Origin of the sequence: Pseudomonas duriflava (genome assembly GCF_007830155.1) — a bacterium.
Lineage (GTDB): Bacteria > Pseudomonadota > Gammaproteobacteria > Pseudomonadales > Pseudomonadaceae > Chryseomonas > Chryseomonas duriflava.
In genome coordinates, this window is record NZ_VLKY01000013.1 from 1 (window position 1) to 57,671 (window position 57,671).

The 57,671-nt window shown below is 54.1% G+C and carries 40 protein-coding genes and 6 pseudogenes (1 of these 46 running past the window's edge); 28 read left to right on the forward strand and 18 right to left on the reverse strand.

Going from position 1 to position 57,671, the window contains the following annotated elements:
* Positions 1–574 (reverse strand): annotated as a pseudogene (locus IQ22_RS17545) (IS630 family transposase); the annotation flags it as partial.
* Between the two features lie 890 nt (positions 575–1,464).
* Between IQ22_RS17545 and IQ22_RS17550 the strand changes: the two are divergent.
* The 6 genes from IQ22_RS17550 (at position 1,465) to IQ22_RS17575 (ending at position 11,690) form a co-directional block, all read left to right on the forward strand.
* Positions 1,465–3,888, forward strand: coding sequence for a glucose/quinate/shikimate family membrane-bound PQQ-dependent dehydrogenase (locus tag IQ22_RS17550; protein WP_145144403.1), 2,424 nt, complete (start codon positions 1,465–1,467; stop codon positions 3,886–3,888).
* Between the two features lie 1,347 nt (positions 3,889–5,235).
* Positions 5,236–6,762, forward strand: coding sequence for a pyridoxal phosphate-dependent decarboxylase family protein (locus IQ22_RS17555; protein ID WP_425298880.1), 1,527 nt, complete (start codon positions 5,236–5,238; stop codon positions 6,760–6,762).
* 15 nt (positions 6,763–6,777) lie between these two features.
* Positions 6,778–8,103 (forward strand): lysine N(6)-hydroxylase/L-ornithine N(5)-oxygenase family protein, encoded by a 1,326-nt coding sequence (locus tag IQ22_RS17560; protein WP_145144407.1) that lies wholly within the window; start codon positions 6,778–6,780, stop codon positions 8,101–8,103.
* Positions 8,100–9,263 (forward strand): MFS transporter, encoded by a 1,164-nt coding sequence (locus tag IQ22_RS17565; protein WP_145144409.1) that lies wholly within the window; start codon positions 8,100–8,102, stop codon positions 9,261–9,263. The genes IQ22_RS17560 and IQ22_RS17565 overlap by 4 nt, the downstream gene beginning before the upstream one ends.
* A 1-nt stretch (position 9,264) precedes the next feature.
* Positions 9,265–9,873, forward strand: coding sequence for a GNAT family N-acetyltransferase (locus IQ22_RS17570; protein WP_145144411.1), 609 nt, complete (start codon positions 9,265–9,267; stop codon positions 9,871–9,873).
* Complete coding sequence (locus IQ22_RS17575; RefSeq protein WP_145144413.1) at positions 9,870–11,690, forward strand: IucA/IucC family protein; 1,821 nt, start codon at positions 9,870–9,872, stop codon at positions 11,688–11,690. Before IQ22_RS17570 ends, IQ22_RS17575 begins: the two co-directional genes overlap by 4 nt.
* A gap of 106 nt (positions 11,691–11,796) precedes the next feature.
* Here the strand turns inward: IQ22_RS17575 and IQ22_RS23860 are convergent, their stop codons facing one another.
* Positions 11,797–11,931, reverse strand: a complete 135-nt coding sequence (locus IQ22_RS23860) for a hypothetical protein (RefSeq protein WP_280177099.1) — start codon at positions 11,929–11,931, stop codon at positions 11,797–11,799.
* 289 nt (positions 11,932–12,220) lie between these two features.
* The gene (locus IQ22_RS17580) at positions 12,221–13,282 is read right to left on the reverse strand and encodes a LacI family DNA-binding transcriptional regulator (protein ID WP_244309265.1); all 1,062 of its coding nucleotides are present in this window, start codon (positions 13,280–13,282) and stop codon (positions 12,221–12,223) included.
* A 384-nt stretch (positions 13,283–13,666) separates the two neighbouring features.
* Here IQ22_RS17580 and IQ22_RS17585 point away from each other — a divergent pair, with 384 nt between their 5' ends.
* The 5 genes from IQ22_RS17585 to IQ22_RS23625 all read left to right on the forward strand — a co-directional run bounded on the left by IQ22_RS17585 (position 13,667) and on the right by IQ22_RS23625 (position 21,031).
* A complete protein-coding gene (locus IQ22_RS17585) occupies positions 13,667–14,590 on the forward strand; it encodes a TIM barrel protein (protein ID WP_145144415.1) in 924 nt (307 codons plus the stop codon).
* Between the two features lie 26 nt (positions 14,591–14,616).
* Positions 14,617–15,786, forward strand: coding sequence for a Gfo/Idh/MocA family protein (locus IQ22_RS17590; RefSeq protein WP_145144417.1), 1,170 nt, complete (start codon positions 14,617–14,619; stop codon positions 15,784–15,786).
* Positions 15,787–16,137: 351 nt separating this feature from the next.
* Positions 16,138–17,601: a benzaldehyde dehydrogenase gene (locus tag IQ22_RS17595; protein ID WP_145144419.1), complete on the forward strand. Its 1,464-nt coding sequence runs from the start codon at positions 16,138–16,140 to the stop codon at positions 17,599–17,601.
* Positions 17,602–17,614: 13 nt separating this feature from the next.
* Positions 17,615–18,745, forward strand: a complete 1,131-nt coding sequence (locus tag IQ22_RS17600; protein ID WP_244309269.1) for an NAD(P)-dependent alcohol dehydrogenase — start codon at positions 17,615–17,617, stop codon at positions 18,743–18,745.
* 1,422 nt (positions 18,746–20,167) lie between these two features.
* Positions 20,168–21,031 (forward strand): sigma-54-dependent Fis family transcriptional regulator, encoded by an 864-nt coding sequence (locus tag IQ22_RS23625; protein WP_244309271.1) that lies wholly within the window; start codon positions 20,168–20,170, stop codon positions 21,029–21,031.
* 55 nt (positions 21,032–21,086) lie between these two features.
* Here the strand turns inward: IQ22_RS23625 and IQ22_RS17610 are convergent, their stop codons facing one another.
* Positions 21,087–21,986, reverse strand: a complete 900-nt coding sequence (locus tag IQ22_RS17610) for a LysR family transcriptional regulator (RefSeq protein ID WP_158635451.1) — start codon at positions 21,984–21,986, stop codon at positions 21,087–21,089.
* Positions 21,987–22,103: 117 nt separating this feature from the next.
* On the opposite strand from IQ22_RS17610, the gene IQ22_RS17615 reads away from it, so the two are divergent.
* The 3 genes from IQ22_RS17615 (at position 22,104) to IQ22_RS17625 (ending at position 25,762) form a co-directional block, all read left to right on the forward strand.
* The gene (locus IQ22_RS17615; protein ID WP_145144425.1) at positions 22,104–23,186 is read left to right on the forward strand and encodes an aromatic ring-hydroxylating dioxygenase subunit alpha; all 1,083 of its coding nucleotides are present in this window, start codon (positions 22,104–22,106) and stop codon (positions 23,184–23,186) included.
* 59 nt (positions 23,187–23,245) lie between these two features.
* Entirely contained in the window at positions 23,246–24,514 is a 1,269-nt protein-coding gene (mhpT, locus tag IQ22_RS17620; protein WP_145144427.1) for a 3-(3-hydroxy-phenyl)propionate transporter MhpT, read from the forward strand.
* A gap of 528 nt (positions 24,515–25,042) precedes the next feature.
* Positions 25,043–25,762, forward strand: a complete 720-nt coding sequence (locus tag IQ22_RS17625; protein ID WP_145144429.1) for a hypothetical protein — start codon at positions 25,043–25,045, stop codon at positions 25,760–25,762.
* Positions 25,763–26,068: 306 nt separating this feature from the next.
* Here IQ22_RS17625 and IQ22_RS17630 read toward each other — a convergent pair.
* The 4 genes and pseudogenes from IQ22_RS17630 to IQ22_RS17645 form a co-directional block, all read right to left on the reverse strand.
* Positions 26,069–26,599, reverse strand: a pseudogene (locus IQ22_RS17630) (ammonium transporter); the annotation flags it as partial.
* Between the two features lie 103 nt (positions 26,600–26,702).
* On the reverse strand, positions 26,703–29,723 hold the full coding sequence (gene ydiJ / locus IQ22_RS17635) for a D-2-hydroxyglutarate dehydrogenase YdiJ (RefSeq protein WP_145144431.1): 3,021 nt from the start codon (positions 29,721–29,723) through the stop codon (positions 26,703–26,705).
* A gap of 49 nt (positions 29,724–29,772) precedes the next feature.
* Positions 29,773–30,453, reverse strand: a pseudogene (locus IQ22_RS17640) (aldehyde dehydrogenase family protein); the annotation flags it as partial.
* Between the two features lie 599 nt (positions 30,454–31,052).
* Positions 31,053–33,106 (reverse strand): annotated as a pseudogene (locus tag IQ22_RS17645) (ATP-binding protein).
* Between the two features lie 368 nt (positions 33,107–33,474).
* On the opposite strand from IQ22_RS17645, the gene IQ22_RS17650 reads away from it, so the two are divergent.
* The 4 genes from IQ22_RS17650 to IQ22_RS17665 all read left to right on the forward strand — a co-directional run bounded on the left by IQ22_RS17650 (position 33,475) and on the right by IQ22_RS17665 (position 37,647).
* Positions 33,475–34,821, forward strand: a complete 1,347-nt coding sequence (locus tag IQ22_RS17650) for an MFS transporter (protein ID WP_145144433.1) — start codon at positions 33,475–33,477, stop codon at positions 34,819–34,821.
* Positions 34,822–34,976: 155 nt separating this feature from the next.
* Complete coding sequence (locus tag IQ22_RS17655) at positions 34,977–35,795, forward strand: SRPBCC family protein (RefSeq protein ID WP_158635452.1); 819 nt, start codon at positions 34,977–34,979, stop codon at positions 35,793–35,795.
* Entirely contained in the window at positions 35,795–36,964 is a 1,170-nt protein-coding gene (locus tag IQ22_RS17660) for a zinc-dependent alcohol dehydrogenase (protein ID WP_145144437.1), read from the forward strand. The genes IQ22_RS17655 and IQ22_RS17660 overlap by 1 nt, the downstream gene beginning before the upstream one ends.
* Positions 36,965–36,975: 11 nt before the next feature.
* Complete coding sequence (locus IQ22_RS17665) at positions 36,976–37,647, forward strand: sulfite oxidase-like oxidoreductase (RefSeq protein WP_145144439.1); 672 nt, start codon at positions 36,976–36,978, stop codon at positions 37,645–37,647.
* A 32-nt stretch (positions 37,648–37,679) separates the two neighbouring features.
* Here the strand turns inward: IQ22_RS17665 and IQ22_RS17670 are convergent, their stop codons facing one another.
* Both IQ22_RS17670 and IQ22_RS17675 read right to left on the reverse strand, forming a co-directional pair.
* A complete protein-coding gene (locus IQ22_RS17670; RefSeq protein WP_145144442.1) occupies positions 37,680–38,039 on the reverse strand; it encodes a response regulator in 360 nt (119 codons plus the stop codon).
* Positions 38,036–39,880 carry a PAS domain-containing sensor histidine kinase gene (locus tag IQ22_RS17675; protein ID WP_145144444.1) on the reverse strand — a complete coding sequence of 615 codons (1,845 nt, stop codon included), beginning with the start codon at positions 39,878–39,880 and terminating at the stop codon, positions 38,036–38,038. The genes IQ22_RS17670 and IQ22_RS17675 overlap by 4 nt, the downstream gene beginning before the upstream one ends.
* Before the next feature lie 188 nt (positions 39,881–40,068).
* On the opposite strand from IQ22_RS17675, the gene IQ22_RS17680 reads away from it, so the two are divergent.
* From IQ22_RS17680 to IQ22_RS17690, 3 genes are all read left to right on the forward strand, one after another.
* Positions 40,069–40,764 (forward strand): DUF421 domain-containing protein, encoded by a 696-nt coding sequence (locus IQ22_RS17680; RefSeq protein WP_145144446.1) that lies wholly within the window; start codon positions 40,069–40,071, stop codon positions 40,762–40,764.
* Entirely contained in the window at positions 40,765–41,493 is a 729-nt protein-coding gene (locus tag IQ22_RS17685) for a DUF421 domain-containing protein (protein WP_145144448.1), read from the forward strand.
* 119 nt (positions 41,494–41,612) lie between these two features.
* A complete protein-coding gene (locus IQ22_RS17690) occupies positions 41,613–42,596 on the forward strand; it encodes an NAD(P)/FAD-dependent oxidoreductase (protein WP_145144450.1) in 984 nt (327 codons plus the stop codon).
* 64 nt (positions 42,597–42,660) lie between these two features.
* Here the strand turns inward: IQ22_RS17690 and IQ22_RS17695 are convergent, their stop codons facing one another.
* On the reverse strand, positions 42,661–43,167 hold the full coding sequence (locus tag IQ22_RS17695) for a ferritin-like domain-containing protein (RefSeq protein ID WP_145144452.1): 507 nt from the start codon (positions 43,165–43,167) through the stop codon (positions 42,661–42,663).
* A gap of 594 nt (positions 43,168–43,761) precedes the next feature.
* Between IQ22_RS17695 and IQ22_RS17700 the strand changes: the two genes are divergently transcribed.
* Both IQ22_RS17700 and IQ22_RS17705 read left to right on the forward strand, forming a co-directional pair.
* The gene (locus tag IQ22_RS17700; protein ID WP_145144454.1) at positions 43,762–44,928 is read left to right on the forward strand and encodes a ferritin family protein; all 1,167 of its coding nucleotides are present in this window, start codon (positions 43,762–43,764) and stop codon (positions 44,926–44,928) included.
* A 9-nt stretch (positions 44,929–44,937) separates the two neighbouring features.
* Positions 44,938–45,672, forward strand: coding sequence for a ferritin-like domain-containing protein (locus IQ22_RS17705; RefSeq protein ID WP_145144455.1), 735 nt, complete (start codon positions 44,938–44,940; stop codon positions 45,670–45,672).
* Between the two features lie 49 nt (positions 45,673–45,721).
* Here IQ22_RS17705 and nadE read toward each other — a convergent pair whose 3' ends face one another.
* From nadE to IQ22_RS17725, 4 genes are all read right to left on the reverse strand, one after another.
* Positions 45,722–46,570: an ammonia-dependent NAD(+) synthetase gene (gene nadE, locus IQ22_RS17710; RefSeq protein WP_145144457.1), complete on the reverse strand. Its 849-nt coding sequence runs from the start codon at positions 46,568–46,570 to the stop codon at positions 45,722–45,724.
* A gap of 4 nt (positions 46,571–46,574) precedes the next feature.
* Positions 46,575–47,075, reverse strand: coding sequence for a CinA family protein (locus IQ22_RS17715; RefSeq protein WP_145144459.1), 501 nt, complete (start codon positions 47,073–47,075; stop codon positions 46,575–46,577).
* Between the two features lie 89 nt (positions 47,076–47,164).
* Complete coding sequence (locus IQ22_RS17720) at positions 47,165–47,740, reverse strand: nucleotidyltransferase family protein (protein WP_145144461.1); 576 nt, start codon at positions 47,738–47,740, stop codon at positions 47,165–47,167.
* 1 nt (position 47,741) lies between these two features.
* Positions 47,742–48,731: an XdhC family protein gene (locus IQ22_RS17725; protein ID WP_145144463.1), complete on the reverse strand. Its 990-nt coding sequence runs from the start codon at positions 48,729–48,731 to the stop codon at positions 47,742–47,744.
* Between the two features lie 172 nt (positions 48,732–48,903).
* Here IQ22_RS17725 and ku point away from each other — a divergent pair, with 172 nt between their 5' ends.
* The 4 genes from ku to IQ22_RS17745 all read left to right on the forward strand — a co-directional run bounded on the left by ku (position 48,904) and on the right by IQ22_RS17745 (position 54,089).
* Positions 48,904–49,797, forward strand: coding sequence for a non-homologous end joining protein Ku (gene ku / locus IQ22_RS17730; protein ID WP_145144465.1), 894 nt, complete (start codon positions 48,904–48,906; stop codon positions 49,795–49,797).
* A 14-nt stretch (positions 49,798–49,811) separates the two neighbouring features.
* On the forward strand, positions 49,812–51,356 hold the full coding sequence (gene ligD, locus IQ22_RS17735) for a non-homologous end-joining DNA ligase (protein WP_145144467.1): 1,545 nt from the start codon (positions 49,812–49,814) through the stop codon (positions 51,354–51,356).
* Positions 51,357–51,434: 78 nt separating this feature from the next.
* On the forward strand, positions 51,435–52,193 hold the full coding sequence (locus IQ22_RS17740) for a PIG-L deacetylase family protein (RefSeq protein WP_208733665.1): 759 nt from the start codon (positions 51,435–51,437) through the stop codon (positions 52,191–52,193).
* Positions 52,194–52,460: 267 nt separating this feature from the next.
* Positions 52,461–54,089, forward strand: a complete 1,629-nt coding sequence (locus IQ22_RS17745) for a methyl-accepting chemotaxis protein (protein ID WP_145144469.1) — start codon at positions 52,461–52,463, stop codon at positions 54,087–54,089.
* Between the two features lie 56 nt (positions 54,090–54,145).
* Here the strand turns inward: IQ22_RS17745 and IQ22_RS17750 are convergent, their stop codons facing one another.
* Positions 54,146–54,772 carry a trimeric intracellular cation channel family protein gene (locus IQ22_RS17750; protein ID WP_145144471.1) on the reverse strand — a complete coding sequence of 209 codons (627 nt, stop codon included), beginning with the start codon at positions 54,770–54,772 and terminating at the stop codon, positions 54,146–54,148.
* 10 nt (positions 54,773–54,782) lie between these two features.
* A pseudogene (locus IQ22_RS17755) lies at positions 54,783–55,574 on the reverse strand (AraC family transcriptional regulator).
* Positions 55,575–55,655: 81 nt separating this feature from the next.
* Here IQ22_RS17755 and IQ22_RS17760 point away from each other — a divergent pair.
* Positions 55,656–56,675, forward strand: a pseudogene (locus IQ22_RS17760) (bile acid:sodium symporter family protein).
* A 48-nt stretch (positions 56,676–56,723) separates the two neighbouring features.
* Here IQ22_RS17760 and gorA read toward each other — a convergent pair.
* Positions 56,724–57,671: the 3' portion of a glutathione-disulfide reductase gene (gene gorA / locus IQ22_RS17765; protein WP_145144473.1), read on the reverse strand. 414 nt of this gene lie beyond the right edge of the window; only the last 948 of its 1,362 coding nucleotides appear in the window; its start codon lies beyond the right edge, outside the window — the gene reads right to left on this strand; the stop codon is at positions 56,724–56,726.

Below are 57,671 nucleotides of genomic sequence, written 5' to 3' on the forward strand. Positions count from 1 at the left end.
CCTGGCTGGGTTCGATCCAGGGCCTGGATCTGGCTTTTCTCATCAATACACAGCACCAGAGCCTTATCCGGTGGGTTCAGGTATAGCCCAACGATGTCATGAACTTTATCGACGAATGCCGGATCGGTTGAGAGTTTGAACGTCTGCTCAAGGTGAGGCTTAAGGCCAAAGGCTCGCCAGATACGTTGCACACTGGCCATGGAAATATCGGCAGCCTTGCTCATGCGGCGCGAACTCCAGTGGCTGGCATCCTCAGGCTTGGTTTGCCGGACCCGATCAACAACCTCCTGAACCTTCGCGTCACTGATACTGCGGGGTCGCCCAGATCTAGGCTCATCCTTAAGCCCCTCAAGTCCCCATTGTGAGAAGCGAAGACGCCACCGCGATACGGTCTGAGCAGTAATACCCAGGCGCCTGGCAATCGATGAGCCGGGTTCACCGCTAGCGCAAGAAAGGAGATTTCAGCGCGTAGTTTTAAATCCGCGGGGCCTTTACGCTGAGCTCTACGACGGCTGAGCTCGGCATGTTCTTGCCGGGTTAGTGTGATCTGTACAGCAGGACGGCCTGTTCTCATCGCATGCCTCCTCGAGTCAGTTTTGAGTACTCACTCTGCAGACCATACTTATGTTTGGTAGTTGTGATTCACCACACTAGCCTTAGATGAATGAAAATTGTCCTTTCCACCCTAGGAAGCAGGCCGAATTTGCAATTTCATACAGATCATATCCAGCCAATGCTGACAGTAACTTATAAGCAAGCCGTTGAGCTGATCTATCTGCTTGTTTAAAGCGCTGCAGTACTACATTAGCGCCTTACTCTTTCACTCGACAAAACAACGCCGTGAACCCGAATCCTAGCGTGTAGACATAAATGCCAGAGCGACCACGTCTCTAGCTAGCCGGTATTGCTCTGAACTCGGTAATGTCACGCTAATAACTATTGGTAAAGATAAGCCCAGGCTTGCACTACCTATAATCAAGAGATGGTGCCTGTTAAGCGTATTATCATGTCACCCGTAGGGAAGGCTCAATCTGGATGGCACATGTAATAGGCCTGTTTTGAGAAAAATTAAAAGAACAGACCTTTTTGCAATAGGAACCGTCCTCCTCAAAATCACTTATCTACCTCTCGGCAACATTGATGCCGAGTTTTGAAAGTGAGGTCTTTACCAGCACGGTCGTTATTAATAGAGCAATGCTCTTTTTTGCCCGGCGTAGGCATAGGCATAGGCATAGGACGATTTGTCGCAGAGATGATTTTTTTTGCTATTATCTTTGTACTAACTAGTTAGTCACCATCGGCGCGCATATGTGAGCCGATAAAATCGTTATAAACCAGACGTACACAGATCACCCTCTGGCATTGAAAATCTTTTAGTAGTCGTCGCCTTGCGATTGTCAACGGCCTGATTGCTGAGCCTTACGCTTTCTCACAATCGTTCATGCGTCATTAGGATTATGCAACATGATTAAGTCCCAACCTGCGGCATCTCCCAGTCGCTGGCCCATTTGGATCGCCGCTTTAGGCGTACTTGTATTCGGATTACTTTATGTAGCAGGAGGCGGTTACCTCGCCACACTAGGCGGCAGTTGGTATTTCCTACTCTCTGGTCTCGGCTTAGTTATCTCTGCCGTATTGCTCTTCAAAAAGCGGCTCTTGGGCGCCTGGTTATTTGCATTGATCATGGTAGCGACCGTGATCTGGGCGTTGGCTGATGCTGGGCTCAACTTTTGGCCATTGATTTCTCGCCTGTTTGCCTTAGGAGTGTTGAGCTTGGTCGTGGCGCTGGCTTACCCCAGCCTGCGCAAGATTAATGGCTTAGCAGGTGGTCGCGGTGGCTATGGATTGAGCGGCGTGTTAGCAATTGCTCTCGCTGCTAGCTGTTGGGGGATGTTCATCCCACATGCTTCTGTCTCGCCTGCGGGTGACGGCCCTGGCCTGACCAAGGTCGATCCCACGAAGGCTCAGAAAGATTGGAAAAACTATGGCAACGATGACGGTGGCAACCGCTTCGCCGCGTTGGACCAAATCAACCGTGACAACGTTTCCACTTTGGTACCGGCTTGGACCTATCAAACGGGTGATGTCGCCGTCAGTAATGGCAATGGTGCCGAAGACCAGTTAACTCCGTTGCAGGTCGGAGACAAGGTATTCATCTGCACTCCACATAACAACCTCATCGCTTTGGATGCCGACACGGGCAAACAACTCTGGAAAAATGAGATCAACGCGCAGTCCAAAGTTTGGCAGCGTTGCCGTGGTCTTGCCTATTTTGATGCTTCTACTGAAATCGTCCAGCCTACTGATGGCAGCACGCCCGTTAAGCCTGTTTCGGTTCCGACTGGTGCCAACTGCCAGCGTCGCCTGTTGACTAACACTATTGATGCACGTCTGATCGCTGTAGACGCCGATACGGGTGAGTTCTGTCAGGGATTCGGCACCAATGGCCAAGTTGATCTGAAAGCTGGCCTGGGCGATGTTCCTGACTCATATTATCAATTGTCTTCAGCTCCACTAGTGGCCGGGACTACTGTAGTAGTAGGTGGTCGAGTCGCCGACAACGTACAAACTGACATGCCAGGTGGTGTCATTCGCGGTTTCGATGTTGTTACCGGCGAGATGCGTTGGGCATTCGACCCAGGCAACCCTGAAGACAGGCAAGCACCCGCTGACGGCAAAACCTATGTCCGCAGCACGCCTAATAGCTGGGCACCGATGTCCTATGACCCAGCAATGAACACGGTATTCTTGCCAATGGGCAGCTCATCTACCGATCTTTATGGCGTTGAGCGTACAGCACTTGATCACAAGTACGGTGCATCTGTATTAGCGCTAAACGCAACCACGGGCGAAGAAAAATGGGTTTTCCAAGCTGTCCATAACGACCTGTGGGATTTCGATACGCCCATGCAGCCAAGCTTGATCGACTTTCCCAAGGCTGATGGCAGTAAGGTTCCTGCCGTTGTAATCGGCAACAAAGCTGGTCAGATCTTTGTGTTAGATCGCGCCACAGGAAAACCGCTAACTAAGGTTGAAGAGGTTTCGGTCAAGGCTTCTAACATCCCTAACGAGCCTTACTCACTGACGCAGCCACTGTCGGTTGGTATGCCTCAGATTGGTACTCAGCATCTGACCGAATCTGATATGTGGGGCGCCACTCCGTTTGACCAAATGCTCTGCCGTATTGCCTTTAAGAAAATGCGTTATGACGGCTTGTACACGGCGCCAGGTACCGACGTATCGCTGAGCTTTCCAGGTTCGCTGGGTGGATTGAACTGGGGTGGTATTTCAACTGACCCGGTACACGATTTCATCTTTGTCAATGATATGCGTTTAGGCCTGTGGATCCAGATGGTCCCGCAAGAGGCGCATGCCAAAGCATCTTCTGGAGGCGAAGCTATTAATACCGGCATGGGTGCGGTACCACTCAAGGGCACACCTTATGCTGTAAACAAGAACCGCTTCCTATCGCTGGCCGGCATCCCTTGTCAGGCCCCGCCTTACGGTACACTGACTGCCATCAACATGAAAACTCAGCAAGTTGCCTGGCAGGTACCTGTTGGCACAGTTGAAGATACCGGTCCCCTAGGGATCAAAATGCATCTGCCTCTACCGATCGGTATGCCGACGCTGGGTGGTACCTTATCGACTCAGGGCGGGCTTGTGTTTATCGCCGGTACCCAAGACTATTACTTGCGTGCTTACAATTCAGCCGACGGCAAAGAGCTCTGGAAAGCTCGTCTGCCTGTAGGCAGCCAGGGTGGCCCGATGACTTATGTTTCGCCTAAGACAGGCAAACAGTACGTCATCATTACTGCAGGCGGCGCACGCCAGTCGCCTGATCGCGGTGACTATGTAATTGCCTACGCGCTTCCTAGTAGTAAGTAATGCCGTAAAGCTTTAAACCGGCTGTCATCCTACGAGATGACAGCCGGTTTTTCGTTAATCACATGATTCCCGTATGTATAAATGAAACCTTTTGTATTTCATAGAATAAATTTTAGAGCAGGCCTAACTTATAGGCTCTTGCCAAAGAATCAAGCTCTTCAACAATCAGATTAGACAAAAGGATGCCCGCTTCAACAGGCTGCCTAGCCAATACAATTTAAATAATCCCTATATTATTAAATAGTTTTAATCTTTAAACTATCTAAAGAATAGCCTTTACTTTAAAAATAATGTTATCTGGAGAAACCAAATACTGTTTAATCTAATCCGCCTTTCAGTTTCTAGCCTAACTTTAGCCACCGCTTTTAACCTCTTCGCGACGACTGCTCATCCCGAAGACTTATATAAGACCCTAATGCAAATCTGACTCTGCGTAACCTTTAGTTCAGATTAAGCGCCTGGCACCATAAGCTCCGGTGTTGATACGCTTGGCCTGTCTAGGTTTGATAAGAATCGCATAATCATTCAATACTTGCTTTCGCTGCTGTAATCATTACATTAGCGCTTGGCTCTAGTAGCCCAGTAAAGTGGCCACTAACTAAGTAAAAATGAAGCACACCAGACACCGGATCCAGCAGATGACCAAAATTATGCCTTAGCCGATTGATTCGGGCTTTCAGCTCCTAAATCCTTTAACACCCAGATGCTGTAGCCCAAGACATAGCTTAGTAGCTCTTTAAGCTCTTTTTTCGATTCAAAAACAGCTCATTTTGCACGAATGCCGTAGAGTCAATTACCCAGGTATTCAAAATCGATCAGGCTCTCCATCGCTCGAAAGACTAAACGTCTATAGAAATCCGCTCCAAATCACTACGTTTCGTTAATCGGCTGCTTAATCAGGAGCCAGCCTTCATAGCCCTTCTGCCCCTGCCACGCCTAAGGGCAAAAGCGACTACCTTCTCAGCTCCGCCTCTTGTTTTCTAAGCGCCTAATACGCTTTTCAAGCGGAATGGCATTCTGCTACAGAACCAAACTGGAGCATCAATAAGTGACACACATCACACTATAAAGACACTACAACACGAATGATATTGATTTTCATTATTATCAAGCTTACTCTAAATTTCTTTCATGAGATTTAAGTATTAAATAAATACGTCATCATTTTCGCTATACCTATAAAGCTATTGCCATAAGCAAAAATGGCAGAGCGCTAATAATTACTATAGAACTACCGTGAGAGCCCGGCGAGGCACATATCCCGACATTAAGTTGGGTTATTGCAAAATTGATTAATCAATTGCCGAGGTTCCATTCGTGAATAATCCACTGCATTCATATGCTGCCATTACTGCATACCCTTCCACTCGCCTACAGGATGATCAGGCGACCTCGCATCTTTTCAACGAAAAGAATGCGCAGGCCTTTGAAAGTCTCATGGTTCAAGGGGCTGAATGTATAAAGGAAACCTTGCTTGGTATTCATAAACCTTATACCGGCATATTGCCGCATGAACTGAAGCGGCAATTCGACGAAGTGAATCTGGATGAGAAACTAGGTACGCTCAACGAAGCGCTTGATGAACTGAAAGCGCTTTATTTAAAAGATGCTGTTTACTTTCACCACCCTCATTATGTAGCTCATCTTAATTGCCCTATTGTTATTCCGGCCATTCTGGCGGAGTTAATTCTTTCCTCCATTAATTCCTCACTCGATACATGGGATCAAAGTGCTGGTGGTACTTTTATCGAGCAGAAGTTAATTGACTGGACAATTGCCCGCGCCGGCCTGGGCGCTGAAGCCGATGGCGTGTTTACCAGCGGCGGAACCCAGTCCAATCTCATGGCCATGCTGCTGGCTCGTGATCATGTATGCAGTCATAAGCCGGGACATGCCGGCAACAAGACCGAAGGCCTTCCGGCCGATTTCAAGCGCCTACGCATTCTTTCCTCCGAAGCCAGCCATTTCAGCGTGCAGAAATCCGCTGCCATCCTGGGGCTGGGCTATGATGCCGTGATCCCGGTACGCTGCGATGCGCGCAAAAAAATGGACATGGACGACCTGCGCCGTGTACTGGATGAATGCGATGCTGAAGGATTGATCCCGATGGCCGTGGTCGCAACGGCTGGCACGACGGACTTTGGCAGCATCGATCCGCTGGAAACGATTGCCGCGATCTGCCGTGATCGCAACATCTGGATGCACGTAGATGCTGCCTACGGCGGTGGCCTACTGATCTCACCTAAATACCGGGATCGCCTCGCCGGGATCGAACAAGCCGACTCGGTCACTATCGACTATCACAAATCGTTCTTCCAGCCCGTCAGCTGCAGTGCGTTTCTGGTGCGTGACCGGCGCGAACTGGCTCATGTCACCTGCCACGCCGACTACCTGAACCCCAAGAGCCAGACCCAGGAAGGTACGCCCAACCTTGTCAACAAGAGCATCCAGACCACCCGCCGCTTCGATGCACTCAAACTCTGGATGACCCTGCGTACCATGGGTGCGGATGCCTTGGGTGGATTGTTCGATCAGGTAATCGACCTGACTCGCGCCACCTATCCCCTACTTGAACGAGACCCACGCTTCGACGTAGCTCATACGCCGGAGCTGAGTACCTTGGTCTTCCGCTACATCCCTGAGCAGGCACTAACCGCCGAACAGATCGATGCTACTAATGCGGCCATTCGTAAAGCCCTTTCCCGGAGCGGACGCGCCATCGTGGCCGGCACCAAGGTCGGCGGACGGCAATACCTGAAGTTTACCCTGCTTAACCCCATGACAACCCTGGACGACCTGCAAGGCATTCTCGACGCTATCAAGCACGAAGGTGTTCGGTACGTTGCTCAACAATCCGCCCTAGCGATTTGCTGATCTGGAGAACTCACCATGACGGCTTCGACCTATGACTTCATCGCGATTGGTATTGGCCCCTTTAACCTGGGCCTGGCCTGTCTGACCGCGCCGATTGACGATCTTAATGGATTGTTCCTCGACAAGAACGAGTGCTTCGACTGGCACCCCGGCATGATGCTGGAGTCTGCTACGTTGCAAACGCCGTTCCTGGCGGACCTGGTAACACTTGCCGACCCTACCAGCCCGTTCAGCTTCCTGAATTACTTGAAATCCACCGGGCGTATCTACGCGTTTTACATTAAGGAAGACTTCTTCCTGATGCGTAGCGAATATAACCAGTACTGCCAGTGGGTTATCGAGCGTTTGCCAAATCTGGAATTCAACCGGTATGTCGAGCGCATTGACCACGATCCGGTAACAGGTCTCTATACGGTGAACTGCACCTGTACCAAGACTGGCAAGCAGCTGACTTATCAAACCCGGCGCCTGGTGCTGGGCACAGGCACCTCGCCTTATATTCCAGACTGCTGTCAGGACGCGAGCAGCCATCTTTCCCATACCTCGACCTACCTGAACGACAAGCAGGCGCTACAGGCGAAGAAAACAATCACGCTAATCGGCAGCGGCCAGAGCGCGGCGGAAATCTACTATGACCTCCTGCAGGAGATCGATACGCGTGACTACACACTTAACTGGATTACCCGGTCGCCCCGCTTCTTTCCGCTGGAGTACAGCAAGCTGACCTTGGAGATGACCTCGCCCGAGTACATCGACTACTTCCATCAGCTGCCTATGCACAAACGCGACGCGCTGATGCGCAGCCAAAAAGGATTGTACAAGGGCATCAACATCGACCTGATCAACGCGATCTACGACCTGCTCTATACCAAGAGTCTTACGGGGCCGGTCAGAACCAACCTGTATACCAATACTGAGCTTCAGGGCTGTCACTATGATGAGCGTACCGGCAGTTTCGAGCTGACCCTGTTCCAGGAGGAACAGGAGAGCCGTTATCGGCTACAAACTGAAGGGCTGGTATTATCTACGGGGTATTGTTATCGAATGCCCGGCTTCCTCAAACCCTTGCTACCACACCTGCGCTTCGACGAGAAAGGCCGTTTTGCCGTCAACCGGAACTACAGTATCGACGCGGCAGGCACGGACATTTTCGTCCAGAACGCTGAATTGCATACCCATGGCCTGGTAACACCAGACCTGGGCATGGCGTGCTATCGCAATGCTTACATCATTCGCGAGATGCTGGGCCGGGAGTATTACGCAGTCGAGCGCAAGATTGCCTTCCAGCAGTTCGCGGCGCCTCTCTCTACCCTGCTCCAGCCGGAGCCGGCCAAGACATGAACCTGCGTACTTCGCTGATCGCCATGACGGCTCTCGCCGTCATCAGCGACACCATGCTGATCCCGTTCTACCCGCAGTACTTTGCCAGTCGCTTCGGCGAAACACGGCCGGAACATGTAGGGGCATATCTTGCTGCCATTTGCTTCACGGTCATGCTTGCGCTGCCCTTCTGGGCACGCGTGGCACAACGGGTGCATCCGATCCGGCTGCTGATCTGGACGCAGCTTGCCGCCGGGCTCTTGTGCCTGTACTGCTACTGGGCATCGGCGCTACTGGAGTTCTGGCTCGTCTCGCTGGGAATGATCGTATTCAAGGGCAGCTATCTGCTCATGTATCCCTACGTGATGAGCCTGGAAGAGCCAAAGAACCATACCCAGACCATCGGCATGCTGTCGGTTGTGGTTCATTTCGGTGCCATCCTTGGAGCTGTGGTGGGCGGGCTGGTCCTACAAGTGCTGGAGCCACGCGATGTATTCGTGGTGATGGCCCTGGGCGACTTCCTGCAAATGGCGATCTGCGGGCGCCTGTTGCGGCAGGAGCCGCCACGGGCAAAACCGGTACACCCTTTGGAACATCGCACCGGCAGCGTCTGGCCGATTTATCGGCTATGCCTGCTGATGCTGCTGTTCTACTTCAGCGGCTACCTGGTGAAACCGTTCTTCACGCTGTATTGGGAACAGGTTGCCAAGGTGGACCATACGGCATTGACCGGTATGGTCTATGCCATTCCGGGCGGTATGGCCCTGCTCGGCCTGTGGTTGAACCGCCGCGCCGGTGGCCGGCAGCAGGCACTGCCCGGCGCGATGCTGCTCGGCGTGTGCGGCCTGATGCTTCAGGCTGGCGAGCACGCCGCACTGATTGTGATTGGTCAATGCCTGTACGGCTGGTCCATGTTCCAGGTCACCGTGCGGCTCGATGCGCTGCTCTTCGAACTGAGCACGCCTGAGGCCTATGCCGCCGACTACAGCAAGATCAATTTCTTCCAACAATTGGGCGTGGTGGGTTCGTCGTTTGCCGCGGGCTCGCTGGTCAGCGCCTTCGGCCTGGCCATTCCTTTCGTGATTGGTGCTGCAGGCTTCGTCCTTACAGCCCTGGCATACCCGCTCCTGGTACGTCCGGCGCTACCCGCCGCCACGCCTGTTATTGATAAGGGGGTCTGAAATGACTGCCATTCCTGCCTTACAACAACCTATCGATACCCGTCTGTGCTTTAGCACTTCGCAGCCGGGCATCGGCCACTTCAGTCTGCGCCCGCTCAGCCTGCCGGAGGATACCTCGCTCCTGCACGACTGGCTGACTCGCGACTATGCACGTTTCTGGGGTATGCAGAACGCCACGCCATCCGACATCGAAATCTTCTACCAGGACCTCATGGCGACGTCTCACGCTGATGCCTTTCTTGGACTGCACAACGGCTCGCCAGCGTTTTTGGTGGAATGCTACATGCCGCTGCATGACCCGGTCGGCCAGCATTATGACGTCCGGCCCGGCGACCGTGGCATGCACTTCCTCGTGGCACCCTGCAGTACGCCCATCCCCGGCTTCACCCTGGCCGTGATGCGCACCATTATGGAGTTCCTCTTTAGTGACCCCTTCGCCCGGCGAGTCGTGGTCGAGCCGGATGTGCGCAACGACAAGATCCATGTACTCAACAAACGCGTCGGCTTTGAATACGACCGCGTCATTCAATTGGGTGAAAAAACCGCCCACCTTGCCTTTTGTACGCGCGAGCAGTACGCCGCCAGCCTTACTTTGGAGAACCGTCCATGAACCAGATGATTACCGCCCTGCCCGCCGCCACGCCCGGTCAAGCCGCTTTGCACCTGACGCCGGAGCGTTGGAGCAAGGTCAACCGTCTGCTGGTACGCAAGGCGCTTGCCGAATTCGCTCATGAAAAACTGATCGAACCGGCGTTCGTTGAATCTCGCGACGGTTGGGACCATTACCGCTTGAGCAATGGCAACGACACACTGGAATACCGCTTCCGTGCTCAGAAGCTGGCCCTGGATCATTGGCTGATCGATACCGCCTCCATTGAGAAGAGTTTTGAGGGCGAGTCGGCTCCTCTGGATGCTCTGGAATTTATTATCGAGTTCAAGGATCAGCTAGGCATTCAGGAAAGCATGATGCCGGTCTACCTGGACGAAATCAGCAGCACGCTTTACGGCAGTGCCTACAAACATGCCAAGCCAGGACTCACCGCCGAGGAACTTACCCGGGCCGACTTCCAGGCCGTAGAAACGGGCATGATGGAAGGCCATCCGGGCTTTGTGGCCAACAATGGTCGTATGGGCTTTGACGCCAACGATTATCGTGCCTATGCACCGGAAGCGGCCTCGCCCGTCCAACTGATCTGGCTGGCGGTACGCAAGACCAAGGCGACCTTCTCTGCACTGTCGGATCTGGATTACGACCGGCTGCTACAAGAGGAGCTAGGTACCGAGACCGTGGCCGACTTTAATGCGCAGCTCACCGAGCAAGGCTTGAATCCGAACGACTATCTGTTCATGCCCGCTCACCCCTGGCAGTGGTTCAACAAGCTGGCCATGGCCTTCTCGGCAGACGTTGCCAATCGCAATATCGTTTGCCTCGGCTATGGTGAGGACCAGTACCTGGCGCAGCAGTCCATCCGCACCTTCTTTAACGTGAGCCACCCCGAGAAGCGTTATGTAAAAACGGCGCTATCCATTCTCAATATGGGCTTTATGCGTGGCCTGTCCCCTTATTACATGCTGGCAACGCCGGCCATCAACGAATGGCTGAAGGGCCTGATCGAGAGCGATCCCTTCCTGACCGAAAACGGCTTTAGCATCCTGCGTGAAGTGGCTTCGGTAGGCTATCGCAACCACTATTACGAAACCGCGCTGGTCAACGACACGCCTTACAAGAAAATGCTCTCCGCGCTCTGGCGGGAAAGCCCGGTCACACAGCTCAAGCCTGGGCAGCGGCTCATGACCATGGCCTCGCTGCTGCACCTGGATGCCCAGGGAAATTCACTCCTGACCGCTCTGATCGCGTCGTCTGGCGTTGATACCGACATGTGGTTACGCCGTTACCTCAACGCCTACCTTACGCCGTTGCTGCACTGCTTTTATGCTCATGATCTGGTCTACATGCCCCATGGCGAGAATTTGATCCTGGTACTGGATAACAATGTCCCTTCGCGCGCAATCATGAAGGACATTGCCGAGGAGATTGCCGTACTCAATCCGGACGCCCAGCTACCCGAAAAGATCAAGCGCCTTGCGGTGTCCGTCCCCGAGGAGCTGAAAATCCTGTCGATATTCACGGATGTCTTCGACTGCTTCTTCCGCTACATGAACGCGATCCTGGTCGAGCATGCCGGCTATGATGAGAACCGTTTCTGGAGCCTTGTGGCCGATACCGTACGGGACTATCAGCAAGGTCATCCGCAGCATGCGGACAAGTTCGTCCGGTACGATCTGTTTGCACCGGAGTTCATCCGTTCCTGTCTGAATCGTCTGCAACTGGGCAACAACCAGCAGATGATCAATCTGGCAGACCCGGCTGGCAACCTGAAATTTGCCGGCACACTGAGTAATCCAATCGCTCGTTTCAAGGCCTGATGTTTTAGCCTGCCAAAGCCGTCCGACCTTCCTTTCGAAGGCCGGACGGATCAGACTTGTTTCGGTATAGAACCCAAGCAGTGACTGGGCTCTGTACCTACCATGCTCAACCTAGCGGACTGTCATCAACATCAGGTCTCTCATCCATGCCAGGTGTATCTACTGTATTGGGTACGTCCCCATACTCATCATAATCATCTGGTGTCTGGTCTTTGTCTGGCACGTTTTCTTCACTGCTCATAGGTCACCTCTCGTGTTTCTTATTCGATCCAGGAAGCAAACGATCTGTTCACAAGGAAGACTATATTTAACTGAACTGGAAAGATTAAAGCCGCCACTAGGCCCAAGGACTTACCCCATAAGGTGCAGAATTTTCCTTCTACCACATACCTGTACTCATATTTTTAAACAGGACCTCATAGCCGCTTTAAGCCAGGGTTTCTCTGGCTTAAAGCGGCTATGAGGTCCTGAATGCGGCAAGTACCAGATAAACCCTTTAAGGGCAGGTCATATTCAGCGCTATGAGCCCATCACACGCTTTCGGGTGTACTGATCTGCGCCGGAAGCGGACATCGCCTCATTGGTAGCCGCTCCGGTGCGGCAAGAACCGCCTCTACCAGTCCATGCACGGTAGTCTGGGCCACAGCACCGAGCGGATGCGACAATACTGCCTGGACGATGCCATCCCTCAAAGCAGCCTGGGTAAGAGGCGTCAGATCATGACAGACCACGACGGGTAAGCGTCCTTGCCGCTCGCGTACCTCCCTGAGCGTACGCAGTACCCCTTCTATCCCTCCTCCTGCCACATACAGCCCTGCCAGATCAGGCTGGCCTCTTAATAAATCCAGGGTGTTCTCATAGGCGAACATTTCATCTTCCAGCGTAAGCCTGGGCACCAGAAGTTCCCACTCCTCGGCCTGCTCGCTCAAATAACTTCGAAAGCTCATTTCACACAGCTCCTGACACTGGAAGCGCTGAGTGCCGATCAATAGCGCAACCGCCCCTGGCTGGCGAGCCAGCTGGGTAATGAACCAGCCGGCTGTACGTCCTGCCCGGCGGCTATCAAGCCCTACATAACCTGCGCCCGCAGAGGCTGCCAGATCAGACACTAATGCGATTACAGGCATACCGTCTGCGCGCAAGGAGGCCACCGCTTCGCATACCTCGTGGTGATCGGCTGCAACAACACCCAGTGCATCCACTTGACCACGCAACGCCAAAATGCGCTGCGCCGTGGTAGAAGGGTCAAAGTCATCCAGATAGGTAATCACAACCCTTACCTGCGCCTTGAGCGTGACGGCCGCTGCCTCGGCGAGCGCTTCGGCTAACCCTTGGTAAAACGCCACGCCCTGCTTCATGAGCAAAAAGCCCAGCCGTACGATGGGCCGCTGCCCTGCCAGACGCTGCTCGATAATGCCTCGTGCATGGAAACCCAGCTGAGCTGCGGCATCGGCAATACGCCGCGCCGTGTCCGCACGTACCCTGGCCCGCAGATTTATGACCCGGTCTACCGTTGATAGGCTGACTCCTGCCAGACGGGCTACATCTTCCATAGTAGGACGACGCGACGAGACGTTGGAAAGCTCTGACATGGGTAGATGACCTGGGCCGCTTGTTTGACAGATTCTGACAGATGCCTGTCACGACTATAGCACTGGCCTCTGGCAAAAAGGCTCCACCCTTCATCTGCCCTGCACGCCACCTTACCTCAAGCTGGATTGGCTTACAGGCCGCTTAAACCTTAGCCTTCTGAAGACTTAGGTGCTCCCGTCTCGCCAGTTAAAGCCCACCAGAAAGATTTCAACGTCTCCTTATATAACCTGTGTGCGTTTCTGATAGGAAATGAAAGCCTGCCCTACCTATTTGAAAGGTTTTGACAGATAACATCACCCCTTCTCTAGCTTTACGTTTTTAAGCCTTCTAGCCTTTCGATCACGTGCTACAGCCCCGTTATAACAACAACCTCGGAGCGCAACATGGCCATAAAGCTATCCACTGCACCTTGCTGCTGGGGTGTCGATAACGTCGACAACCCTTTTCTTCCCCCTTGGCAGCACGTACTGCGCGAAGCCTCGCAGGCCGGTTACCGTGGGATTGAACTAGGCCCTTATGGATACCTTCCGCTTGATGCTCACACGGTTGGCAACGCCCTGACCGCACATGATTTGCATGTGGTTGCCGGAACTATCTTCGATAACCTTGTTGACCCTCGGAACCTGTCCAATCTTCTGGAGCAGACGCACGCCATTTGCTCCTTGCTTACGCATCTGCCCGCTATCGAGCAGGAGCCCGGTCAACGTTTCCGTATGCCCTATCTGGTTGTAATCGACTGGGGACATGAAGAGCGTGACTACAACGCCGGTCATTTTGACCGAGCTCCACGCCTTTCCCAGCAGGACTGGCAGCACATGATGAGTCACATCCGTACCATAGCCGACCTCAGCTGGAAGGAATATGGCGTGCGAACAGTGATTCACCCGCACGCCGGTGGCTATATCGAATTCGCCGATGAGCTGGCGCAGCTGGTAGAGGATATTCCCGACGATGTAGCGGGCTTGTGCCTGGACACGGGCCACTTGTATTACGCCGGCATGGATCCGGTAGCAACGCTCCGCCAGTACAAAAACCGCCTGGATTACCTGCACTTCAAAGACATCGACCAAGCGATATTCGATCAAGTCATGGGTGAGCGCATTAGCTTTTTTGATGCCTGTGCTAAAGGCGTCATGTGTCCAATTGGACGCGGCGTCATCAACTACCCTGCCCTCTACAAGCTCATTCAAACGCTGGGGTATCAGGGCTACATCACCGTCGAACAGGAGCGCGATCCACGCAACGCCGAGGGCAGCCTGCACGATGTCGCGGCCAGTCGCAGCTATCTCTCTACGATTGGTTTCTAACCCACCCTGCTAAAAGGACAATAACAATGATTAATGGCAGCAAGCGTATTCCCCAACCTATCCGTTGGGCCATGGTAGGAGGCGGTCGTGACAGCCAGATCGGTTATAGCCATCGCTCGGCCGCCTTGCGTGATCAGAACTTTGCCTTGGTAGCCGGTGCATTCGACATCAATCCTGAACGCGGCCTCGAATTTGGCATAACGCTAGGCGTCGATCCCGAACGCTGTTACCCGGACTACCTTAGTCTGTTTGAACAAGAGGCCCAACGGCCGGATGGTATCCAGGCGGTGTCCATTGCCACACCCAACGGCACGCACTACGCCATTACCAAAGCGGCGCTGGAGGCAGGCTTGCATGTAGTCTGCGAAAAGCCCTTGTGTTTTACAGTGACGGAAGCTGAAACACTGCGTGAAATAGCCTTGGCGAAAAACAGAATCGTAGGTGTGACCTATGGTTACGCCGGCCATCAGCTGATCGAGCAGGCCCGCCAAATGATTGCCCAAGGCGAGCTGGGCGAAATTCGGATGGTGCACATGCAATTTGCCCACGGCTTTCACAGCGCCCCCGTGGAGCTACAAAACGAGTCCGCCCTATGGCGCATGGACCCGCGCGTGGCTGGCCCGAGCTATGTATTGGGCGATATAGGTACACATCCACTGTATATTTCAGAAGTTATGCTGCCCGATCACACGATCAAGCGCTTGATGTGCTCGCGCCAGAGCTTTGTCAAAAGCCGCGCCCCGCTGGAGGACAATGCCTATACCCTCATGGAGTATGAAGGTGGCGCCATGGGCATGGTCTGGTCCAGCGCTGTGAACGCAGGCTCCATGCATGGCCAAAAGATCCGCGTGATCGGCTCCAGGGCCAGTCTTGAATGGTGGGATGAACGTCCCAACCAGCTTTCATTCGAAATCCAGGGTCAACCGGCCCAGGTGCTGGAGCGCGGTATGAGCTACCTCCACGCCAATGCCCTGATCGACGACCGCATCGGCGCAGGCCATCCCGAGGGGCTTTTCGAAGCCTGGTCCAACCTCTACTACCGCTTTGCCCTGGCTATGGATGCGACGGACCGTAACGATAGTGCGTTATTAACAACGCTTCGTTACCCTGACATTCATGCTGGCGTCGAGGGCGTGCGCTGGGTCGAGCGCTGCGTGCAGTCTGCAAATCAAGGCGGCATTTGGATTGACTATTAAACCTGCTCATCCTCAATTGCCCTTGAGATTATTTTACCCCTTATAGGCGGGCCTATGCTTTACCTACCCTTAAGGCCGTGTTTCTACCGCGCAGCGGACAATGGTTATCCCCATACTGGCCCTATAGGAGGCCATGCTTTAACCATAGCTTAAGGTTCATTGGACTAGACATTTGAGTGTTCATTATCTGGACAGCGTGGCTAGCACATTGTCCAGATAATGAACATTATTGACTCTGTTTCTCCTGTTTCCTGGCCTTTCAAAGGGTGGCATAGCTCATGCAAACAGCTTTCAACCTTCAGTGTGAAAGTTGACTGAGCGGATCCGATTCCAATAAGAGAGACGTTAAACATGACCGACCCCCTACTTCCGTTTGAATTGTGGAACAAGCGCTTATTTACCGGTGATTGGCAAGCCGGCCCGTTGAGCCCCACGCCTGTGATAGAGCCGGCCAGCGGTAATCAACTTGGCGAAATCGCCAACGCCGATGCTCAAAGAGTGAATCTATCAAGTGAAGCGGCAAGTCAGGCTCAATCTCTCTGGTTCGCTCGACCCTATGATGAGCGCAGCCTTGTTTTTCGTAAGGCAGCACAACTGGCCGAAACCCACTTTGATGAAATCGTCAGCTGGATCATCAAGGAAAGTGGCTCGACACGAGCCAAGGCGTCTGTCGAAACCTCGGCTACCATCAAGGCACTGCATGAAAGCGCGGGCCTGCCCTCGCATAGCCAGGGCGAAATACTGCCATCCACACCGGGCCGCCTGAGCTTGGCTCGGCGCCGCCCATTAGGCGTCATTGGTGTTATTTCACCGTTCAACTTTCCACTTTACCTGGCTATCCGCGCCGTTGCCCCGGCACTGGCGGTTGGTAATGCGGTCGTACTAAAGCCTGACCCGCGCACGGCCGTTTGCGGGGGTTTTGTGATTGCCCGCCTGTTTGAATTGGCGGGGCTACCCAAGGGTCTTTTGCATGTTCTGCCAGGTGGAGCGGAAGCAGGTGAAGCCCTAACATCAGACCCGAACATCGCCATGATCCAGTTCACCGGCTCTACCGGTGCCGGTCGCAAAGTAGGCGAAGCGGCTGGCCGGAACCTCAAGAAAGTATCCCTTGAACTGGGCGGCAAGAACTCGCTGATCATTCTTGATGATGCCGATCTGGATATCGCGCTGGCTAATGCCGCCTGGGGCGTCTACCTGCATCAAGGGCAAATCTGCATGGCAACCGGGCGGCTCTTGGTACATCAGGCCATTTATCAGACGTTTCTGGAGCGCCTGGTTGCAAAAGCGAAAAGCCTGACCGTTGGAAATCCGGACACGGATGATGTCGCGCTAGGCCCACTAATCAATAGCCAGCAGCGCGACCATGCCTATCAACTGGTACAGGCGGCACAGCATGCTGGCGCTCGGCTGGAAACGGGGGGGCATTATGAAGGTTTGTTCTTTCAACCCACCGTATTAAGTGGCGTCACCGCAGATAATCCTGTTTTCAAACAAGAAGTATTTGGCCCTGTGGCAGTCGTCGTGCCGTTCGAAACCGATGAAGAAGCCATCCGCCTAGCAAATGACACTGAATTCGGTCTTTCAGCAGCCATTATTTCAAAGGATGTTGGCCGTGCCCTGAAGCTGGGCGAACGGTTGAAAACCGGCTTGCTGCATATCAACGATCAGACCGTAAATGACGAGGTGATCAATCCATTCGGCGGTGTCGGCGCGTCGGGCAACGGAACAAGCATTGGTGGCGCAGCCAACTGGGAAGAGTTCACTCAGTGGCAGTGGCTCACTCTTAAAGGCGAAGCCCCTGCCTACCCTCTTTAACCATTGGAGAACAATAACAGTGAGCACCTCACAAGGCATCGCCATCAAGGCCGCTGTCACACGCTCGAAAGGAGCTCCTTTCGTTATCGAGTCAGCCCGGATTCGTCACCCCAAGGAAGACGAAGTGCTGGTCCGTATCGTCGCCACAGGGATGTGCCATACCGACATGATCATTCGAGATCAGGAGTATCCGGTTCCCCTGCCCCTGGTGTTGGGCCATGAGGGATCTGGCGTGGTCGAGGCCGTTGGGCCCCTGGTCAAAAACCTGAATGTCGGGGATCACGTAGTGCTGACCTATGGCTACTGCGGACATTGCCTGCCTTGCGGCAGCGGACATACCGCATACTGCAAGGAGTTTTTTACGCGTAACTTCAGCGGTGCTGACCCACAGGGTGAATGCGCTATTACGGATGAGCAAGGTCAGCCCTTGCATGACCACTTCTTTTCACAATCCTCCTTTGCCACCTATGCGCTGAGCCGCGAAAACAACGCCATTCGCGTTCCGCAAGAGGCACCTTTGGAGCTGTTAGACCCTTTGGGCTGCGGTATCCAGACAGGCGCCGGGGCTGTCATCAACTCGCTGAAGGTAACGCCCGGCAGCAGCTTCGCAGCCTTTGGCGCTGGCGCTGTGGGCCTATCTGCCGTACTGGCAGCCCAAGTAGCGGGCGCGACCACTATTATTGCAGTGGATGTCGTCCCTTCACGCCTGGAGCTGGCCAAAGAGCTAGGGGCAACCCATGTCATCAACAGCAAGGAGACTGATCCAGTAACCGCCATTCGTGACATCACCGGAGGCGGTGTCAATTTCGCGTTAGAGTCCACGGGTCGCCCCGCCGTCTTGCGCCAGGCGGTAGATGCCCTGGGTGGGCTGGGTAGTGCTGGCATAGTCGGCGCGCCTCCGATAGGCACAACGGCCGCATTCGATGTCAACGATCTGCTCTTGGGCGGCAAGACCATTCGCGGGATTGTAGAAGGTGACAGCGTACCGAAAAAATTCATTCCCGAACTGGTCGACCTCTATCTACAAGGCCGCTTCGCATTCGACAAGCTGGTAAAGCTCTATCCGTTCGAAGCCATCAACCAGGCAGCCAAAGACAGCGAAACAGGCATTACCCTCAAACCGGTTATCAAAATCGGCCTATGAGGTTCAGGCCGGAGCGGCTCCGCTCCGGCCTTCTTCTCTGCACTTACGAGAAAATCAGTCGTTCCAATACAGCTGCGCTAGTGGCCAACCTTATGTTTAACAGCCACGCGCACGCTATGGCGTGCAACTACATTGCCCTTCCAGACGGTACATAGCGTCTGGTATCAGCAATAGGGTTGGTCTGATTAGTACAACCCTGAGGGCGAACCTGTAAGTTGCCCTGGTACGGAGCTCAAACCCAGAACTGAGCGCTACCTCAGACATGGCATTTAAGGCAAAGGCGGTTTTTGGAAAGACATTATGGCCAACTTGCGCACCTTGCCGTCTTTTCACTCATGAGCCTTGACTCGACCCGGCCTAAACGGTACTGATTGGGGAATACAGCCAAGCCTGTTTCGGCCCTATTCCTCTTTAATAATAAGGGTGTCACATGGATACCTATGCCGTGCCTGACCAACAGCGCCTGTACCGGGCCCGCCAACAGTTTCTGGATGGCAAGCCACTTCCTGAAGATCTACTACCCGCCTCCATTGCCCGTTCCTGGGCCCGATCCCGTGATGCGGGCCTGCTGCCTTGGCAACCGCGCCTGTCTCAGCTAGATGACCAGCTTCATATGCTCATGCCTGAAGATCATCTTTTGGCCCGGCACGCTTCTCCTGAAATTGAGCGACTCTGGCAGGTACTGGGCGGTAAGGCCTGGACAATTTTTTGTGTGAATACAGAGGGCGTTATCGTTCGCATAGCCAAGGACCAAAACAACCTGCCCCCTTTGCAGTACCTACAGGTAGGCCGGCGTGTCCATGAGCCTGAAATAGGAACAACTGCCCCCAGCTGTACGCTCATGGAAGGAAAACCTATTGTTCTATTGGGTAATCAGCATTACCTGAACGAGTTCGAACGGTTTTTTTGTGTATCCGTCCCGTTATGGGGAACACAGGGAGAGCTGATTGGTGCCCTGGACATCACTGGCATCGGAAATCGCCCAGTACACTCCGTCCTGGATCAGCTTAATTACGCGGCAATGGCAGTAGAAAATAGGCTTTATGATGACCTGCCCAAAACAAACATTTTACATTTACAGCACGATCCGCGCTTATTCGACACACCGTTCGAAGGGCTGATCGCTCTCGACTCGCAGGGGTGTATTCAGGCAGCCAACCGTACAGCAAGACGCCTGCTCGGGCTGGATAACCAGCCTTTAAAGGGGCTCAGGCTGGATGAGCGCTTTGACACTAATCTGAAGACTATTATTGATAACCCGACGCCCGAACTTATCAGGCTGGCAGACGGCTCACAGCTCTATATCAGAAATCAGAGTCAGCGCTCCGCTGCAAGCCTGAAGCTGTCTACTGCAAGCGCTTCAAGCGGTGCTGTTAAAACCCCTGACAGGCTTGCCCCCCCCTCGGGGCCGACCCAGGCATCATTCGTCAGTTTGAATCGGCCTGCAAGGCTTTCAAAGCCAACGTTCCTGTTTTGCTCCAGGGTGAAACGGGGACTGGAAAGGAGATCTTTGCCCGCAGCCTTCATGACACCTGCTGCCCTAATGCCCCTTTTGTAGCGATCAACTGCTCTGCCATTCCAGAAAGCCTGATCGAAGCAGAGCTGTTTGGCTATATGGACGGAGCCTTTACGGGCGGACGCAGGGGCGGCTCCATGGGGCAGATAGAGGCGGCTAACGGCGGTACACTTCTTTTGGATGAGATAGGTGATATGCCGCTTCTTTTACAGACGCGCCTGTTACGTGTGTTGCAGGAGCGCTCGGTGACGCGTTTGGGTAGCCGAACCCCGATTGCCCTGAACATACGAATCATCAGCGCTACCCACTGCAACCTGAAGCAGCGCAGCCTTGAAAAGGTGTTCAGAGAAGATTTGTATTACCGACTCAGTGGATTTCAAATCACCCTGCCGCGTCTAAACCAACGGCAGGATCTAGAAACCCTGATTCAACGTCTTTTACAGCCACACGGCACTTATAACCTGAGCCCTGAAGCCCGCCGTCTCCTACTGGACTACGCCTGGCCAGGCAATATCAGGCAATTGGAACAGGTGCTGCGTCTTGCTGCGGCGCTTGCTGGCGACGAGCCGACGCTTGCCCCAGACCATCTTCCCGAACTGCATAAACGCAACCCCTCTGATGGCCCATTGCAGACCGTCCTCATGGAAGCTATCTCCACCACCTTGCATGCCAAGGGAGGAAACATATCCGCCACCGCACAAGCGCTCGGCATTTCTCGTACAACGCTTTATAAAAAACTGAAACAACAAGGTAAAAGCTGGGCCACCTGAGTGCTGGTCACTCGTTAGAACAAGGCAACATAGCGCTCGGGTGGCAATCTTTATTTCAGGCAGCAGTTTCAGGATATCGATGCATCAGCTCGAAGATAATTTCTCGGAGCCAACGATGGCCTGGATCCTTATGCCAGCGCGGATGCCAAATCGACTGCAGTGCGTAAGGGACAACAGGCTCTGGAAGCGAGAACTGGTTTAGATGGGCAGAGCTTGCAACTCCATCAGCCAGCCGGGAGGGCAACGTCGCAATCATATCCGTCCCTTCGATTAGCCAAGGGACTGACAGGTATCCCCCTACAGTCAGCTGAATGTTTCGCTTAATGCCTCTAGGCGTCAGAGTGTGGTCCTGCAAATTTTTGTCAGTTCCTGATGAAACAACTATATGCAATTCATTACTGTATTGCTCCCACGTAAGAGTACCTTTGCAAAGACGGGGATGCTGCTCTGACGCCAGGACAACATAGTCATGGTGGAAGATCGTCTGTTGGTAAAGATGCCCCGGCAGATTGGGTACGCTTCCAATGGCCATTTCAACACGCCCTGACTCTAGCGCATCGGTCAGTGCTTCGTTGGATACCCGTACCGTTTTTAATCGACACCAGGGCGCCTGCTGGCGCATAAAGCGCAACAGTGGAGGCAGAAAAACAATCTCGGCCAAATCCACCATGCCAAGCACAAATTCCCGCCGTGCCGTCATAGCCTCGAAAGTCATGGAAGGCAGGATTTGCCTTTCAATAGTCTCGACAACGTCTCGAATAGGTTCAGCCAGTAGCTGCGCCCTCGCCGTTGGCTTCATGCTCGCACCAGTACGTACAAACAACTCATCCTGAAGCAGGGTACGGAGTCGCTTCAAGGCATGACTGACCGCCGATTGCGAAAGCCCTAACTGCCATGCGGCCTCGCTCACGCTGCGCTCTACATAAATGGCATGGAAGATCTTAAGCAGATTCATATCAATCTGCGGACTATGAATACCGTGCATTTGAAAGATCTACCGCATGAGTTGGCTGCATAAAATAGTGCCTTCTAGACTGACCTCACACAACAAAAACAAGATGAGGCATACACGATGTTCGTAAAAAATTGTTGGTATGTAGCTGGCTGGAGTCATGAAATACCAAAAGACGGATTTCTTGCCCGTACTATCGTAAACGTGCCCTTATTATTTTGGCGTGATAATGACGATAACGTTGTTGTCCTTGAGGACCGCTGCTGCCATCGCGGAGCACCGTTATCAATGGGGCGAAAAGAAGGCGAATGTATTCGATGTATGTACCATGGGCTTCTTTTCGACAAGAACGGGCAATGTGTAGGTGCGCCCGCACAGGAGCGCATTCCGCCACAAGCAAAGGTTCGAACATACCCAATCGTTGAAAGACATCGCTGGCTCTGGGTCTGGATGGGTGATCCTACCCTCGCTGACGAATCCCTTATTTGGGATACACAATGGCTGGACCATCCGGAATGGCGTTGCGAACCTGGTTATCTTCATTACGACTGTAATTACCTGCTCATTGCAGATAATTTACTAGATTTTTCCCACCTGCCCTTTGTGCATCCAACCACGCTGGGGGGATCACCTGACTACGCTGAAGTCAAACCAAAGGTAGAGCGTTTAGAGCATGGCGTCCGCATGACCAAGTGGGTCTATAACACCGAGGCGCCAGCCTACTCCCGGAAATTTGGGAATTATCCACCAGACGCCAAAGTTGATCGGTGGATGTATTATGACTTCATGATCCCGGGCGTCTTGCTTATGGATACCGGTATGACGCCAGCCGGACAAGGCGCAGCAAATAATATGGAAAACTCCATTAAGTTTAGAGCCTGCCAAGCGATCACACCGGAAACAGAGAACTCCACTCACTACTTCTTCGCCCAAGCCCATGACTTCCTTATCGATCAACCGGAGGTTACCCACTCTATTTACCAGAGTGTGATCACAGCATTCGAAGAAGATAAGAACATGATCATGGCCCAGCAAAAAAACCTCGCACGTGACTCTGAATTCAAGATGGTTCCGTTCTCAATCGATGCCGCTTTAGGGCAGTTCCGCTGGTTGATTAACCGGATGATCCAGAAAGAACAGTCTGCCGATGATCAACAACCAGCAGCTGAAGCAGCCCGGAAATTAGTCAGTGGCCTCCGCTGATAGGTTCTAAGTCTTTCAGAACCTAATTAAAGCCTCACAACAATAATTAAGAGGTTCATATGATTCTTCCTGAATTGCGCGCCTATAACATGCGAGTCACTATCACTCTCTGTTTTGTCGTTGCTTTGATCGAAGGTTTGGACTTGCAGTCTGCTGGTATCGCGGCAGCCGGAATCCGCGAAGCATTTAGTCTGAGCCCATCTATGATGGGGTGGATGTTTAGCTCTAGCATTATAGGATTGCTACCAGGCGCTTTTATTGGCGGGTGGTTAGCCGATCGTATTGGCCGCAAACGCGTCTTGGCCGGTTCGGTGATCCTATTTGGAATTTTCTCGCTTGCAACAGCCTACTGTGCTGATGTTTACCTCCTGTTGATCGTCCGTTTTTTAACAGGGCTCGGACTTGGTGCGGCACTGCCCAACCTTATCGCTCTCTCCTCGGAGGCGGTTGAAGAGCGCTACCGAAGCACAGCAATCAGTGTGATGTACTGTGGGGTTCCCCTTGGAGGGGCAACGGCATCATTGATAAGCATGCTGTTTCCAAGCAATTGGCAGACGATTTTCATTGTTGGCGGTATCGCCCCTTTACTTGTAGCCCCACTGATAATGTTTGTAATGCCGGAATCAGAAGCTTTCCATAACCGGGCCAGCGCTAAAAAAGCCCATGCTGCAGAGCAAACCGACACGCGTATTGGCTTGCTCACAGAAGGCCGCGCAGTGTCGACTCTAACGTTGTGGATGAGCTATTTCTTCACCCTGACGGTCATGTACATGATGCTCAATTGGCTACCAACTCTGCTGATTGATCAGGGTTTTAGTCGTCCACAAGCCAGTGGCATCCAGATGATGTTTGGTGTCGGCGGTGCAGTAGGCTCACTAGCGGCTGGTCTGTTGCTGGATCGAATCAACCAACAAAAAGTAACGCTCGGCATGTATGCACTTGTGCTTGCATCATTGACAGGCTTGGCTTTCTCAACCGGCTTCCCGGCCATGATGCTGTCAGGATTTGTCTTTGGGTTTGCCATTTTAGGCTCACAACTGGTGCTCTATTCACTGGCACCACGCCTGTATCCCACTCGGATACGAGCAACAGGAGTGGGCTCAGCTGTGGCTGTAGGCCGGCTGGGGTCGGTTGCCGGTCCATTAGTAGCAGGACAGCTTCTTGCTCTCGGCGTGGGTAGCGCGGGTGTGCTGGGTGCATGCATGCCTGGGCTTGTTATTGCCTCTCTTGCGGCAGTAAGACTCCTGGGCGGCCTCAAAGTAGCGAAAAATGACGTTGGTGGAAGTATTCATCACTCGCCCGCTTCAACGGCGAAAGCCTTACAATAGCTATTGCCAGATATTTGCTCGATTAAAGAAATCAAGCTGAGTCCTGATCCAGGAAAATGAAGACTCAAGGATGAGTCTTCACACGAGGAAGGCTCGTGGTTCGCGCCCTCCTTACGCACCTGCCCCATAGGCAACCGAGCAGAACTAAAGCTATCGCAGGAACTGATCGCGACGTTGAGCACGCGCTGTAACTTACCTCCTAAGCAGCCCCGAAACCGTAAGCAAGCGGTCTAGGCGCAGTTTAATCGAGGACCAGCCCCTTAGGGTCTTGTAAGCAGCATTCGACGCTATGATGTGAATAACCATGGCGATCGATAGAGCATTATCGAACCGACTCCTTGCAGGGTTTGCCATCGCTACAGCAGTGAGCGCCACCTCACCAAGCCGGTCTACCCCATGACCGGTAGCCCAAAAAAGCAACACCATCAGGCAGAGGCCCCCATATCAATAAATACGGGCCGACGTTAACGACTGAACACCTCCTGTTTGGCAAGGTCGATTTCTATGACCTCCTACTAGCGAGATGCCATGCTTCCCACACTCATTGCTGCCTTGCTTCTGATCATGGTTCATCTGCTTTCGAACCATTTACGATTTCTCAACCGCCTGCCTAGAAGCCGTTGGCTTTCAATGGCCGGCGGTGTGTCGGTTGCTTACGTCTTCATCCACCTGCTTCCTGAGCTGGCACGCGGGCAGGTACTGATGGAGGGCGCGGAAATCGAGCCCATAAGCTTTCTTGAACATCATGCCTACCTGTTGGCCCTAAGTGGCCTGGTTGTTTTTTATGGTATAGAGCGGATAATCAAGGCTCACCGACAACGGTTTCCTGAAAACACCGAACCGCATCAAGGCGTGTTCTGGCTGCATATTGCGACGTTTGCCTGCTATAACGCCCTGATCGGCTATCTACTCGTCCATCGTGAAACGCCAGAGCTAGGCAGTCTCCTATGGTTTACGATCGCCATGGCCCTGCACTTTCTGGTCAATGATTTCGGGCTTCAAAACGATCACAGAGCGCTCTATCGGCACAAGGGCCGTTGGGTGCTGGCCGCGGCGGTGGCGGCTGGATGGATACTTGGCATACTCACTGAAATATCAGAGTTGGCCGTGTCGGCGCTGACCGCACTTCTGGCAGGCAGTGTGATACTCAATGTGCTCAAGGAAGAATTGCCCGAGGAGCGCCAAAGTCGCTTTGGTGCCTTTCTAGTCGGGGCAATGGGATACGCCGCGCTACTGTTAATACTGTAATCGTGACATTGTCCAGAGAATTCAACGAAAGAGACGTAGCGTCAGAACGGCTTCATGACGCTACGTCCAGGCTATCACTCACTTGTTCGCCGCTTTCGCTCAACTGACCGAAACGCTGAAGCTTTTATAGCCTGCCGACTAGCTCTTGCGGCCGCGAGCAGAAACAGTGCGATGCATCCAGATACGATGCCCTTTCGTACAAATCCTCTTCAACGTTATGTCCCGCATGGCAGCCCGTTCGGTCGAGCTACCTATGGGGAGAGAAGTCTGGTTTTATTAATCCTGTACTCAGCTATACGCCTTTTCTCCATGCAGGCCAAAGGCGTCCAGGGTATCGTCATATGGGTCTGGCTATTGCAAAAAAGCAGACGACACTGGTGATGAATCCCATAAGCAATGCTCCGGCCGGCCCGACAAAGCCACACGCCGGTGTAATGGCAATCAGACCTGCCAAGGCGCCAGAAGCTACGCCCAGCGCGCTGGGGCGACCGTTTTTCAGCCATTCGATGACCAGCCAGCCAACCACGCCGGAGCAGGCGGCAATCTGCGTGGTGAGCATGGCCATGCCGGCATTGGTATTGGCCGCAACGGCCGAACCCACATTGAAGCCAAACCAGCCGACCTACAGCAGTGCGGCGCCCAGCAGGGCAAAACCCATGTTATGGGGGGCATGGCTACGTTGGGGTAACCCCGGCGGCGACCGAGTACCAGACAGGCCACCAAACCCGCCACGCCTGAATTGATATGGACTACCGTGCCGCCAGCGAATTCGAGAATCCCCCAATCCCAGAGAAGGCCTCCCGGCCCGCTCCAGGCCATGTGCGCCAGTGGCGCATAGCACTATTGGCAATAGAATCCAGTCACTTTCCAGCCGTCTCAAGAACCAGACCGGCAACCGCCGGGCTTTTTATCGCCGTTGACAAGAGCGGCTAGTAACACCTCATCCATTAAGCTGTTGCAGTACCACTTCCAGGGGATGCCGCAACTTACGGTCAGCCAGACGCTTGACCTGGCTACGGCAGGAATAACCAGTGGCCAGCGGCTCGCCTTCCTTATCGAGCTTACCCGCCCAGGACTGCTCAAAGATGGTTCGTGAAGTAGCCTGATTACGGGCTTCATGACCGTAAGTACCGGACATGCCGCAACAGCCAGTAGATTCAGTTGTCAGTTTCAACCCTAGACGACTAAAGACCTGTTCCCATTGCCGGACACTGACCGGAGCGTTGGTCTTCTCTGTGCAATGGGCCATCAGCCGGAAGGTGCCACTGGCCGCTGGGGCCTGCTCCGGCAACACGCCCATGAGCCACTCCTGAACCAGAGCGACCTTTGGACAGTCATCCAGACCAGCCACTTTTTGGTACTCCTGCCGGTAAACCAGCGTCATGGCCGGGTCGAGACCCACCAGCGGCACACCACATTCGGCCAAGGCCTTGAGCTGGGTAGCATTGCGGATCGCCGCCTTGGCGAACGCCCCTAAAAACCCTTGTACATGCAAAGGCTTGCCATTGGCACTATAGGGAGCCAGAAATATCTGATAACCCAAGCGATGAGCCAGCTCGATAAAAGAACCCAACAATGGCGTCTCGAAATAGCGGGTGAAAGCATCTTGTACCAGTACCACGCTGCGCTCGCGCTCCGCAGGGGTCAGCTTGCGGAGTATTTCCGGCTTGGCCATACGCACCTGATACCGATTCAACGTAGCCTGCAGGTTGTAACCACTGATCAAGGGACTATCGACCATGCCAACCCGGCGCTCAAGAATGCGCTTGGTCCAGCCGGCACCCATTATTGAGTTGTACAGTCCCGGCATGACGGCCAGATACGGCAGGGTAAATTCCAATGAGCCGATCAAGTAATCGCGCAACGGACGCTGATAGCGGCCGTGATACAGCTCTAGGAAGCGAGAACGGAAATCAGGCACATTGACCTTGATTGGACATTGGCCTGCACACGATTTACACGCCAGGCAACCGGCCATGGCGTCATACACATCATGGGAGAAGTCCGCCTCCCCCTGCTTGCGTGCCCGGCTGTTACGCAGCCGCGTTGGCAACCCTTTTAGCCACGAGGCTGGCCCCCGTGCAGTACTCAGCACATCGATGTTCGCCGCGCCTTGCAGCCGCAGCCATTCACGAATTAGCGAGGCACGGCCTTTGGGTGAGTGCTGACGCTCACGGGTGGCCTTCCACGACGGGCACATAGCATCATCGGGATCAAAGTTATAGCAGGCACCGTTGCCGTTACAATGTACTGCGCTTCCATAGCTCTGCCACACGCGCTCGTCTATCTGGCGATCATACTCTCCACGCAGTGGTGCTTCGTTAACCTTGATCAACCCTTCAGAACTGTCTGGCGGAGTACAGATTTTGCCTGGATTGAGCTGATTGTACGGGTCGAAAGCCCCCTTGATAGCTTGTAACGCGGGGTAAAGCTCACCGAAATACGCAGGCACATACTCCGAGCGCAACCCCTTGCCATGCTCGCCCCACAACAAGCCGCCATAGCGCTGAGTCAGGTCAGCCACCGCGTCGGAAATCGGCTTGACCAACGCAGCCTGGGCCGGATCCTTCATGTCCAGTGCTGGACGCACATGGAGAACCCCGGCATCAACATGGCCAAACATGCCATAAGCCAGCCCATAGCTGTCTAGCAAGGCGCGAAAGTCGGCAATATAGTCAGCCAGTTGTTCCGGTGGTACTGCGGTGTCCTCCACAAACGGCTGGGGTCGCACCTCACCTTCCACATTGCCCAGCAGCCCTACCGAGCGCTTGCGCATGGTATAGACACGTGTCACTGCCTCGCGACCCTCGGCCAGAGTATGGCCCAGGCGTTCGACACTACGGTCTGCCTGTAGATGTTGAACAAAAGCGCTGACCCGTGCGTTTACTTCGGCAGGATCGTCACCGCTAAACTCCACCAGATTGATGCCTAGCGTTGGCCGCTCGGCATTTGCAGGAAAGTACTCGGCTACGCTGTGCCAGACCATATCCTTCATGGCCAGCAATAGTACCTTGGAGTCTACCGTCTCGATGGACAAGGGTTTGTGCTTCATCAAGGCGTTGGCGTCACGCAGCGCATCCATAAAGCTGCTGTAACGCACATTGACCAGAACCGAATAGCTAGGGATCGGCAGCACATTTAGCTTGGCTTCGACGACGTAACCCAGCGACCCTTCAGCGCCACAGAGCACACTGTTCAAATTGAAGCGGCCATGCTCATCGCGCAGGTGCGCCAGGTCATAGCCGGTCAGGCAACGGTTGAGCTCGGGAAAGGTCGACTGGATCAGTTCCCCCTGGGTTTCCTCAATCTGCCGGGCAGTCTGGTACACCGCGCCAGCACGGTCCGGCTCAGCACAGGCCTGCTCCAGCTCGGCCTCGCTCAGCGGCCGTGTATGCAGATGCTGACCACCCAGCAAGACAGTGTGCAATTCAAGTACGTGATCGCGCGTCTTGCCGTAGGTGCAGCTGCCTTGACCACTGGCGTCAGTATTGATCATGCCGCCAATGGTGGCGCGGTTGGAAGTCGATAGCTCTGGAGCAAAGAATAGACCGTGGGGCTTGAGCGCTGCGTTGAGTTGGTCCTTGACCACGCCGGCCTGTACCCTTACCCATCGCTCCTGGACATTGATTTCCAGGATATGGTTCATATGCCGTGAGAGATCGACCACAATGCCATCGGTCAACGACTGGCCATTGGTACCGGTGCCACCACCGCGCGGGGTCAACTTAACCTTTCTGAAGCGCGGCTCAGCCATCAGCGCGGCAATACGCGCTACATCATCAGCGTCTACTGGAAACACCACAGCCTGAGGCAGGCGCTGATAGATAGAATTGTCTGTAGCCAGCACTGTACGGATGCCATGGTCCATACTGCGTTGGCCACGAAAACCGGCATCTACCAGGGAATTAAGAAAATCAGAATACAAATTGGCAGGTGCGGTGCCGGTCACTCGAGCAATCATTGGGGCAATGGCCTCACTAAGGTTAGGATAACCGTGAACAAAAACCGTATTACAGTCCCATGCATAAATACTTGATTTCGAGATAATCTTCGATACCGTATTTCGAGCCCTCACGGCCCAGGCCCGAAGCCTTAATACCCCCAAACGGGGCGACTTCGTTGGAAATCAATCCGGTGTTGATGCCAACCATACCGTATTCCAGCGCTTCGGCCACGCGGAACACACGTCCTACATCACGGGTATAAAAGTACGAGGCCAGGCCGAACTCGGTATCGTTGGACAGGGCGACCACCTCAGCCTCATCCTTGAAACGGAACAAAGGCGCCAGCGGACCAAACGTTTCCTCCCTGGCAACAGCGGCAGTGCTCGGCACGTTTACCAGTACGGTGGGCTCGAAGAAATTCCCCTGGATGCTGCTGCCGCCGACAAGCACTTGTGCACCTTTGCTCAGGGCATCGGCAATATGTTCCTTAACTTTACTGATGGCCTTGTCATCAATCAGCGGGCCGGTCGTAACGCCCTCCTCCAAACCGTTGCCAATCTTGAGCTTGGCGACTGCGGCCTTAAGTTTCTCGGCGAAAGCCTCGTAAACACCGTCCTGTACATAAATACGGTTAGCGCATACTTAGGTCTGACCGTTATTGCGATATTTAGAAATGATCGCGCCTTCGACCGCCTTATCCAAGTCGGCATCGTCGAACACAATGAACGGTGCGTTGCCGCCTAGCTTACTGGCGCGGCAATCAGGCAGTTATCCTGACCTGTGACGATGATGGTTATCTTGCTTCCCTGGACTTTTACGAACAGGGCATCGAGTATGTGGCGTAGTCGATATGCATGCACAACCGGACGATGCTATTTTTCTGCGGTATAATATGTAGGAATTACCGTCTATCCCGGTCATACGGTATATGAGGCTTAGCGCTCGGCCTGAAATGCAAAGCGCTACCTGCGCCGGATCTGTTTATCAGTCCTACTCATACCGCTCAGTGGAATCATGATTACCAAGCTGAGTAGCTCGGCCGCCACCCGATCACCAATTCCTTTCGCGCCGTTTTTAGCCTCGGCGGATTGCCAAGCATGATATCCGGCATGCCCATACAGGGGAGCATGCCAGCTTCCTGGCTACTGGCAATCAGAGCCGCCTCTCTCTCCACCTCCATGGTAGCCACTGTGTCTATCCAAGGACTTTCACTAATAGTGATTTATCCCTTCGCGTCTGGATCTACCGCCAGCACTGGCCTTGCTAGCTGTAAGTAGCCTGATCTTGTCCATCTGCTCTTATTGGCAGCGGCTTTCTTAGTATCTGTCTACGGTTGGCGAGGCAGGTCAGGAGGAAGCGCCCTGCACCATCTCACGCACCTTGGCTGCCAGTGCATCCATGGCGAAGGGCTTAGTAATAAGGTACATATCAGGCCCAAGATAATCTTTTGCACGCGAACCTTCGGCATAGCCTGTTGCGAATAACACTTTCAAGGCAGGCCGATGCTGCCTGGCGATCTCAGCAAGCTGGCGACCGTTCATGCCGGGCAGTCCTACGTCAGAAATCATTAGGTCAATACGCTGCCTGCTTTCCAAAAGGGGAATAGCCTCTTTGGCATCCGCGGCCTCCAGAGTGGCGTAACCCAACTCGCCAGGCAGCTCAACTACAAGTGCGCAAACCACAGGCTCATCTTCTACGATCAGAATGGTTTCGCCGGCTCCCATGGGTGCTAGCGTTTCATGCCCTGCCGACATCCCAGCCACATCGCCGTTAAAGCACGGCAAATATAGCCGGACACTGGTACCTGCGCCTGGCTCTGAAAGAATCTGGACATACCCCTTGGCCTGTTTGATATAGCCATACACCATGGAAAGCCCCAACCTATGCCCTGCCCGATAGGTTTAGTCGTAAAAAAGGGCTCAAATACTTTGGCGAGGACGCTGGGCGACATGCCGGTCCCTGTGTCCGTTACGGACAGAACAACATAGTCGCCCTCCTTCAGGCCCGTCAGTTCAGGTTCGTGCTGCTCCTGGTGAAAAAGAGAGGTCGCCAGTGTAATCGTACCCCCCTCGGGCATAGCATCCCGGGCATTGATAACAAGATTGATCACTGCACTTTCCAGCTGGTTGACGTCCATGCAGGCAAGGGGCAACCCAGGGGTCAGTTCGGTGGTTACCGTTATATTTACCCCTGTCGTACGCCGGAGAAAGTCCTCTAGAGAAACGACCAGTTTATTGATATCGACGGGCTGGAGATCTAGGGCTTGCCGTCGGGAAAACGCCAAAAGGCGTTGGGTCAGCGCAGCGGCCCGTTGCGCGGAAGTAACGGCTGCTTCTATATAGCGTTCAAGGCCTTCAGCCCTGCCGGTCTGGTAACGTCGCTGCATGAGTTCGAGACTGCCGATGATGCCAGCCAGAAGGTTATTGAAGTCATGGGCGATCCCTCCCGTCAACTGGCCAACCGCCTCCATTTTTTGCGCTTGACGCAGCGCTTCTTCTGCCTTGCTGCGTTCGGCCACTTCAGTTTCTACGCGCGTCCCCAGGTTTTCGTTGAGCTGGCGAAGCGTATTTTCGCTAACGCGCAGTGCTGCTTCGGCATGCTTGAGCGCACTGATGTCGGTACAGGCTCCAGCCACATGAGAGGGCTTACCCGCAGCGTCTCTGAATACCTTGCCTTTGCAGGCAAGCCATTTTTCAGTACGGGGCCGATACAGGCGAAACTCCACAGAAAAATCATCGCCTCGCATAGAGCGGTCAAACGCCAGCCGCACCCGCTCCTGATCTTCAGGGTGAACATGCTCCAGAAAACGTTCCACCGTATCGAGGGCCTGTCCCGGCGGTAGATTGAAAAGCTGCTCCAGGGCATTATCGAAATACAGGCTGCCGTCATCCAGATACCAACTGAACGTACCGGTACCCGACGCCAACAGCGCTGCACGAAAGCGCTCATCGACATAGTCCAGCTTGGTCCTGGACTGCTGCTCATCTAGAACTTTCTGAGTAACATCTTCTGTTTGATGAATAATGTAGCGGACCTCACCCTGCTCATCGAGCACCGGCGTGTTGAGCGGACTCCAATAGCGTACTTCGAAACCGCCACCTTCGGACTCAGGCCTTGGAATATCGTATTTGGTAATAGCCATTCGATCTGGCAGGCGGGTTTGTAATACGCGCTCCAGCGAAGCGCGTAACACGCCAGCCCCAAACTCTGCACGCTCATCAGGGTTTTTTCCAAAAACCTCGAAGATCGAGCGGCCAATACAATCCTCCCGCCGGGTATTGGTTGCGCGTAGTCGTGCATCACTGGCAGCAAGCATGATGAAATCAGGGTCAGCCGACAGCACCAGGTTAAGGTTCGGAAGCACTTCGAATAGAAGTTTAAAATCTAACTCTTGCTTCATCAGAGACCGTAAATGCCTTGTCGTCAGGCCGAAATCAGTGGATGCCACCTTCTAAGACATGAAGCAAGGGCATAGGTGCGGCAGCACAGCCTTGAGAAATATCATCTTTCAATCTAGCGGATCCTGGTCTTAGGGTTGCCTCTCCTGGCCCATGAGATACTGTCCCATGCTTATAGCCCCTCTTGCGCTAAAGAATGTCGGCTGTAAAACGGTGCATGTCGGTCACAGACCCGCCAGCAGGCCGATCCGGTTCTAGAGTGCAGGAGTGCTGCATAACCAACCCTGCATGAGGCCACGCCGCTTTATTCCAATAATACGTGCGCCTGTTCTTTCTGCCCGTGACGAACTCATCCTTATGGAGCGTGATCATGACCCAGGCAGTGCCCGAATCCGTCAATACCTCTACCTTGCGTAAAGTTATTACCGCCGCCTCGATCGGTAACTTTGTCGAGTGGTTCGACTTTGCCGTCTATGGCTTTCTGGCTACGATTATCGCCGAGCAGTTCTTCCCAAGCGGTGACCCAAAAGTAGCGTTACTCAAGACCTTTGCCGTATTCGCCGTGGCGTTCGCCTTTCGTCCCTTGGGTGGTATCGTGTTCGGTATGCTGGGTGATCGAATTGGCCGCAAGAAAATCCTGGCTCTTACCATTCTGCTAATGGCCGGCGCAACAACGTTGATTGGCCTGCTACCCACCTATGCTTCTATCGGCGTGCTGGCACCACTGATGCTAACGGTTATCCGCTGCGTGCAGGGGTTCTCTGCTGGAGGCGAGTATGCCGGTGCCTGCGCCTATGTAATGGAGCACGCCCCTCGTACTCAGCGTGCCACATATGGCAGCTTTATACCCGTCTCGACCTTTTCGGCCTTTGCCTGCGCCGCCGTAATCGCCTATGCCTTGAATGCCACACTTAGCCAAGAGGTCATGGCCAGCTGGGGATGGCGCATACCCTTTCTTATCGCCGCGCCGCTAGGCATCGTCGGGCTTTACCTACGCATGCGCTTGAGCGAAACCCCGGCCTTCCAGTCTCTGGAGGCCCAGCACGAGGTAGCCCATGCGCCCCTGCGCGAGACGCTCAAATCCCACGGCGGCGCTATGTGCCGCCTGGGTGCCTTCATCTCCGTGACAGCATTATCTTTCTATATGTTCACAACTTATTTTGCGACCTACTTGCAAGTCGCCGGCGGGCTCGACCGTGCGTCTGCTCTATTGATTACTGTAATTGCCCTGCTCTTTGCCGCCGCCTTCTGCCCAGTGGCCGGACGATTTTCGGACCGAGTTGGTCGCCGGGCCACAATAGCGACCACGTGCCTGCTACTGATCGTGGTTGTTTACCCTTCCTTCATGATGGCCAGTTCGGGCGCTATGGGCTTGTCGATCATAGGCGTCCTTTTGCTGGCCGTGGGTGCCGTCCTGTCTGGTGTGGTGACGGCAGCTCTGCTGTCAGAAACCTTTCCTACGCGTACGCGTTACACCGCTTCCGCCATAACTTACAACATGGCCTACACGATTTTTGGCGGTACTGCGCCACTGATGGCTACGTATCTAATCAACGAAACCGGGAGTAACCTGGCGCCAGCCTACTACCTGATCCTGATCTCGGTGATGGGCTTGATCGGTGGAATAATGCTGCCGGAGACGTCAAAGATTTCACTGGGTGACGCCGGTGCCCCCACTACGCCGCCTCTGGCGTCTGCGTCCACTTTGGCGACCTGAGCCTACCGCCTTAGTCAAAGCCGCCTGCGGGCGGCTTCTTTATTTCAAGCTGACATTATCCTGAACATTTATCTTCTACTGCTCTTTCGAGGGGAACGGGCCTCTTGCTCAAGAGTCACCTGTAAATGACTCGACTACTCATCAAGGAGATAACGATGACCACTCAATACGATCCCCTCGCCGCCACTCACACGGAACAACAGAATCTCGACCAGCCTAACGTCCAGGGAGCTGAGCGGGCCGCCTCGCTGGTAGGCGGTGGATTGCTCCTGTTAGGCGGCCTGCGACGGGGCGGGCTTTTGGGACTGGCGCAAGCCGCCTTGGGCGCCATGGTGACGGCCCGCGGCGTGACCGGCCGTTGCAAAGCCAAGCAGGCCCTGACGCCAAGCCCATTCGAAAGTCAGCTACAGCAGGAGTATGGCTGGACCAATGCTGAGGCTATTTCCCGCACCATTACCATCGGCAAACCACGCGAAGAGGTTTATGCCTTTGTACGCAGCGTCGAGAACCTGCCTCTCGTCCTACGTCGTGTCGAGCGCGTCCAACAAATGGACACTACCCATTACCACTGGATAGCCCTAGGCCCGCAAAACCGGACTGTAGAATGGGATGCACACATTGAACAGGACGTACCGAACGAAAAGATCGTTTGGAGCACTGAGTCCACAGCGTATATGCAGCACAAGGGCACGCTGCTGTTCAAAGATGCGCCTAACGGGCTCGGCACTGAACTCCAGGTCATCCTGGCATGCGAACCGCCTGCTGGTACGGTGGGTTATGCGGCTGCCAGCCTGATCAGCCAGTTCTCCGGGCGCGAGCTTAATCTGGACCTGCGTCGCCTCAAGCAACTGCTGGAAACCGGCGAAATTACCCATAGCCTTGTGACTACAACCATGAACAAGGCTGAGCGCATGGATAGCCCTGCATCGGCTACCTCAACTGAAGGTCAACCCTACGTTGGAGGGTCTATCTGATGCGGGCGTTGACATGGCAGGCACCTAACAAATTACAGGTCGATACTGTTCCGGACCCGGAAATCATCAATCCAAGGGATGTAATTCTGCGGGTTACGATGTCGTCCGTATGCGGATCGGACTTGCACCTGTTGGATGGCTATGTTCCGGCGATGAAACCCGGCGATATTCTCGGTCATGAGTTCATGGGCGAAGTGGTCGAGGTTGGCTCAGGCATTAGCCAGTTCAAGAAGGGCGATCGGGTTATTACGATTTCAATCATTGGATGTGGTGACTGTGAGTTCTGTAAGCGCGACGATTTTTCGTGCTGCGACAACTCCAACCCCAACCCCCAGGTTACCGATCTGGCCTACGGGCAACCCTGTAGCGGCATTTTTGGCTATAGCCATGCGTTCGGCGGCTATGCCGGCAGTCATGCTACCTACATTCGCGTGCCATTTGCCGATGTAAACCTGTTCAAGGTACCGGATGGCATTACCAACGAGCAGGCGGTGTTTGTATCTGACGCCGCACCAACGGGTTATTTTGGTGCCGACAATGCCGATATCCAGCGTGGCGATACCGTTGCCGTCTGGGGCTGCGGAGGTGTAGGCCAGATGGCCATTCGCAGCGCCTATCTGCTAGGTGCCGAGCGAGTTATCGCTATTGACCGTATCCCTTCGCGCCTGCGCTTGGCCGAGGAAAAGGCCGGTGCGATCGTCATCAACTATGAAACCACCAATGTTCACGAGGCGCTGCTCGAACTCACCGGTGGACGCGGCCCTGACCGCTGTATCGACTGTGTGGGTATGGAGGCGCATGGCACTCAGCTCGATTATGCCTATGACAAGGCCAAGCAACTGATGCGCTTGCATACCGAGCGCGGTACAGTATTGCGCCAAGCCATCCGGGCTTGCCGCAAGGGCGGCACGGTGTCCGTGCTGGGCGTGTACGGTGGGCTGATGGATAAATTCCCCATGGGTGCCATTGTCAACAAGGCGTTGACCCTTCGCTCCGGGCAGCAACCGGGACAGCGGTATGCCAATAAACTGTTTGAGCATATCCAAAAGGGCGAGCTTGACCCTTCCTATCTGCTGACACACCCCATGAGCCTGGAAGAGTCGCCACGGGGCTATGAGCTGTTCAAGCACAAGGGTGATGAGTGTATGCGCGCCGTGTTTATGCCGTAAGGAGCCTAACTGTGAGCGATGATCATGATCCCGAGGCGCCCTCCACCTCCAAGCTGATTCAGGCCAAGCAACAGTGGGCCCGGGAAGGTCGCTATCTAACGGGTCAAGTCGCTCGCCCAGAAACGGAGCGGCTTCCGCCAGGCCAGCACTTGGTCAAGAACTGGCCTGTCCTGGATCTAGGCGTAAGGCCTGCGGTATCGCGGGAGCGCTGGCGGCTGGATGTTACAGGAGCCGCCGAAAAACCGCAGGTGTGGGACTGGGAAGGGTTCATGGCGCTTCCTCAGTCTCGTCTGGTGAGCGATATCCACTGCGTGACAAGTTGGTCACGCTATGACAATCAATGGCAGGGTGTAACCACACAGGATCTGCTCGAAGCCATTCGCCCACGTCCCGAAGCCCGGTTCGTGCTGCTGTACTGCAACGATGGCTATACCACCAACCTGAGTCTTGACGATTTCGCCGCTCCAGGTGCCCTGCTGGCCCATAGCTGGGAGGGCAATCCGCTTACGCCTGAGCACGGCGGCCCGGTACGGCTGATAGTCCCGCACCTGTACTTCTGGAAAAGTGCCAAATGGATTCGGCGAATCCAGTTTCGACTCAGCGATACGCCTGGATATTGGGAGGAGCGCGGCTATCACAACCGCGGCGATCCTTGGCGGGAAGAGCGTTATTCAGATGATTAACCCAGGCTTGATAAGCCTGGGCTCATTGCACCTTACACAGGGAAAAACCGGTTAAGCGCCTGCTCCAGATCATCCGGGCGGAACGGTTTGGCCAGGACAGGACGGCTTTGCCATTCCATAGGCAATCCGACCACACCATAGCCGGTGGAGAACATGAAAGGAATGTTCCGTTCGGCTAGCTTTTCCGCGATGGGAAAGATCTCTCTCCCGCCAACATTCACATCAAGGATGGCCAAGTCGAAGGTGCCGGTCTCAGCCAGGCGCATGCCGTCATCAAATTCTGCCGCCACGCCTGCAACCTCATATCCGAGTTCGTCGAGAATATCCTCGAGCAGCATGGCAATCAGTGTTTCATCTTCAATCAGCAGGACGCGTCTACGAGTAGTGGTCAAACGAAGTTTCCTTTCGGCCTGTCCTGCAGGCACGTCAACGGTATCAGTAAATGGGACTCCACACCTTCAGGTGCGAAGGTATTTCTAACCTGCCCTTTGAGCTCCCGTATAATACTACGCTCGATCAACCGTGTACCGAAGCCTTGCCGCTCAGGTGGTTGAACAATCGGGCCCCCACGTTCCAGCCAGCGCAGGTCCAGATAACGCGAACCCTTCGCCGTCTCATCCAAAGCAACCCGCCAACGGACAGTCAGGCAACCGTGCGCCACGGAAAGCGCGCCATACTTGGCGGCATTGGTCATCATTTCATGAAAGACCAATGCCAGCGTCAAGACCTCACGGGGTTCCAACTCAAAATCCTCGCCCTCGAGCACAATGCGTCCGCTATCGGAACCGTCCAAAGTCATCCGATAAGGAGCGAATTCCTGTTCTAAAATATCCTTTAGACAAGCGCCCTCCCATTGGCTATGGGTCAACAGGTCATGAGTCCTGCTCAGGGCCATAAGCCGTGCATTAAATGTCTCACGATAGGACCGGTCTGGGCTGGCATTGCGCAAGCTGTACGTGGCAATGGATTGTACGGTCATCAATGTATTCTTGACCCGATGGTTCAATTCATTGATCAACAGGCTTTGCTGGGCCTCTGCAGCCTTATGCCGACTGATATCTACCAGCATATTGACGGCACCGACCACAGTACCCTGGCTATTACGCAAGGGAGTTGGAAAGGCAGCAAAAGGAATCTGGGTTCCGTCCTTTCGGACAAGAATGGCTTCTTCGCCGTTAAACGCCCTGCCCGTTTGCAAAGTTATCGTTATTGGATATTCGTCAGGAGGAAGAGCTTGTCCATTCGGACGTAGCACTTGCCACGAACCGCACCAACGACATTCACCCAATTGAGGACGATAACCCCATAACTTTACTGCGGCCTCGTTATAGAACGTCAGGTAGCCTTGAGCGTCCGTGGTGTATACCGCCGTAGCCAGCCCCTCCAGAACCTCACGTAAATGCTGCTCACTTTCACGCAGGGCCTGCTCGTCTTTGCGTCGTTGCGTAATGTTACGTGTCACGCCAAGCTGGGCACGCTGGCCGTCAGGTAATGTCAACGGTACCGCATGAGTCTCCATGTGATGGCGAATACCAGTCAGGCCGATAATGTCAAATGTCCAGCTCAACGACTCGCCTGCACATACCCGCTTGTGATTGAGAGTCCATTGTTCACGATCTTCCGGCGCGATCACGTCGTAAATCGAGGCGCCCAATACAGACAACAGGTTATCGACTCCCAGCATGCATAACCCGGCCTGGTTCATCTGGATCAGCGAGCCATCCTCTCTCACCACCTTGATGCATTCGGGCGTAGCCTGGACGATTCCTTCCAAAAATGCTTCGCTCTGCTGCAATAACAACTCACTGTGCTTACGCGTCGTGATGTCATGAAAGCAACTGATAGCGCCCTGCACAACGCCTTGACCGTCGATCAAAGGGTTGATATCCACCTGAACCCACCGCTCCCTCTGACCAGGCAGGACCACTTGAATCTCACACTCCTTGAGTGCCAGACCTGAAGCGAGCACTCGAGCCACAGGAGAATCCTCTGGCGGCATAGGCGTGCCATCGGCATATAGAAAATAGTTGGCCCACACGGAAAACCGGTCTTCCGGCAACGGCCGACGCCCCCAGAGCTCCACTGCCTTACCGTTATAACGCACGATAAAACCTCGGGCATCGCAAACGAAAGCAGCGGCCGGAAGATAGTCGAACATCGAGTCGGCCAGCAGATCGGAGGAGACATAGTGATGAGCGGCACCAACGTCGGAGCCTTCCAACGGGTTTTGCATAGGTGAGTAACCAGGCCCGGGATCAGAAGAAGTCTTTGATTGTACCGGCTCAAACGGTAGAACCGTCAGGGCAAACGGGATGAACGGTTAATCTTGAGACTCCGGCCCCGTTTGTTCTTCGTCGGAATAAGCGAACTTAACGAAGTGCAGGGGCTTCAAATCATCAGCATTTGTTGTAGAGCGTACTGATGGGTAAGGATTATTCTCTCGCAGACTGGCATCGCATCCTGATAGGCGAGACACCCTGGACGTTTCTGATCGAAGTCGTCATTCGGGCCGGTCTAACCTATGTTCTGATTATGTTGGCCATGCGCCTGCTCGGGCGACGGGTAGCTTCACAATACACGCTATTCGAGCTGTCCGTAGTCGTAACGCTGGCAGGTGCCATTGGGGTGCCGTTGCAGGCTCAAGAGCGCGGTATGCTGCCACCATTGATCATTATGGCCGCAGTCATCATCTTCCAACGCGTGGCTGCACGCCTGAGCATGAAACATTCAAAGGTAGACGGCATTGTATCGGGCAAGGTAATGACGGCCCTCGATAATGGCCGCCTGCATCTAGACGTACTGCGTCAGACCGTCCTATCCCGTGAAAAGATTTTTTCCCTGCTGCGCATGCGTAATGTGCAACACCTGGGGCAATTGAGTCGCGTCTATATCGAACCTTCCGGATCGTTGTCCGTGGTTTGGACCGATCAACCCTGCCCGGGTCTTCCCATCATTCCAGAAACTGACCAGGAGCTTCGAGAGGCAGCCGCCAGTAATGATCATTATGCCTGCAGCAGTTGTGGCCATACCGTCAAAGCCAAAGAAAAGCCGGATTCACCTTGCGATTTTTGTCAGAGCACACTCTGGATACGGGCAGCTGTTGAACTGGAGGACTAAATGCTCAACGTAACCGCATGGGACTGGCACCGTATTCTGATAGGCGATGCCGCCTGGCCCTTTACGATAGAGATCCTGCTACGCACTGCAATTATTTACCTCTTATTGCTTGTGATGATGCGGCTCATGGGACGCCGGGTAGCTGCACAGCTTAGCGTCTCGGAGTTGGCGGTCATGATTACGCTCGGCGCGGCCATTGGCGTACCACTACAAACGCCGGAAAAAGGTATTCTTCCAGCCGCTGTCCTACTACTGACCGCGCTGATTTTTCAGCGTGGCCTATCCTTTCTGTCTTTCAAAAAACGTGCAGTCGAGGTCGCCGTACAGGGAGATGCAACTGTACTGGTAAAGGATGGCCGCCTGGTCCTGGACAATGTTGCCAAAGCTCGCCTTTCCCCCGAGCGCATCCACTCTGAATTGCGCTCCCAAAACATCCAGCATCTGGGTGAGGTACGCCGCGTTTATCTTGAGTCATCGGGGCGCTTCAGCCTTATCAAATACCGCACCCCTTATTACGGTTTGTGGCTCCTGCCGACACCTGACCCAGAGATGAGCAAACGCATACAGGTCAACAATCACTACGCCTGTACACGCTGCGGACATGTCATTCAGTGTGAATCTCAAACTCCACAGGAGAAGTGTGACTGGTGCGCCAATGAGGAATGGTTACCGGCCGTGAAACGGCTGGGTGTGAAGATGGAGGAAGAGGAAGCTCAGAAGACCGAATGACAGACCGGGTCCCCTTTTCCGAACTTTCGGGGACAGCACTCATTCTACTCAACATGACGATTAACAGCCCGCATGGATAGGGGCACTTAAGACTTTGTACCTTTCCAGTGAGCCCCCTGATGATAAAAGACTACGAACAGATCTTTGACCAGCCGGACGCCGTCTCAGAGGCCAGTGACCCCGTAGACCTCGATTGCGTGATTGTAGGCGCCGGTCCGGCCGGGCTAACGTCCGCCATCTACCTGGCACGCTTTCACCGCACTATTCTGGTAATAGACAGTGGAGCCAGCCGAGCCGCCTTGATTCCACTTTCCCATAACTACCCTGGCTTTCCACCTGGGATTTCGGGCAAGGGACTCCTGGAGCGGCTTCGCGAGCAGGCCCGAACCTACGGCGCCCGGTTCGAAGAGGCGCATGTCGACGATATCCAACAAACATCAAACGGCTTCGAAGTGTTTTATGGAGGCCGAAGCGTTATAGCCCGGCGTGTCTTACTGGCAACCGGGATCGAAGATGAATTACCTGATATGCCGGGTGTATACGATGCCATTGCTGCCACCTCGATCCGACTCTGCTCCATCTGTGACGGGTACGAGGTGAATGGAGACAACGTCGCTGTGTATGGCGAGGCGGAGTGCGCCATTTCGCATGCGGTGTTCCTGCGTACGTTCACGGATCGCGTTACTGTAGTGATTCATGGCGAGCCCAAGGCCTGCAACGAAGCCCTGGCCCTTGCGGAGCATTACGACATTCGACTGATCAGTGACAGTGTAGAGAGTATACGTTTGTTGCCTGAGCGCGGTGTGGAGCTGCGCACCTGCAAGGGAGAGGTGCATCACTTCGATATTGTCTATCCGTCGCTGGGCTCACGGGTCCGCTCGGACCTGGCCATACGCTTAGGCGCTGAAACCGATGAGACCGGGGCACTGATCGTTGATGATCATCAACGCACCTCAATTCCTGGCTTGTACGCCGCCGGTGACGTGGTCAAGTCGCTTAAACAGATTAGCGTAGCAACAGGGCATGCGGCGCTGGGTGCTACAGCCATTCATAACAGCCTGGAAACAAATCCCTGGACTACCCCCTGCCCCGGCACGGTGTGAGCCGTCTGCTTATAGGCATAAAAAAGCCAACCTCGGGGTTGGCTTTTAACTATAACCGCGATCATTACTTCTTAGCGGTCTCACCAGCTTCAGAGCGTGCCATAAAGGCCATGGTCACCTCCGGCAGATGCTCACGTACCCAATCAGCCATGGCAATTTCCTGCGGCAGAATCTGCTCGCACACCCGCTTGGTTTCCAAATCGCCTGCCGCTTCAGCCGCTGAAATAAGAACGGTATACATGGCAATTTCAACATTTTCGAATACATAACTTGCCATGGAGCCTTTCACAACCTCATCGGTCATGAACATACCACCCATGGCCTGCCCCATCGCCATAAACTTGCCGGTAAAATCCTTCATGGTCGAAGGGCTGGTACCCAGGCGAGTCAGACAACCTTCGATCAGTTGCATCTGAGATTGAGTTTCTTCGATGTGCTGCTGAATCCGCGCAGACAACTTGGGATAGTTCTCCAAACGCTCCAATTGGCCCTTGAGCATCTTGTCCGCTTGTTGCTCCATACCATGAGCGTCTTTGAGCCAGTCGATAAGATGTTCTTGACGAGTAGTCATGTGTCTTCACCTTTCAATAGAAATTGAAGTTAACAGGACGAAGCGTTTTATTCACGAAAGAGCATATAACCTCAAACATGGCGCTCTCAATACAACGGGTTTCTTCATTGAAAGCACTATGCGCCCTACTTCCTACCACGCTATTTACAGCGCTTCGTTTTAAATTCGCATTCGCTATAAGTTTCGTACAGTAAGTTAGTCAGCAGGCGTACAGCCAAAGTTCGAGCGAAGCTACTGATCGGTACGCTTCTCGCCAGGAGAGTTTTTTAAAAGATCTAGAGCGTGCCCTAAAAGGGCTCTACCACAGGGCTTACAAAGCCTTTCCTCTTGTTTTTTAAGCAATAACGCCAAAAAGAAAAACACCTCTATAGTTTGACAACGTTTATACAGACAGAACAAAAACCATTGGTGAGTCACAACAAGACTCATCATTCACCCATTTTAAGTTCCCTCCTTATTTTCCCGCCTGTCGGTTGGGCGAAATCTTACTGGCCAGCCCAAGTCCATTTTCAAGCATTGCTTCTTGAATAGAGACATTAACAAGGCGCTAAAAGGACTTGCCCTTTCCGTGAACCTGAACGATGGAGGGTAGTAATGGATACGTTTTCCGGTCTTCTGGATTTGAAAGGTACACCGCTGGACAAACAGCGCTTTACCTGGCGTGAAATGGCTACACGGCCTATCAGCAAGCTGGATGATGATGCAACTACACGCATCCGCATCATCCTTATGAACGGCATCGAGACCGAAGCCTTGCGCCTCAAGCATATCGGTGCGCGGTTTCATCGAGAGCTACAACCGCATCTCGCTCATATCCGTCGTGTCGAGCAGCATCAGGCAACAGCAATTAACTGGCTCATCTCCGGTGACCACTCTCCCCTGGAAACCACCATTGCCTATGAACAGGTCGCCATCGAAGTAACAGCGGCGGTCGCTCAGAACGAACCGGACCCCTATCAGGCACAGTCTTATCGCTTCGGCTTGCTGGAAGACTTTGACCATCTCTACCGTTATTCAGCCATGTACGACCGGCTCGAAGGCAAGGACCCTAACAATATTCTGCAAGGCTATACCGACATTATCCCGGGCCGCCCCACCAGTCAGCACCACCGCAACCCCAGCGATGATTTACGGGACAGCTATGACAAAACCACGGCGCAGCTGATTACCAAGATTCATGCGGCCATGATTACCAGTTCCGAATACCAGACGCACGACTATTACATGAACATTGGCAATACGTTTGCCGATCCCGTCGCACGCGCCTTGTATGCCGAGATCGCCTCCGTTGAAGAACAGCATGTAACTCAGTACGAGTCCCTCATGGATGCCAGCGAGACCTTTATGGAAAAGTGGCTGGTACATGAGGCGATGGAAGTTTATGCCTATGCCAGCTGTGCGGAGCAGGAAGAAAATCCACGTATCAAGGCGCTCTGGGAACGCTTCCTGGACTATGAACTGGGTCACCTGGAGTTCGCCAGTGACCTCTTCAAGAAATACGAGCGCCGCGATCCAGCCGAAGTCCTGGTTGGTGCCCTGCCCAAAATGCGCCCATTGAAACGCAATCGGGATTTCGTGCGGGAGACTCTTTCCAAGGAAGTTGACCTGCGTGCCCATGGCATTGATTACGTGCCGAAAGAGAAAGAGGACAAAGCGTCCCTTGATTACCGCAACCACCTCAATTCCGAAGGCATCCCAGCTGACATTGCCTCCGCCGGCTATGTCTGGACGCCTGGAACCGAACTCTTTCGCAAACCGTGAGGACTTGCCATGACTACTTCCGCTCCCCTGGGACTCAATAAAACCGGTGCTCAAATGTCACCGGAAGACACCAAGCGTCAGATCGAAGCCACTGAACAATTTGGCCCTGATGTTCCCGGCGATGTAACACGCATCACCGAAGAGCGCATCAAATTTATCCGTGAACATGAAGCCATCGATGAACAGATTGGTTCCGTTCCACCGCCTGGCTCGGTAAAAGGCGTATTGAAGACTGGCCTCGACAAGATGATGGGTAAGAACCCAGAGTTATTGCTCGACAAGTTGGGTGAGCGTCTGGCGTATGAGCGAACTGGCGTACGCTTATACGAAGCGTTTATTGCCAAGGTAATGGCCGCACCGGATGCACGCCCTGAACTTCTAGGTAAGTTGAGGGAAATCCAGGTTGAAGAAGCCGAGCATATGCTGCTGCTCAAGAAGTCCATCGAGACCTTAGGCGCCGACCCCACCACCATGACACCCTGCGCCCATGTCTCCGGCACTATGGCACAAGGCATCATTCAGGTTCTGACCGATCCACGAACCAATATGGCTCAGTGCCTGAACGCCATGCTTACTATCGAACTGGCCGATAATGCAGCCTGGGAGCTGCTGATCGAGTTAGCCCGTCAAGCGAATCATCCCAACATCGCCTCTAGCTTCGAGGAGCCTATGCGCCGAGAAGAGGAACACCTCGCTACAATCAAGACGTTGCTACGAGACGAACTCAAGGTTCAGTTGAGCTGATAAACGTGCAACAAACCAAAGGCCCGTTAAGCGGGCCTTTGGCTACACCTTAGGATTGTGGCAAGGGTGTATACGGTGTAACCGGCAATGCACGTTTGTGATGCGAACCGTTGTAGTACTTCAAAATCACCTCGATAGCATGATCGCTGATCTTCTTGCCCTCCAGGAAGTCATCGATTTCCGCATAGCTGATGCCAAATGCTTCTTCGTCCGGCTTACCAGGCGATAGGGACTCCAGGTCAGCGGTCGGCACTTTGTGTACAAGATTATCCGGCGCACCCAGATACTCACAAACCATACGCACGCGGCGCTTGTTGAGTCCATGCAAGGGCGTCAGGTCGCAGGCACCATCACCAAACTTGGTGTAGAACCCCATCAGTGCTTCTGCACCATGGTCTGTGCCGATAACCAGCCCCTTGTGCGCCCCCGCTACGGCATACTGGGCAATCATACGTTGACGGGCTTTGACGTTGCCCATTACAAAGTCCTGGTGTGCCTCATCCCGGAACGCCATTTCGGCTCCCTTCAGACCTTCCAGCATACCGTCTGTGGCGGGCTTGATATTGACGGTAAGCACCTTGTCCGGCTTGATGAATTCGAGGGCGCGCTGGGCGTCTTCCTCGTCACGCTGTACGCCATAAGGCAGACGCATCGCAAAGAACTGAGCGTTGTATCCTTCCTTACGTGCTTCCTCTACCGCAAGCTGGGCCAGTCGCCCGGCGGTGGACGAATCGACGCCGCCACTGATCCCTAGGACGTAGCTCTCCATGCCGGACTGCATCAGGTAATTCTTGAGGAACTGAATACGAAGCGCGGCTTCCTGTTCGGCATCGAACTCCGCTGGTATTTCAAGTGCCTGAATAATCTCGCGCTGAATGGACTCGTAATGATCTGACATGCGCTTAGCCTCTCTCTCCGTGTAGTCGTGCATGGTAAGTGGGAATGTTCGTCAGGCTGTACACCGCTGCAGCCTGCTGTACGTCTTCTCGCTCACCAGGAAAGTGTTCCGTGTGGGTAAACACGACCAACTCACCCTGATGCCGAAAGCCCCAGGCAAAGCATACGGTGCCCGCCGGTATTCCATCCACCCCATCCGGGCCGGCAAGGCCCGTGTTAGAGATGGCGACGCCAGCATCGCTGTCCTTCAACGCACCGATAACCATTTCCCGGGCTACTTCCTCACTGGTCAGGTTATAAGTGTCGATCGTTTCCTGACGCACGCCCAGCAGACGTTTCTTAGCGGCGGGCGAATACACAACATAACCGGCATCCAGGCAAGCACCACTGCCTGGGACTTCGGATAACAGATGGATCACCTGCCCTGCCGTGCATGACTCTGCTGTCACGAGGAGAATGTCATGGGCTTTTAAATGATCGAGTACTGGCTGAATATTGGCTTTCATGAGGGCCCCTTAAGACAGGATACGCTTTCAGGTATGAGAGGCTAAGCCCGGGCAAGTTCGATGCCTCCCTATTGTCATGTCTGCAAGGGCTACAAATCCGCAGGCGTATCCACATCCTGAAAGATGCCGGGATCGTCTGTTTTTATGCAGCGTAGCCTACCCTGCTCGAAAAGGACGCGGCCGCCCCGGTCACCGCTTAGTCGGCACAAGGCCGTGTAGTAGTCGCGCCCAAAGCCGACGGGGTTACCGTAGCGCCCGGCTGCCTGCGGAACCGTGATTTCGTCAGGCGCTATAAGGGCAGCAACCTGCTGTAGGGTCTGCGGTCGGATAAAGGGCATGTCGCCCAAAGCGATAAGCCATCCGCGATGATCAGGCTCGGCGGCAACAGCTTGGGCCAGCGTCTCGCCCATACCACACGTAGCCACTTCAAGGATGGCAAAGCCTTCAGCCCGTGCCAGGGCGGCAACATCGGCATTATCAGGACGCGTTACAACCAAACGTCGATCCCCAATTCCGACTAACGAGCGCAGTGTGTGTTGCAAGACGGGTCCTGCTTCTCCGGAAAGCCCTACGCATGTTGCCAGCAGCTTGTCGGTGCCTGCTTGGGCGCGAAAGCGGCTACCCTGACCCGCTGCCATTACAATCACACACAACGTATCGGCCATATCAGGCAACTTGCTCGACAGGGGCCTTGGCCTCTTTCTTCTGCGTCAGCACAACACCATTTTTGACCGCAACGATCTCAGCCAGTAGAGAAATCGCGATTTCCGCCGGGGTATGGCTACCAATATGCAGACCGATCGGTCCATGCAGCCGGTCGATATTTTCCTGGCTCAAGTCAAACAAGGCCAGCCGCTCACGCCGCTTGCGGCTGTTGCCCAATGAACCCAGCGCCCCCACATAGAACGCCGATGATTTGAGCGCCGTCAGCAGAGCCATATCGTCTAGACGCGGATCATGGGTCAGCGCCACAATGGCTGTACGCTCGTCCGGTACGATAGAGAGCACCGCATCATCCGGCATGCCCGGCACAAAGCGCGCCTTGGAGGTTTCCCAGCCATGATTGAATTCCTGCCGCGGATCGCAGATCAGCACATCGAAGTCAAGCATATGCGCCATTTCCGCTACATACTGCGATAGCTGTCCAGCACCAATTAGCAGCAGCCGCCAGCGTGGGCCATATACCACCCGCAGGGTCTGCTTATCCAAGTGCAGCGCCTCATCCGCCTGGACCGGAAACAAGCATACCCTGCCGGTATGCAGGTCCAGCTGCCGAGCCACCAACTCATGGTTATCGCAGCGCTCAAGCATCTCGGCGATCCATTGTGGATCATCAATCGGCTCCTGAGCCAAACGTAAAGTGCCGCCACACGGCAGACCAAACCGTGCCGCCTCCTCGCGGGTCACGCCGTATGTAATCAGCTCAACGCCCTGCTCAGGAATACGCGCCTCATGCATTCGTGCAATCAAGTCATCCTCGATGCAACCACCCGACACCGAGCCCGCCACACGGCCATCGCCTCGCAACGCAAGCATGGCTCCTGGCGGACGCGGCGAGCTGCCCCAGGTTTGCACAACCGTAAACAGCACCACCCGGTGCCCTTCCTGGCGCCAGGCCAACGCGCTACGCAATACGCTCGAATCCACACTATCCATTCGTTTCTCTCATCAATGAAGTCTTTATCGCTAGTGCGCAGGCCTTTCAAGGCGGCATTGCGACCATAGAGCCCAGGACGACCATTGGGTTCCCTGGCAGACGCAGCCCGGAACCTCATGCGTAGCGGCAAACTCCATAGAGTAACGAGCGATTCCTCTGGAGGTAAGCGGTATGCCACGGTCAGTCTGGAAAGGGGCGGTCAGCTTTGGCCTGGTCAACATCCCGGTATCCCTGGTATCCGCCACCGCCCGTCACGGCGTTGACTTCGACTGGCTGGACAAGCGCACCCTAGACCCGGTGGGCTACAAGCGCGTCAACAAGGTTACTGGCAAAGAAGTTTCCAACAAGGATATCGTCAAAGGGGTCGAGCATGAGAAAGGCGAGTACATCGTTCTCTCTAACGAAGAAATCCAGGCGTTTTTACCAGAGACCACCCATACGGTAGATATCCTTGCCTTTGTCGAGGCTCATGACATCTCCATTCTACACTTCGAGAAACCGTATTACCTGATGCCTGAGAAAAGTGCCGAGAAGGTCTATACCCTACTTCATGAAACGCTCAAGCGGAGCGGTAAAGTCGGCGTAGCCAATGTTGTGATGCACACCAAGCAGCACCTGGCGGTCATTATGCCGCTCGGTGACGGCCTCGTCCTCAATACGCTGCGCTGGGCCAATGAAGTACGTTCGATAGCCGATATCGGACTCGATGAACTTGAAGCAGACGTCTCCAAGCGCGAACTCGACATGGCCGCCCGGCTGGTAGATGAGATGACCGAGTCCTGGCATCCAGAACAATACTATGACACCTTCCAGGAGCGAGTCATGGACTTGGTGGCACGCAAGGCCCGCGAAGGAAAGCTGGAAACGATTAACTCTCCGGAGCCCGAGGAAGCACCGCCACGCAGTGCCGATGTGATCGACCTGACCGAGCTGTTACGCCAGAGCCTAAGTGGCAAGCGCATCGCTACCGAACAGGACGACTCCAATGCAAAAAACAAAGCCCCTGCTCGCCGTACGCGTCGTGCCGGGACGTCTTCATCTAAAAGGCGTAAGACTGCTAAATGAGGAGACGTGCGTCCATGGCTAATCCGTTAAGCGAGTACACGCGTAAACGACGCTTCAATGTTACATCTGAGCCGGCCGGTCAGCCCGGAGAACATACGCATCATGAAGAGGCTTTGCAGTTTGTCATTCAAAAACATGATGCTAGCCATCTGCATTACGACTTTCGCCTGGAACTGGAAGGCACGCTCAAGAGCTGGGCTGTTCCCAAAGGCCCCAGCCTGGACCCGAGTGAAAAGCGATTGGCCGTACAGGTGGAAGACCATCCAATCGAATACGGGACTTTTGAAGGCAGCATTCCCGAAGGCGAATATGGCGGTGGCGATGTAATCGTATGGGATCGTGGCACCTGGATTCCTACAACTGACCCGATCGAAGGCTACGCCGACGGCAAGCTTAAGTTCGAACTGCGCGGCAAAAAGCTCAACGGCCGCTGGGCGCTTGTTCGTACCCGTCTGCGTGGCAATGCCAGCAAACCGCAATGGCTTCTAATCAAGGAACGCGACGACGCGGCTCGCTCCCGAAGCAACTATGACGTTACCGAGGCCGAACCCGATAGTGTATTAAGCGACAAAACACTGCCTAACCTGGCCAGGCGCACCAAAACGTCACCAACAACGTCCCGCAACACAGCAACAGCAAAACCCACGGCGCGAAAAGCCAAAGAGGGTGCGGATGTGGCTGGCATACATATCAGTCATCCTGAGCGGGTTATTGATCCCTCTACAGGCATTACAAAGCTTAAGATTGCCCAGTATTACGAGCGGATAGCCTCCTGGATTTTGCCTCACCTGCAGGATCGTCCCGTTGCCTTGGTTCGTACGCCGGAGGGCATACAAGGTGAGCAGATCTTCCAAAAACACAAGCAGACCCTGGCTATTCCCCATATCCGTGAGCTGGATCCCTCCTTTGATCCTGGCCATGCGCCACTGATGACCATCGAGACGGTAGAAGCTCTGCTTGGTACTGCTCAAATGGGCACTATAGAACTGCACACATGGAATGCCGCGGCTCCTCGCATCGATCGTCCCGACCGTATGATCTTTGATCTGGACCCTGATCCCACCTTATCCTGGGCCAGCATGCTAGAGGCGACACAGCTACTCCTGACTGTACTCGACGAGCTTGAGCTGCAAGCCTTTCTCAAGACCAGCGGGGGCAAAGGCGTGCATATTGTCGTTCCACTGGATCGTCGGCAAACCTGGGATGACGTCAAGGCATTCGCCGAAGCGATCGCCTTGCACATGGCCATGATTATTCCGGAGCGTTTCTCCGCCAAAATGGGTGCTCGCAACCGCATGGGTCGTATTTTTATCGACTATTTACGCAATCGTGCCGGTGCCACCACCGTCTCTGCATATTCGTTGCGAGCCCGCCCTGGGCTGGGAGTATCAGTACCTATTAGCCGCGAAGAGTTACCTCAGCTCCAACGAGGCGACCAATGGACGCTCAACACTGTGTTTAAGCGGCTCGAGACCCTGCACAATGACCCTTGGAAAGGTTACGACACCGTGCGCCAAAGCCTTACGGCAGAGCGGCGACGGAAACTCGGCATGAGATAGATTACTAGTTTGGCTTTAGCCATATTCCCTTAATGTTTGTACAGCGTAAGCGAGGTTTAGCTCGCGGGGAGTAGTAGCATGACAACGCTGAACAGACGGATTCTGGAAGAAAAAAGTGTGTCCCCTCAAGAGTGGGCGGCGTGGTCTGGACTGTCTAGTATCCAAGAAATAGACGCCAATCACTTGGTTCCGGCTGGCCAACGGGCAGTCATCATCGCACCCCACCCTGACGATGAGGTCTTGGGCTGTGGTGGGTTGTTGGCACAACTGGCTGAACTGGGCCGAAAAGTCCTGCTGATTGCCGTTACAGGCGGTAAACCTTCAGAGACTGTACAGCAGCTCTTTCGTCCCTTGGGTGTAGCCCCTGGGCTTACCGAAAGCTGTGAAGCCATGCGGCGCTTGAATCTTGATAATGTTGAAATCCGTCATCTGGGTATTACTGACGGGAAAGTAACAGACGAGCAGCAGCGCCTGAGCGAAGGTCTAATGCTCCTGCTCAAACCCAATGACGTAGTCTTTACCGCCTGGCAAGCAGACGGCCACCCTGACCATCAGGCCACTGGCCGCGCTGTCTTTGATGCCTGCCTCGTAACCGGTTCGCGTTGCATCGAAGTTCCGCTCTGGGCCTGGCACTGGTTGCGCCCAGGCGATGAGCGTCTTCCCTGGAAGCGTGCACGCCGTCTATTGCTTGATGAGACATGCTTAGCGACTAAACGCTATGCCGTGTCGGCATTCAGCCTGCCAGCGGCCTACGCTTCTGGCCGTACACGCGATCCCATGCTGCCAGAACATGTCCTGTCGCGCCTGTTCCGCCCGTGGGAAATATTCCTGGTCTAAATGTTATTCCGCCTACGATCATCTTTTCTATGGGCCTGGCCTGCTAGATAACGTCTCTCGTGCGGCTTAAATATCGCAGTCTCGCCCAAACGAAAACAGCTTTCTTTTCGATAAATCGACTGCTCATGCCTTTCAAGTAATCTGAAAAGCGGCCGACTTAAAAAAGATGTAATGCTATCTATGGGACCTCCATCGGTAAGTGTTCTAGTGTGATAGCCCTCAACTTGTAGGGTAGCGGCCTTGAGGACGTTGCCAGGAGACTGCGGTATGTTGAAGAACATCAAGATACGGACTGGGATGCTCGGGGTCCTGGTTGCATTTGTTACAAGCCTGTTGATTGCCAGCTGGAACGGCTGGAGCAATGCGCATGTGAGCAACACTCAAATTGGGGATCTGAACCGGCTGACCGCAGTCCAGTTGGACAAGCTGAACAACGCAGCCATATGGTTGATACGTGCCAGCGCGACCAGTCACAGCGCCTTAATCGACCGGTTATCAGGAAAGATCGAAGCCGCGGATCAAGGCATACCGATGGCTAAGGAGCGTCTAGCCAATGCCCAAAAGCTAGTAGACGAAATCATTCCCACTATTAAAAACCCAGAACTGTTGTCGGCTGCCCACACCCTTAAAAGCGCTTTTGACGCTTACAGCGGATCGGTGACTAAACAGATCGAAACCACGCGCTCCGGCAACTTGGCCGAATATACGCGTGTCAACGATGAGGCCAGGGCAACCAGCCAGGCCTACTCCAAGGCACGTCAGGACTTTACCGACCTGATCACTGCCCACGCCGAGGCCACCATGGCTGACTCAGAATGGCGGATCCGGTTTGCAGAAATCAGCAGTATCGCCCTTCTTGTCTTGACCCTGTTCCTGGCCGGTCTGTGCTGGTGGTTTATTTCACGCCGGGTGCTCGAGCCGCTGCGTCAAGCTGGCGAGCATTTCAAAGTGATGGCTGAGGGCGATTTACGGCACCCTATCGTCGTAAACAGCCACAACGAAATCGGTCAACTTTTTGCCTCGCTGGCGCACATGCAGCAGAGTCAACGCGATACGCTTTCGCATCTGAACCAGACCGCTACACTCGTGGCCTCGGCTGCAGAGGAGCTGAACGCCGTTACAGAAGAAAGCAACCTGGGCCTTCAACGCCAGCAAGCAGAGCTTGAACAGGCCGTAACGGCCGTAACGGAGATGACTGCGGCAGTTGAGGAAGTAGCGCGTAATGCTACCTCTACCTCCGAAGCGGCAAGCGCGTCCGACAGTATGGCGCATGCCAGCCGCGATCAGGTTCAGCAGGTGATTGGCGAAATTGACGCTATGAGCACGGTTATGCAAGGCACAGGTGAGGTCATCGAACGCCTTGCGGATCAAGCCAGAGACATTGGCAAAGTCCTCGATGTTATTCGTGCGGTTTCGGAACAGACCAACCTGCTGGCCCTGAATGCTGCCATTGAGGCGGCTCGTGCCGGTGATGCAGGTCGCGGATTCGCCGTAGTGGCAGATGAAGTCCGTACCCTAGCCCACCGAACCCAGCAATCCACGTTGGAAATCGAGCAAATGATTAGCGGTATTCAAGGCAATACCCGCACGGCAGTAGAATCCATACAGCACAGTAACGAACGCGCTCTGAATACCTTAGCGACGACCCGAGCCAGTGGTGAGACGTTAAAAGACATTTTTGGCGCGATTAGCGAAATCAACGAGCGTAACCTCGTGATTGCCAGTGCAGCGGAAGAACAGGCTCAAGTTTCCCGCGAGGTAGATCGTAACCTGATCAATATTCGCGAGTTGGCCATCCAGTCCACACTGGGCGCTGACCAAACACGCCAGGCCAGTCAGGAACTTTCCCGCCTGGCCGTGGAAATGAATGCTTTAACGGCACGTTTCCGCACATAAGGATGACCGTTGCCCTGTCTTCGAACACGAGAAAGGGCAACATATTAAAGCCTTGCTTAACGTTCCCGATCCAGCAAATGCAAGCGTGGCAATGCCAAGTGCCAACGGATTGCAGCCAGCCGAATCAGCAGCACGATCAGCATGGAGAGGCATGTAGCCAAACCAGGCAATAAATCGAGCCGGCTCAAGCCAATGAACGATAAGGAACCAACGATGCAGGCCGTAGCATAGACTTCCTTATGAAAGATCAGCGGAATGTCGTTGCAAACGATGTCACGCATTACACCGCCAGCCACACCGGTCATGACACCCATGATTACTGCGGTACTCAGCGGGACCTGTTGCTGTAAGGCCGCCTCGGTACCGATTACCGTAAAGACTGCCAGACCGAAGGCATCGGCAATCAGCAAGAAACGCTCAGGGATGGGGTGGGTTAAACGCACCCAGATAACCGTCCCGACAGCGGCCAGGGTAGCCACCAAAATATAGGTATCATCACGGATCCAACTGACTGGATGACGGTCCAGAATAACGTCTCGCAGCGTTCCTCCGCCTAGCGCCGTGACGATGGCAACGACCAATACGCCAAACAGATCCATAGCCTTGCGCCCCGCCATTAATGCCCCGGTAATAGCAAAGACCGCGACACCGAAGAGATCGCACAGATAGAACAACGAGACCATTCGGGCTCCCTTAATACATGAAGAAATTGCCCGGTGTGGTACCGAACTGTTGACGGAAAACAGAAATAAACGCGGAAGGCGAATCATAACCGCACCCCAACGCCACGGCAGTTACACTGTCGCCCTGTTCGAGCAGCGTCAAAGCACTCAGGAGCCGTAAACGCTGCCGCCAAGCCCTAAAGGTCAGCCCCGTTTCCCGCTGGAACAGACGGCTAAGCGTCTTTTCGGAAGCTCCCAAACATCGTGACCAATCCATCAACGTACGCGGGTCGTCCAGATGCACCTGAAGGCTGTCGCCTATCTGTTGCAGCCGTGGATCATGCGGTAACGGCAACGACAACGCCATCTCCGGTGCCGCTTCCAACTGATTGAGCAGAACACGGACCAGACGCTCCTATCTACCTGCTTCGTCATAGTCATGCGGAAAAGACGTGAACAACCGGATCAGCTCACGAAGCAGAAGACTTACCTCCAGTACGCGACAACGGCTCGTATCTCCAGTCACGACACTGTCGTCCAGATAGAGGCTACGCATTTCCGCCTGAGCGGATGAGCGTACCTCATGCTCAAGTCCAGCTGGAATCCAGACCGCACTCTGAGGGGGAGCGATAAAGCTGCCCGCACGTGTACGCACAGATAACACACCGGTAATGGCATAGGACAACTGTGCCCACGGATGGCTGTGCCAAGGCGTCCATGATCCACGAGCCAAGCTTTCGACGCGTGCATAAACCGGTCGAGGAAGAGCCGTAAGCAAAGGAATCTGTGTGCGCAGTGCCGGATCTTGTCCGATAGACGACATTGAAAGCCTTTTTCTCGTTAGTCGGTAACCACGTTAAACGGTAAGGTGTTTACAAACGTCAACAACTGCCGAGAAAGCCTTATGGCACGCCCCCGCTTCTTACCTGATAATTTCACACTCTACCTGATCGGCGCGCTCTTACTGGCTAGCTTTTTACCCTGCCGGGGCATGGCAGCGTCTGTGCTGAACATCGTCACCAACCTTGCCATAGCCCTACTGTTTTTCTTCCATGGCGCCAAACTATCCCGTACAGCAATCGTGGCAGGTATCACGCATTGACGTTTGCACGCATTAATCTTCAGCTGGACCTTCGTGTTGTTTCCCTTGCTCGGCTGGGGGCTTAAACCGCTGCTATCTCCGCTAGTAACACCCGAACTTTATATGGGGGTTTTGTACCTTTGCGCCCTACCCGCTACGGTGCAGTCATCAATCGCTTTCGTTTCATTGGCGCGCGGTAATGTTCCAGCTGCCGTCTGCAGCGCCTCGGCCTCTGGTCTGATAGGCGTGTTCTTGACCCCTGCTCTGGTGGGCCTTTTACTAGATGCTCACAACACAGGAAATGGCCTGTCAACCCTGGATGCTATCGCCAAGATTTTCCTGCAGCTCCTCGTACCGTTCATAGCAGGCCAAATCATGCGTCGTTGGATTAGCACCTGGATCGATGCTCATAAGGCCAAGCTCAAGTTTGTTGATCAGGGTTCGATTCTTCTAGTGGTCTACACAGCCTTTAGCGCGGCTATCATCGAAGGCCTATGGCCTTCGGTGCCCTTGTCAGCTTTAGCTGGCCTCGTCGTGGTCTGCTCAGTCATCCTGACCCTGGCACTTGTGCTGACGCGTTACACGGCCCGCCGATTAGGTTTTGGCAAGGAAGATGAAATTGCCGTGGTGTTTTGTGGCTCCAAAAAAAGCTTGGCCACTGGCGTGCCTATGGCCAAAGTGCTGTTTGCAGGAGGAAGCATCGGCGCGATCTTATTGCCGATCATGCTGTTTCATCAGATTCAATTGATGGTGTGCGCTGTTCTGGCTCAACGCTATACACGTCTGAATGACGGCACAAACCTCAATAAAAATAGTGCAAAGAGCGCTGCCGACACTCGCTGATAAAGTAAGACCGCTGTTATGTATTACGTAACAGCGGTCTACCCGCTATCAGTCTTCGCGCGTTGGAGAACGCATTGTTACCCATTCCTCTGCAGCCGTAGGATGGATACCGATAGTATCGTCGAAACAGCTTTTTGTAGCGCCAGCCTTGAGCGCTATAGCCAGACACTGGATCTGCTCAGGCGCTTCTGGCCCAACCATGTGGCAACCTAGCACCTTATCGGTGTCAGCATCCACTACCAGCTTCATGAGGGTCCGTTCGGTTTCTTGCGTCAGACTCAGCTTGGTGGGCTTGAAGGTTGTTCGGAAGATCTTGAGCTTATGCCCCTGCTTCCGAGCCTGCTCCTCACTCAGGCCAACCGCCCCGACGTTAGGCAGACTGTAAACCGCACTGGCGATCAGGTCGTAATTGAGCGGCTTATAGGATTGAGGCTGATAAAGCTTACGTGCCAGTGCCATGCCCTCGGCCAGTGCAACCGGCGTCAACTGCACACGGCCAATTACGTCACCGATGGCATAAACAGACGGCTCGGTCGTTTGGAACAACTCGTCGACTTTCACAAAGCCGCGCGCGTCCAACTCGACATCTACATTTTCCAGCCCTAGGTTATCCAACATGGGGCGTCGCCCAGTCGCGTAGAAAACGCAATCGGTTTCATGAATGCTGCCATTTTTCAGCGTGACCTTTAGCGAGCCATCACTATTCTTGTCGATACTGGCAATATCGGCATTAAATTGCAGGGTATGCCCCCGCTTGAGCATTTCATCACGCAGGTGCTCTCGCACATCCATGTCAAATCCTCTCAGGAACAATTCGCCGCGGTACATGAGACTAACTTGAACACCCATACCATGAAATATCGAGGCGAACTCGACGGCGATATATCCGCCGCCTACGATAATCATGCGCTTAGGCAGCTCTTTAAGATAAAACGCCTCGTTGGACGTAATGATATGTTCACGCCCTGGAAGATCCGGCACGGATGGCCAGCCTCC

Bases quoted from the DNA above. Each gene is read 5' to 3' on its own strand.
- IQ22_RS17550 (WP_145144403.1), top strand. From the start codon at position 1,465: ATGATTAAGTCCCAACCTGCGGCATCTCCCAGTCGCTGGCCCATTTGG.
- IQ22_RS17560 (WP_145144407.1), top strand. From the start codon at position 6,778: ATGACGGCTTCGACCTATGACTTCATCGCGATTGGTATTGGCCCCTTT.
- IQ22_RS17565 (WP_145144409.1), top strand. From the start codon at position 8,100: ATGAACCTGCGTACTTCGCTGATCGCCATGACGGCTCTCGCCGTCATC.
- IQ22_RS17570 (WP_145144411.1), top strand. From the start codon at position 9,265: ATGACTGCCATTCCTGCCTTACAACAACCTATCGATACCCGTCTGTGC.
- IQ22_RS17575 (WP_145144413.1), top strand. From the start codon at position 9,870: ATGAACCAGATGATTACCGCCCTGCCCGCCGCCACGCCCGGTCAAGCC.
- IQ22_RS23860 (WP_280177099.1), bottom strand. From the start codon at position 11,931: ATGAGCAGTGAAGAAAACGTGCCAGACAAAGACCAGACACCAGATGAT.
- IQ22_RS17580 (WP_244309265.1), bottom strand. From the start codon at position 13,282: ATGTCAGAGCTTTCCAACGTCTCGTCGCGTCGTCCTACTATGGAAGAT.
- IQ22_RS17585 (WP_145144415.1), top strand. From the start codon at position 13,667: ATGGCCATAAAGCTATCCACTGCACCTTGCTGCTGGGGTGTCGATAAC.
- IQ22_RS17590 (WP_145144417.1), top strand. From the start codon at position 14,617: ATGATTAATGGCAGCAAGCGTATTCCCCAACCTATCCGTTGGGCCATG.
- IQ22_RS17595 (WP_145144419.1), top strand. From the start codon at position 16,138: ATGACCGACCCCCTACTTCCGTTTGAATTGTGGAACAAGCGCTTATTT.
- IQ22_RS17610 (WP_158635451.1), bottom strand. From the start codon at position 21,986: ATGAATCTGCTTAAGATCTTCCATGCCATTTATGTAGAGCGCAGCGTG.
- IQ22_RS17615 (WP_145144425.1), top strand. From the start codon at position 22,104: ATGTTCGTAAAAAATTGTTGGTATGTAGCTGGCTGGAGTCATGAAATA.
- mhpT (WP_145144427.1), top strand. From the start codon at position 23,246: ATGATTCTTCCTGAATTGCGCGCCTATAACATGCGAGTCACTATCACT.
- IQ22_RS17625 (WP_145144429.1), top strand. From the start codon at position 25,043: ATGCTTCCCACACTCATTGCTGCCTTGCTTCTGATCATGGTTCATCTG.
- ydiJ (WP_145144431.1), bottom strand. From the start codon at position 29,723: ATGATTGCTCGAGTGACCGGCACCGCACCTGCCAATTTGTATTCTGAT.
- IQ22_RS17650 (WP_145144433.1), top strand. From the start codon at position 33,475: ATGACCCAGGCAGTGCCCGAATCCGTCAATACCTCTACCTTGCGTAAA.
- IQ22_RS17655 (WP_158635452.1), top strand. From the start codon at position 34,977: ATGACCACTCAATACGATCCCCTCGCCGCCACTCACACGGAACAACAG.
- IQ22_RS17660 (WP_145144437.1), top strand. From the start codon at position 35,795: ATGCGGGCGTTGACATGGCAGGCACCTAACAAATTACAGGTCGATACT.
- IQ22_RS17675 (WP_145144444.1), bottom strand. From the start codon at position 39,880: ATGCAAAACCCGTTGGAAGGCTCCGACGTTGGTGCCGCTCATCACTAT.
- IQ22_RS17680 (WP_145144446.1), top strand. From the start codon at position 40,069: ATGGGTAAGGATTATTCTCTCGCAGACTGGCATCGCATCCTGATAGGC.
- IQ22_RS17685 (WP_145144448.1), top strand. From the start codon at position 40,765: ATGCTCAACGTAACCGCATGGGACTGGCACCGTATTCTGATAGGCGAT.
- IQ22_RS17690 (WP_145144450.1), top strand. From the start codon at position 41,613: ATGATAAAAGACTACGAACAGATCTTTGACCAGCCGGACGCCGTCTCA.
- IQ22_RS17695 (WP_145144452.1), bottom strand. From the start codon at position 43,167: ATGACTACTCGTCAAGAACATCTTATCGACTGGCTCAAAGACGCTCAT.
- IQ22_RS17700 (WP_145144454.1), top strand. From the start codon at position 43,762: ATGGATACGTTTTCCGGTCTTCTGGATTTGAAAGGTACACCGCTGGAC.
- IQ22_RS17705 (WP_145144455.1), top strand. From the start codon at position 44,938: ATGACTACTTCCGCTCCCCTGGGACTCAATAAAACCGGTGCTCAAATG.
- nadE (WP_145144457.1), bottom strand. From the start codon at position 46,570: ATGTCAGATCATTACGAGTCCATTCAGCGCGAGATTATTCAGGCACTT.
- IQ22_RS17715 (WP_145144459.1), bottom strand. From the start codon at position 47,075: ATGAAAGCCAATATTCAGCCAGTACTCGATCATTTAAAAGCCCATGAC.
- IQ22_RS17720 (WP_145144461.1), bottom strand. From the start codon at position 47,740: ATGGCCGATACGTTGTGTGTGATTGTAATGGCAGCGGGTCAGGGTAGC.
- IQ22_RS17725 (WP_145144463.1), bottom strand. From the start codon at position 48,731: ATGGATAGTGTGGATTCGAGCGTATTGCGTAGCGCGTTGGCCTGGCGC.
- ku (WP_145144465.1), top strand. From the start codon at position 48,904: ATGCCACGGTCAGTCTGGAAAGGGGCGGTCAGCTTTGGCCTGGTCAAC.
- ligD (WP_145144467.1), top strand. From the start codon at position 49,812: ATGGCTAATCCGTTAAGCGAGTACACGCGTAAACGACGCTTCAATGTT.
- IQ22_RS17740 (WP_208733665.1), top strand. From the start codon at position 51,435: ATGACAACGCTGAACAGACGGATTCTGGAAGAAAAAAGTGTGTCCCCT.
- IQ22_RS17745 (WP_145144469.1), top strand. From the start codon at position 52,461: ATGTTGAAGAACATCAAGATACGGACTGGGATGCTCGGGGTCCTGGTT.
- IQ22_RS17750 (WP_145144471.1), bottom strand. From the start codon at position 54,772: ATGGTCTCGTTGTTCTATCTGTGCGATCTCTTCGGTGTCGCGGTCTTT.